Origin of the sequence: Endozoicomonas sp. ALD040, from assembly GCF_049275945.1 — a bacterium.
Taxonomy (GTDB): Bacteria; Pseudomonadota; Gammaproteobacteria; order Pseudomonadales; family Endozoicomonadaceae; genus Endozoicomonas_A.
In genome coordinates, this window is record NZ_CP184829.1 from 3,062,065 (window position 1) to 3,116,715 (window position 54,651).

The 54,651-nt window shown below is 49.0% G+C and carries 66 protein-coding genes and 4 tRNA genes (2 of these 70 cut by a window edge); 60 read left to right on the forward strand and 10 right to left on the reverse strand.

Going from position 1 to position 54,651, the window contains the following annotated elements:
• Positions 1 to 145, forward strand: partial view of an HAD family hydrolase gene (locus ACOJUN_RS10900; protein WP_422136655.1) — the end only. It extends 4,415 nt beyond the left edge of the window; 145 of the gene's 4,560 nt are visible here — the last part of the coding sequence; the start codon falls outside the window, past its left edge; its stop codon occupies positions 143 to 145.
• Here ACOJUN_RS10900 and ACOJUN_RS10905 read toward each other — a convergent pair whose 3' ends face one another.
• Together ACOJUN_RS10905 and ACOJUN_RS10910 are read right to left on the reverse strand one after the other, a co-directional pair.
• The gene (locus tag ACOJUN_RS10905) at positions 146 to 1,198 is read right to left on the reverse strand and encodes a pyridoxal phosphate-dependent aminotransferase (protein ID WP_422136656.1); all 1,053 of its coding nucleotides are present in this window, start codon (positions 1,196 to 1,198) and stop codon (positions 146 to 148) included.
• 193 nt (positions 1,199 to 1,391) lie between these two features.
• The gene (locus ACOJUN_RS10910) at positions 1,392 to 2,435 is read right to left on the reverse strand and encodes a WD40 repeat domain-containing protein (protein ID WP_422136657.1); all 1,044 of its coding nucleotides are present in this window, start codon (positions 2,433 to 2,435) and stop codon (positions 1,392 to 1,394) included.
• Between the two features lie 40 nt (positions 2,436 to 2,475).
• Here ACOJUN_RS10910 and ACOJUN_RS10915 point away from each other — a divergent pair, with 40 nt between their 5' ends.
• The 16 genes from ACOJUN_RS10915 (at position 2,476) to rpoC (ending at position 18,876) form a co-directional block, all read left to right on the forward strand.
• The gene (locus ACOJUN_RS10915; protein WP_422136658.1) at positions 2,476 to 2,628 is read left to right on the forward strand and encodes a hypothetical protein; all 153 of its coding nucleotides are present in this window, start codon (positions 2,476 to 2,478) and stop codon (positions 2,626 to 2,628) included.
• A gap of 586 nt (positions 2,629 to 3,214) precedes the next feature.
• The gene (gene birA / locus ACOJUN_RS10920; protein WP_422136659.1) at positions 3,215 to 4,177 is read left to right on the forward strand and encodes a bifunctional biotin--[acetyl-CoA-carboxylase] ligase/biotin operon repressor BirA; all 963 of its coding nucleotides are present in this window, start codon (positions 3,215 to 3,217) and stop codon (positions 4,175 to 4,177) included.
• A complete protein-coding gene (locus ACOJUN_RS10925) occupies positions 4,174 to 4,926 on the forward strand; it encodes a type III pantothenate kinase (protein ID WP_422136660.1) in 753 nt (250 codons plus the stop codon). The genes birA and ACOJUN_RS10925 overlap by 4 nt, the downstream gene beginning before the upstream one ends.
• Before the next feature lie 107 nt (positions 4,927 to 5,033).
• Positions 5,034 to 5,732 carry an SPOR domain-containing protein gene (locus ACOJUN_RS10930; RefSeq protein WP_422136661.1) on the forward strand — a complete coding sequence of 233 codons (699 nt, stop codon included), beginning with the start codon at positions 5,034 to 5,036 and terminating at the stop codon, positions 5,730 to 5,732.
• A 105-nt stretch (positions 5,733 to 5,837) separates the two neighbouring features.
• A tRNA-Tyr gene (locus tag ACOJUN_RS10935) sits at positions 5,838 to 5,921 on the forward strand.
• Between the two features lie 70 nt (positions 5,922 to 5,991).
• A tRNA-Gly gene (locus ACOJUN_RS10940) sits at positions 5,992 to 6,065 on the forward strand.
• 17 nt (positions 6,066 to 6,082) lie between these two features.
• A tRNA-Thr gene (locus ACOJUN_RS10945) sits at positions 6,083 to 6,158 on the forward strand.
• 148 nt (positions 6,159 to 6,306) lie between these two features.
• Positions 6,307 to 6,382 (forward strand) — tRNA-Trp (locus tag ACOJUN_RS10950).
• A gap of 60 nt (positions 6,383 to 6,442) precedes the next feature.
• Positions 6,443 to 6,814: a preprotein translocase subunit SecE gene (gene secE / locus ACOJUN_RS10955; protein ID WP_422136662.1), complete on the forward strand. Its 372-nt coding sequence runs from the start codon at positions 6,443 to 6,445 to the stop codon at positions 6,812 to 6,814.
• Positions 6,815 to 6,823: 9 nt separating this feature from the next.
• Positions 6,824 to 7,357, forward strand: coding sequence for a transcription termination/antitermination protein NusG (nusG, locus tag ACOJUN_RS10960; protein WP_317143703.1), 534 nt, complete (start codon positions 6,824 to 6,826; stop codon positions 7,355 to 7,357).
• Positions 7,358 to 7,530: 173 nt separating this feature from the next.
• On the forward strand, positions 7,531 to 7,965 hold the full coding sequence (gene rplK, locus ACOJUN_RS10965; protein ID WP_252177357.1) for a 50S ribosomal protein L11: 435 nt from the start codon (positions 7,531 to 7,533) through the stop codon (positions 7,963 to 7,965).
• On the forward strand, positions 7,965 to 8,660 hold the full coding sequence (rplA, locus tag ACOJUN_RS10970) for a 50S ribosomal protein L1 (RefSeq protein WP_422136663.1): 696 nt from the start codon (positions 7,965 to 7,967) through the stop codon (positions 8,658 to 8,660). Before rplK ends, rplA begins: the two co-directional genes overlap by 1 nt.
• A 345-nt stretch (positions 8,661 to 9,005) precedes the next feature.
• Positions 9,006 to 9,536 (forward strand): 50S ribosomal protein L10, encoded by a 531-nt coding sequence (gene rplJ, locus ACOJUN_RS10975; RefSeq protein ID WP_317143700.1) that lies wholly within the window; start codon positions 9,006 to 9,008, stop codon positions 9,534 to 9,536.
• A gap of 132 nt (positions 9,537 to 9,668) precedes the next feature.
• Positions 9,669 to 10,046 carry a 50S ribosomal protein L7/L12 gene (gene rplL, locus ACOJUN_RS10980; protein WP_422136664.1) on the forward strand — a complete coding sequence of 126 codons (378 nt, stop codon included), beginning with the start codon at positions 9,669 to 9,671 and terminating at the stop codon, positions 10,044 to 10,046.
• A 477-nt stretch (positions 10,047 to 10,523) separates the two neighbouring features.
• A complete protein-coding gene (rpoB, locus tag ACOJUN_RS10985; RefSeq protein ID WP_422136665.1) occupies positions 10,524 to 14,600 on the forward strand; it encodes a DNA-directed RNA polymerase subunit beta in 4,077 nt (1,358 codons plus the stop codon).
• Between the two features lie 64 nt (positions 14,601 to 14,664).
• Positions 14,665 to 18,876, forward strand: a complete 4,212-nt coding sequence (gene rpoC / locus ACOJUN_RS10990) for a DNA-directed RNA polymerase subunit beta' (RefSeq protein WP_422136666.1) — start codon at positions 14,665 to 14,667, stop codon at positions 18,874 to 18,876.
• A 228-nt stretch (positions 18,877 to 19,104) separates the two neighbouring features.
• Here rpoC and ACOJUN_RS10995 read toward each other — a convergent pair whose 3' ends face one another.
• The gene (locus ACOJUN_RS10995) at positions 19,105 to 20,475 is read right to left on the reverse strand and encodes a Fic family protein (protein WP_422136667.1); all 1,371 of its coding nucleotides are present in this window, start codon (positions 20,473 to 20,475) and stop codon (positions 19,105 to 19,107) included.
• Positions 20,476 to 20,588: 113 nt separating this feature from the next.
• Complete coding sequence (locus ACOJUN_RS11000) at positions 20,589 to 21,116, reverse strand: hypothetical protein (RefSeq protein WP_422136668.1); 528 nt, start codon at positions 21,114 to 21,116, stop codon at positions 20,589 to 20,591.
• A 422-nt stretch (positions 21,117 to 21,538) separates the two neighbouring features.
• Between ACOJUN_RS11000 and nhaA the strand changes: the two genes are divergently transcribed.
• A complete protein-coding gene (gene nhaA / locus ACOJUN_RS11005) occupies positions 21,539 to 22,942 on the forward strand; it encodes a Na+/H+ antiporter NhaA (RefSeq protein ID WP_422136669.1) in 1,404 nt (467 codons plus the stop codon).
• A 109-nt stretch (positions 22,943 to 23,051) separates the two neighbouring features.
• Here the strand turns inward: nhaA and ACOJUN_RS11010 are convergent, their stop codons facing one another.
• On the reverse strand, positions 23,052 to 23,366 hold the full coding sequence (locus ACOJUN_RS11010; RefSeq protein WP_422136670.1) for a helix-turn-helix domain-containing protein: 315 nt from the start codon (positions 23,364 to 23,366) through the stop codon (positions 23,052 to 23,054).
• A gap of 528 nt (positions 23,367 to 23,894) precedes the next feature.
• Here ACOJUN_RS11010 and ACOJUN_RS11015 point away from each other — a divergent pair.
• Positions 23,895 to 25,607, forward strand: coding sequence for a choice-of-anchor I family protein (locus ACOJUN_RS11015; RefSeq protein WP_422136671.1), 1,713 nt, complete (start codon positions 23,895 to 23,897; stop codon positions 25,605 to 25,607).
• 99 nt (positions 25,608 to 25,706) lie between these two features.
• Here the strand turns inward: ACOJUN_RS11015 and ACOJUN_RS11020 are convergent, their stop codons facing one another.
• Entirely contained in the window at positions 25,707 to 26,063 is a 357-nt protein-coding gene (locus ACOJUN_RS11020) for a YgiW/YdeI family stress tolerance OB fold protein (protein ID WP_422136672.1), read from the reverse strand.
• A gap of 128 nt (positions 26,064 to 26,191) precedes the next feature.
• Positions 26,192 to 26,563 (reverse strand): hypothetical protein, encoded by a 372-nt coding sequence (locus tag ACOJUN_RS11025; protein ID WP_422136673.1) that lies wholly within the window; start codon positions 26,561 to 26,563, stop codon positions 26,192 to 26,194.
• Between the two features lie 213 nt (positions 26,564 to 26,776).
• On the opposite strand from ACOJUN_RS11025, the gene ACOJUN_RS11030 reads away from it, so the two are divergent.
• Complete coding sequence (locus ACOJUN_RS11030) at positions 26,777 to 27,364, forward strand: RING finger domain-containing protein (RefSeq protein WP_422136674.1); 588 nt, start codon at positions 26,777 to 26,779, stop codon at positions 27,362 to 27,364.
• Positions 27,365 to 27,492: 128 nt separating this feature from the next.
• Here ACOJUN_RS11030 and ACOJUN_RS11035 read toward each other — a convergent pair whose 3' ends face one another.
• On the reverse strand, positions 27,493 to 27,678 hold the full coding sequence (locus tag ACOJUN_RS11035) for a fructose-bisphosphatase class II (protein WP_422137063.1): 186 nt from the start codon (positions 27,676 to 27,678) through the stop codon (positions 27,493 to 27,495).
• A 184-nt stretch (positions 27,679 to 27,862) separates the two neighbouring features.
• On the opposite strand from ACOJUN_RS11035, the gene ACOJUN_RS11040 reads away from it, so the two are divergent.
• Entirely contained in the window at positions 27,863 to 28,441 is a 579-nt protein-coding gene (locus ACOJUN_RS11040) for an RING finger domain-containing protein (protein ID WP_422136675.1), read from the forward strand.
• A gap of 146 nt (positions 28,442 to 28,587) precedes the next feature.
• Here the strand turns inward: ACOJUN_RS11040 and ACOJUN_RS11045 are convergent, their stop codons facing one another.
• Complete coding sequence (locus ACOJUN_RS11045; protein ID WP_422137064.1) at positions 28,588 to 28,773, reverse strand: fructose-bisphosphatase class II; 186 nt, start codon at positions 28,771 to 28,773, stop codon at positions 28,588 to 28,590.
• Positions 28,774 to 28,956: 183 nt separating this feature from the next.
• Between ACOJUN_RS11045 and ACOJUN_RS11050 the strand changes: the two genes are divergently transcribed.
• Complete coding sequence (locus ACOJUN_RS11050; RefSeq protein WP_422136676.1) at positions 28,957 to 29,541, forward strand: RING finger domain-containing protein; 585 nt, start codon at positions 28,957 to 28,959, stop codon at positions 29,539 to 29,541.
• Between the two features lie 148 nt (positions 29,542 to 29,689).
• On the opposite strand, the gene glpX is transcribed toward ACOJUN_RS11050, so the two are convergent.
• Positions 29,690 to 30,700 (reverse strand): class II fructose-bisphosphatase, encoded by a 1,011-nt coding sequence (gene glpX / locus ACOJUN_RS11055; RefSeq protein ID WP_422136677.1) that lies wholly within the window; start codon positions 30,698 to 30,700, stop codon positions 29,690 to 29,692.
• 308 nt (positions 30,701 to 31,008) lie between these two features.
• On the opposite strand from glpX, the gene rpsL reads away from it, so the two are divergent.
• The 38 genes from rpsL to rplQ form a co-directional block, all read left to right on the forward strand.
• A complete protein-coding gene (rpsL, locus tag ACOJUN_RS11060) occupies positions 31,009 to 31,383 on the forward strand; it encodes a 30S ribosomal protein S12 (RefSeq protein ID WP_034841716.1) in 375 nt (124 codons plus the stop codon).
• 136 nt (positions 31,384 to 31,519) lie between these two features.
• The gene (rpsG, locus tag ACOJUN_RS11065; protein WP_252177337.1) at positions 31,520 to 31,990 is read left to right on the forward strand and encodes a 30S ribosomal protein S7; all 471 of its coding nucleotides are present in this window, start codon (positions 31,520 to 31,522) and stop codon (positions 31,988 to 31,990) included.
• Positions 31,991 to 32,008: 18 nt separating this feature from the next.
• A complete protein-coding gene (gene fusA, locus ACOJUN_RS11070) occupies positions 32,009 to 34,111 on the forward strand; it encodes an elongation factor G (RefSeq protein ID WP_422136678.1) in 2,103 nt (700 codons plus the stop codon).
• Between the two features lie 100 nt (positions 34,112 to 34,211).
• Positions 34,212 to 35,405 (forward strand): elongation factor Tu, encoded by a 1,194-nt coding sequence (gene tuf / locus ACOJUN_RS11075; protein WP_257254328.1) that lies wholly within the window; start codon positions 34,212 to 34,214, stop codon positions 35,403 to 35,405.
• A gap of 229 nt (positions 35,406 to 35,634) precedes the next feature.
• Positions 35,635 to 35,982: a type II toxin-antitoxin system RelE/ParE family toxin gene (locus ACOJUN_RS11080; protein WP_422136679.1), complete on the forward strand. Its 348-nt coding sequence runs from the start codon at positions 35,635 to 35,637 to the stop codon at positions 35,980 to 35,982.
• Positions 35,963 to 36,253, forward strand: a complete 291-nt coding sequence (locus ACOJUN_RS11085) for a helix-turn-helix domain-containing protein (protein WP_422136680.1) — start codon at positions 35,963 to 35,965, stop codon at positions 36,251 to 36,253. The genes ACOJUN_RS11080 and ACOJUN_RS11085 overlap by 20 nt, the downstream gene beginning before the upstream one ends.
• A gap of 251 nt (positions 36,254 to 36,504) precedes the next feature.
• Positions 36,505 to 37,509, forward strand: coding sequence for a putative 2-aminoethylphosphonate ABC transporter substrate-binding protein (locus tag ACOJUN_RS11090; RefSeq protein ID WP_422136681.1), 1,005 nt, complete (start codon positions 36,505 to 36,507; stop codon positions 37,507 to 37,509).
• Positions 37,510 to 37,566: 57 nt separating this feature from the next.
• On the forward strand, positions 37,567 to 38,625 hold the full coding sequence (locus tag ACOJUN_RS11095) for a TauD/TfdA family dioxygenase (protein ID WP_422136682.1): 1,059 nt from the start codon (positions 37,567 to 37,569) through the stop codon (positions 38,623 to 38,625).
• 22 nt (positions 38,626 to 38,647) lie between these two features.
• Positions 38,648 to 39,226 (forward strand): HD domain-containing protein, encoded by a 579-nt coding sequence (locus ACOJUN_RS11100; protein WP_422136683.1) that lies wholly within the window; start codon positions 38,648 to 38,650, stop codon positions 39,224 to 39,226.
• 599 nt (positions 39,227 to 39,825) lie between these two features.
• Positions 39,826 to 40,362 (forward strand): hypothetical protein, encoded by a 537-nt coding sequence (locus tag ACOJUN_RS11105; protein WP_422136684.1) that lies wholly within the window; start codon positions 39,826 to 39,828, stop codon positions 40,360 to 40,362.
• Positions 40,363 to 40,915: 553 nt separating this feature from the next.
• Entirely contained in the window at positions 40,916 to 41,230 is a 315-nt protein-coding gene (gene rpsJ, locus ACOJUN_RS11110; RefSeq protein WP_034841731.1) for a 30S ribosomal protein S10, read from the forward strand.
• 101 nt (positions 41,231 to 41,331) lie between these two features.
• Positions 41,332 to 41,970, forward strand: coding sequence for a 50S ribosomal protein L3 (gene rplC / locus ACOJUN_RS11115; RefSeq protein WP_422136685.1), 639 nt, complete (start codon positions 41,332 to 41,334; stop codon positions 41,968 to 41,970).
• Between the two features lie 12 nt (positions 41,971 to 41,982).
• Positions 41,983 to 42,585: a 50S ribosomal protein L4 gene (rplD, locus tag ACOJUN_RS11120; protein ID WP_252177330.1), complete on the forward strand. Its 603-nt coding sequence runs from the start codon at positions 41,983 to 41,985 to the stop codon at positions 42,583 to 42,585.
• Positions 42,582 to 42,878 carry a 50S ribosomal protein L23 gene (gene rplW, locus ACOJUN_RS11125; RefSeq protein WP_422136686.1) on the forward strand — a complete coding sequence of 99 codons (297 nt, stop codon included), beginning with the start codon at positions 42,582 to 42,584 and terminating at the stop codon, positions 42,876 to 42,878. The genes rplD and rplW overlap by 4 nt, the downstream gene beginning before the upstream one ends.
• An 11-nt stretch (positions 42,879 to 42,889) precedes the next feature.
• Entirely contained in the window at positions 42,890 to 43,717 is an 828-nt protein-coding gene (gene rplB / locus ACOJUN_RS11130; RefSeq protein ID WP_422136687.1) for a 50S ribosomal protein L2, read from the forward strand.
• A 21-nt stretch (positions 43,718 to 43,738) separates the two neighbouring features.
• Entirely contained in the window at positions 43,739 to 44,017 is a 279-nt protein-coding gene (gene rpsS, locus ACOJUN_RS11135; RefSeq protein ID WP_252177327.1) for a 30S ribosomal protein S19, read from the forward strand.
• 11 nt (positions 44,018 to 44,028) lie between these two features.
• A complete protein-coding gene (gene rplV / locus ACOJUN_RS11140) occupies positions 44,029 to 44,364 on the forward strand; it encodes a 50S ribosomal protein L22 (protein WP_317143670.1) in 336 nt (111 codons plus the stop codon).
• Positions 44,365 to 44,375: 11 nt separating this feature from the next.
• A complete protein-coding gene (gene rpsC, locus ACOJUN_RS11145) occupies positions 44,376 to 45,077 on the forward strand; it encodes a 30S ribosomal protein S3 (RefSeq protein ID WP_422136688.1) in 702 nt (233 codons plus the stop codon).
• Positions 45,078 to 45,088: 11 nt separating this feature from the next.
• Positions 45,089 to 45,502, forward strand: coding sequence for a 50S ribosomal protein L16 (rplP, locus tag ACOJUN_RS11150; protein ID WP_034841748.1), 414 nt, complete (start codon positions 45,089 to 45,091; stop codon positions 45,500 to 45,502).
• Positions 45,502 to 45,693: a 50S ribosomal protein L29 gene (rpmC, locus tag ACOJUN_RS11155; RefSeq protein WP_252177324.1), complete on the forward strand. Its 192-nt coding sequence runs from the start codon at positions 45,502 to 45,504 to the stop codon at positions 45,691 to 45,693. Before rplP ends, rpmC begins: the two co-directional genes overlap by 1 nt.
• A 2-nt stretch (positions 45,694 to 45,695) precedes the next feature.
• Positions 45,696 to 45,959 carry a 30S ribosomal protein S17 gene (gene rpsQ / locus ACOJUN_RS11160; RefSeq protein ID WP_422136689.1) on the forward strand — a complete coding sequence of 88 codons (264 nt, stop codon included), beginning with the start codon at positions 45,696 to 45,698 and terminating at the stop codon, positions 45,957 to 45,959.
• Positions 45,960 to 46,063: 104 nt separating this feature from the next.
• Positions 46,064 to 46,432 (forward strand): 50S ribosomal protein L14, encoded by a 369-nt coding sequence (gene rplN, locus ACOJUN_RS11165; protein WP_062268071.1) that lies wholly within the window; start codon positions 46,064 to 46,066, stop codon positions 46,430 to 46,432.
• A gap of 11 nt (positions 46,433 to 46,443) precedes the next feature.
• A complete protein-coding gene (gene rplX / locus ACOJUN_RS11170; protein ID WP_257253580.1) occupies positions 46,444 to 46,761 on the forward strand; it encodes a 50S ribosomal protein L24 in 318 nt (105 codons plus the stop codon).
• Between the two features lie 11 nt (positions 46,762 to 46,772).
• Positions 46,773 to 47,312, forward strand: a complete 540-nt coding sequence (rplE, locus tag ACOJUN_RS11175; protein WP_257253585.1) for a 50S ribosomal protein L5 — start codon at positions 46,773 to 46,775, stop codon at positions 47,310 to 47,312.
• A gap of 15 nt (positions 47,313 to 47,327) precedes the next feature.
• Entirely contained in the window at positions 47,328 to 47,633 is a 306-nt protein-coding gene (gene rpsN, locus ACOJUN_RS11180; protein WP_422136690.1) for a 30S ribosomal protein S14, read from the forward strand.
• A gap of 29 nt (positions 47,634 to 47,662) precedes the next feature.
• Positions 47,663 to 48,055, forward strand: a complete 393-nt coding sequence (gene rpsH, locus ACOJUN_RS11185; protein ID WP_422136691.1) for a 30S ribosomal protein S8 — start codon at positions 47,663 to 47,665, stop codon at positions 48,053 to 48,055.
• Between the two features lie 12 nt (positions 48,056 to 48,067).
• Entirely contained in the window at positions 48,068 to 48,601 is a 534-nt protein-coding gene (gene rplF, locus ACOJUN_RS11190; protein WP_422136692.1) for a 50S ribosomal protein L6, read from the forward strand.
• A gap of 12 nt (positions 48,602 to 48,613) precedes the next feature.
• Positions 48,614 to 48,964, forward strand: coding sequence for a 50S ribosomal protein L18 (gene rplR / locus ACOJUN_RS11195; RefSeq protein ID WP_257253596.1), 351 nt, complete (start codon positions 48,614 to 48,616; stop codon positions 48,962 to 48,964).
• Between the two features lie 11 nt (positions 48,965 to 48,975).
• A complete protein-coding gene (gene rpsE / locus ACOJUN_RS11200) occupies positions 48,976 to 49,488 on the forward strand; it encodes a 30S ribosomal protein S5 (protein WP_252177316.1) in 513 nt (170 codons plus the stop codon).
• A 3-nt stretch (positions 49,489 to 49,491) separates the two neighbouring features.
• Entirely contained in the window at positions 49,492 to 49,674 is a 183-nt protein-coding gene (gene rpmD / locus ACOJUN_RS11205) for a 50S ribosomal protein L30 (RefSeq protein WP_252177315.1), read from the forward strand.
• A 1-nt stretch (position 49,675) separates the two neighbouring features.
• Positions 49,676 to 50,110: a 50S ribosomal protein L15 gene (rplO, locus tag ACOJUN_RS11210; protein WP_317143665.1), complete on the forward strand. Its 435-nt coding sequence runs from the start codon at positions 49,676 to 49,678 to the stop codon at positions 50,108 to 50,110.
• Complete coding sequence (gene secY, locus ACOJUN_RS11215; protein WP_317143664.1) at positions 50,111 to 51,436, forward strand: preprotein translocase subunit SecY; 1,326 nt, start codon at positions 50,111 to 50,113, stop codon at positions 51,434 to 51,436.
• 49 nt (positions 51,437 to 51,485) lie between these two features.
• On the forward strand, positions 51,486 to 51,599 hold the full coding sequence (gene rpmJ, locus ACOJUN_RS11220; protein ID WP_079253874.1) for a 50S ribosomal protein L36: 114 nt from the start codon (positions 51,486 to 51,488) through the stop codon (positions 51,597 to 51,599).
• 381 nt (positions 51,600 to 51,980) lie between these two features.
• Positions 51,981 to 52,337: a 30S ribosomal protein S13 gene (gene rpsM, locus ACOJUN_RS11225; RefSeq protein WP_422136693.1), complete on the forward strand. Its 357-nt coding sequence runs from the start codon at positions 51,981 to 51,983 to the stop codon at positions 52,335 to 52,337.
• A 52-nt stretch (positions 52,338 to 52,389) separates the two neighbouring features.
• Positions 52,390 to 52,779 (forward strand): 30S ribosomal protein S11, encoded by a 390-nt coding sequence (gene rpsK, locus ACOJUN_RS11230; protein ID WP_034841784.1) that lies wholly within the window; start codon positions 52,390 to 52,392, stop codon positions 52,777 to 52,779.
• A gap of 16 nt (positions 52,780 to 52,795) precedes the next feature.
• On the forward strand, positions 52,796 to 53,416 hold the full coding sequence (rpsD, locus tag ACOJUN_RS11235; protein WP_257254923.1) for a 30S ribosomal protein S4: 621 nt from the start codon (positions 52,796 to 52,798) through the stop codon (positions 53,414 to 53,416).
• A gap of 31 nt (positions 53,417 to 53,447) precedes the next feature.
• Positions 53,448 to 54,449 (forward strand): DNA-directed RNA polymerase subunit alpha, encoded by a 1,002-nt coding sequence (locus tag ACOJUN_RS11240; protein WP_422136694.1) that lies wholly within the window; start codon positions 53,448 to 53,450, stop codon positions 54,447 to 54,449.
• Positions 54,450 to 54,522: 73 nt separating this feature from the next.
• Positions 54,523 to 54,651 carry the 5' portion of a 50S ribosomal protein L17 gene (gene rplQ, locus ACOJUN_RS11245; RefSeq protein WP_422136695.1) on the forward strand. Its footprint extends 258 nt past the window's final position, so only the first 129 of its 387 coding nucleotides appear in the window; its start codon is at positions 54,523 to 54,525; the stop codon falls past the right edge of the window.

Sequence of the window (54,651 nt, forward strand, 5' to 3'; positions counted from 1 at the left end):
CTATATCAACGAATCGCCTTCAATGAGAGATATGATTGATGGGCAGAGAGAGTTCAACCCTAGTTTTGATTGGCGAGACTATAAATTACCAACAGGCTATCAGCCTCCTGCGCATTTGGGGAAACCTGTGATTAACTATCAATAATCAGATTATCCGGGACCAGGTTTGGATAAGAGACTCAGTCTGGGCCTTGTTGCCCAGATTAATTCTCAAGCCTGTTTTACCACTTTCATCGGCCTTCGGTCGAACCAGTATATGGTGAGACCGGAGGTATTTTTCGATCTCATCCGGGTTGTTCGGGAATGTCCAGATAAAGTTGGCGACACTGGGCCAGTAATCAATTCCTTTGCTGTTCAGAAAATCTTCAAACATGGGTTTGGAGACTTCCATCACTTCTTTAACATACTGTTCGGTATAGCCAGGGTTGGAAAGCGCTGCATCTATCGCAACCACTGCCAGCTGATTAACGTCGTACGGGCCGCGAACATTCAGCAGTGCTCGTATATTCTCACTATTACTGATGACATAACCAAGTCGAACAGAAGGTAAGCCCCAGGTTTTTGAGAAGGTGCGGGTAATCAGCAGATTGGGGTATTGTTCAACGACATCTGCCACTGTTTTCTGCGTGTATTCAAAATAACATTCATCCACAAGAATAGCGGCGTTGGGGGCAGCGGCGGCAATTTCAAGAATGTCTTCCCTGGCCACAATAGTGCCGCTTGGGTTGTTGGGATTGGAAATCACTATAAGCCGGGTTTTATCGGAAATAGCATCAAGCACAGCCTGTCTGGGGAAACCATTGTCTCTGGAATATGAGGGCTCAATAATGTTGAGGTTTTCTACCCTGGCCACCTGCTGATACATGGCGAATGAGGGGCGGGGAATAATGGCTTCTTCACCTTCACGGCAGGCTGAGCGGATGATCAGTTCGATACCCTGGTCGGAGCCGTTGGTGATCATCAGCTGATCAGTATCAACATGGCAGTATCTGGCAATCTTTGCAGCAATGTTCCCATAGGATGGGTAGCACTGCAGGCGATCAGCCCGAATGAAATCAATCATGGCCTCTTTCACTGAAGGGCAGACGGGCAGGGTACGTTCATTAAAGTCCAGCAACAGATGGTCATGAGGGTCCCGGCCTTCCAGAGGGGGGGTGTAGGCTCCCATTTGGACAATGTGGGATTTGAAAATACTCATGACGAAGGTTCCTGCCTGTTCTTTCAGGGCGCAAGTATATGCAGAGCGTGTCTGGCAAGCCAAGGAAAATAATGCGAGTAGCTGGATGCAGGCCGAATAACATGAGTTTGCTGTTTGTTTTCTGGAAGGTCGGATCAAGCCAAAAGATCAACCATGACAGAGGCTTAATTGGCCAGATGGCTTTCCAAAAACATCATTGCAGTATTATGCCCTGAAGAACGGCGGTTAGTAATGCGATTAGCGAAAGGGCTGTGAGTGTCGAAGAATTACCCATTTCGGTGTTACTTTTTATTCTGGTTACCGGGCTGGGTTCTTCACAGTATTCTGTTGTAGTGGCCTCTGTTGTATTGACTGCTGTTGTATTGACTGCTGTTGTATTGACTGCTGTTGTGATGACAACTGTTGTAATCGTTTCAGTTGTGCTGGCTTGAGTTGTAGGCGCTCTTACACCATCGACCCTGTATATCGCGACCTCTGTTCTACCGACTGACAGCCATTTACCGTCGGGGCTGAATGCAAGAGCGTGTGCCGGGAGCGGTGACTTTATGTACGGCAGAGTGTCGGTGAACACTTTGGATAACGGTGTGATTTTATAAATACTCACATATCCATTTATATGCCCAACCAGCAGTTGGGTACCTTTTCGGTTGAAGGCAATGCTCGATACTCGTCTCGGTGCGGTAAAGGTTTGCAGAGGAGCGTCAGGGTCCGTCCCGTTAAAAAACTTGATCCCTCTTCGGTCATCCGCATATACCAGCAGAGTGCCGTCGGGGTTGTAGGCAAGAGTCGATATCCGGGCGCCTGGAATAAAGACTTCTTTCAGGAGGCTATATGGGCTGGTCCCGTTGTAAATTCTTACCCTATTGTTATGCTCGCCGACTGCCAGCTGGCCGTTGATGGGGTGGAAGTCAACGTTTTGTATCTTGGCTCGTGCATCGGACAGGGTTTTCACGAGGGTGAACAGATTTCTCCTGTTTTTAACATAGAGCCAGACATCATTATCTTCCCCCCCTGCTGCCAGCAAGGTGCCGTTGGAGTTAATGGCAACAGTTTCTATATCTCTATGCCCATCGGTCAGGCGTTGCAGGCGTGTGAACGGGCTCACTCCTTCAAAAACATTGACCGTATCATCATCCCCTCCGGTTACCAGCTGAGTGCCGTCGGGACTGAAAGTAACGCTTCCTATAAAGTCTGTTGCGTGCACGAAACGCAGGAGCCTGGGGTATCCTGAACTCATATCAAAGATTTGCAGGCTTCCTGAAAGACCGCAGGAGCTAGTGCCGGAACGTACTCCCACAGCCATGAGCGTACTGTTTTTATTCCATGCAATACTCAAAGCCCTGTGGGGTCCACAAGGTGTCGGCGTGGTGGCAGTGGGCGTTGAAGTGGGTATTGCCTGTGGCTGGTTCGGACCTATGTCAATTACATAGAATAATTGAGGAGGTATTTCTCCTGGCCCAATTGAGCGCGGATTTTGAGCCTGTATGCAGCTTACCGGAAGTGAGATAATCAGACTTGCAATAGCCAGATGCTTCCCAAAGTTCATTACCTTCCTCCAGAACTCCAGCTTTGAATAATTCGGACAGTTTCCTCAACCGGTGTGGCCATGACAGAAAACAGTGAAAATAGAGAGACGAGGCTGCTTCAGAAGCGGGCAGCGCTTCCGGGCTTCTGGAAGAAAAAACTGCTGTTCATTCAGGATTGGAACAAAGAGTATCTGGGTTGATCGTTTACGATTGAGTATAAGCGTCTGTATGAAAGAACACCAAAAACATCTCTGTAATATCATTTCCTGAAGAACCGCTGAGAATAATGTGACTGGTAAGAGGTTTGCGGGAATCGTAGCGTAATGCACTTCTGTAACAGCTTTTGTGGGGCTCGTCTTATGAGTGGGAATTTTTCATCATCTTTAATGACGCTTCTTATGGAATCTGTTGAGACAGACTGAATGTCTGAATGATTTGAGCAGCAGGAATGAAGCGCATATTATTTGCTCTCAGTTGTTGGGAGTGGTTGATGGATAAATTACTGGGCTTGTTGGCAGACGGGCAGTTTCATTCCGGTGAAGATCTGGGTGAGCAGCTTGGGATCAGTCGGGCCGCTGTCTGGAAAAAACTGAAAGCGATTGAAGAGCTTGGCCTGGCAGTGGATTCTGTGCGAGGTAAAGGTTACCGCCTCGGCAGTGGTATTGAGCTTCTTGATAATAAAAAGATTCAGAGCAATATAGATGTAGACGTTCGAAATAAATCTGAAGTCCATACCTGCTTTATTACGGAATCAACCAATGATCTTGTTCGTAACCTGGGCTCGGTTCCTGCCGGAGTCACCCGTTTTTGTCTGGCAGAGTATCAAGCAAGAGGGCGAGGGCGACGGGGTCGGGTATGGAGCAGTCCTTTTGGGTCAACAATAAGCTTGTCTGCCCTTTGGCAGAGTGGTGAGGGAACGGCTTCGCTGGAAGGGCTCAGTCTTGCGGTAGGTCTGGCCGTTGTAAAAGCACTGGAAACATTGGGAGCCAGAGAATTAAAGCTTAAATGGCCCAATGACGTTCTCTGGCAGGGTAAAAAACTCTGTGGTGTGTTACTGGAAGTCCATGGAGATCCCACGGGTGAGTGTGATGTGGTGATCGGAATAGGGATTAATGTCCGTTTAAGTGATGGGCAGCTGGAGTCCGTGAGTCAGCCGGCTGTTGATCTTTTCCGGGTATGTGGCAAGACGGTGAGCCGAAATGCGGTCGCAGGGCAGTTAATCAATACCCTGACTCATTTGCTCGATGGATTTGGACAAGGTGGCTTTAGACTGTTCAGGGAGCAATGGTGCGAATACGATGCCTATCGTGGCAAGGAAGTTACGTTAATGGCTTCTAACCGATCCGTAACAGGGCGTTATATGGGAGTGGATGATCAGGGGGGGCTGCTGCTCGAGACAGTTTCTGGTCTTCATATTTTTAATGGTGGAGAAGTGTCATTACGTCAATCATGAACGAGCTCATCGATAGACAGTTGCAGCTGGATGCCGGAAATACCCGGCTTAAATGGCGTCTGATGGTCGGTGGTGCTTCCGCTCAATCGGGCTTCATTCATAATGATGCTGACTGGCAGATTATCTTGTCCCTGCTTCTGGAAGAGTTGGGAACTCTTGACTCCATTTCTATTTCAACAGTCTCAGGGAACGCAAGATTAGAGCAGTTAGTGCGCATTTTGTCAGAAGCTACCGGCGTGGAGCCATTTATTGCTAAAACCCGAAAAAGCTTTGCTGGTCTTACAGTTATCTATAAAGAAGTAGAAAGGTTGGGTGTAGATAGGTGGCTGGCCATGCTGGCGGCACATGCTCATTCTCTGCACAATACTAAAATCGTTGTCAGTTGTGGTACAGCTATTACAGTGGATGTGATTGATGGTCACGGAAACCATCAGGGAGGATTCATTGTTCCGGGTATCCGCTTGATGAAAAAAGCTCTGGCCGTCAATACGGCCAATCTCGATAACATTGAGCATCCTGCAGAAGCAACAGCATTGGGAACCGTCACTTCAGAATGTATTAACCATGGTGTTCTGGCTATGGCAGTATCTTTCATTCATGAGACCTGTCTTAAATGGCCGGGCGCCCGTTTGTTTCTGACCGGCGGCGATGCTTCTTTGTTGCAAACTCACATAAAGGAAGAAATAGAGCAGGTGCTGATTGAAGAGCTGGTTCTGGATGGACTCTCGATTGCCTTTGAAAGACAATAATGTTTTTTAATCACCCAGATTTAAAATTAATGGGAAGTCATACTGTTTATAAAAGCTGTTTATAGAAGCTATTTACAGAGTTTAACTTCCAAAATTCGGTTTTTAGTATGCGCTGGATCGTCCTGGTACTTCTCTTTGCCAATGCCGGCTATTTTGTCTGGGGCTATTATCATCAGTCCCATAAGCCCTACCGGGCTGTAAACGTAGGTGCCGAAGTTTCTGTGCAGGCAGGTAAAAGATTGATGCTGCTCTCTGAGGTAGCATCAGAACTCCCTGTGCAAACGCGGGAGAAAAAAACGACAAAGAAAGTCGCTGAAGCCCAGTGTCTTGTAGTTGGGCCTTTTGAATCCTCTGCAAAAGCAGACCATCTGCAGCAGAAACTCTTTTCTCTGGGTATTTCGAGCAGGGAGCGTTCTGACAACGAGGCAGTACTTGCTGACTACTGGGTGCATATTCCTCCCCGAAGTAATCGGCAGTCGGCAATAAGGTTGTTAAGAGAGTTGCAGGGGCAGGGAATAGACAGTTTTGTGATTACCCAGGGTGAGCTGGCTAATGGCATATCTCTGGGGTTATTCAGCAAGGAAATTTCGGCGAATGAAGTCAGTCGTCGTGTACAAGAGGCGGGTTATGAACCCGCTATTAAAAAGCTACCCCGTGAGCCTGAAACATTCTGGCTGGAGATGACAGATTCAGAAGCAAAGAAGTTAAGCGTCGGTTTCTGGGAGAGGCAGGCTGACGAATACAATGATCTGAAAATGCTGGAAAAAAACTGCAAAAGCGTTGCATCCGACGATTCGATTCACTAATATACGCCTGCGCTTCAGGGCGGCTAGAGAAGACAAGCTTTCTGCATAGTTGGCAGGGAACGGGCTTGACATTGAAATGCTCCTGAATAGAATGGCGCAGCACTTGGTGGGGTTCCCGAGCGGCCAAAGGGATCAGACTGTAAATCTGACGCGAAAGCTTCGCTGGTTCGAATCCAGCCCCCACCACCAGATTTCTAAGTCTTCTTTCTTGTAAGTTGGCTTGATAAGTGGGCATACTGCATGATGTAGGTCCTGCTTTGCGGGTATAGTTCAATGGTAGAACCTCAGCCTTCCAAGCTGATGATGCGGGTTCGATCCCCGCTACCCGCTCCATTAATTCTGATTTAAGTGCTCTTGTAGCTCAGTTGGTAGAGCGCACCCTTGGTAAGGGTGAGGTCGGCAGTTCAAATCTGCTCAAGAGCTCCATATGGTGTAAAGGGGGGTGGATTCCTCCTGTTGGTTGCCTCTGTTTATGGGGTTTAAAAAAGAATAAGACTTTTCAGCTTGATTGGGGTCGATTATAATTGATCGGTCCTTGTATCGGGGTAGGTATCACAAGACTGCTCAAAGATACAGGCCAGTAGTTCAATTGGTAGAGCACCGGTCTCCAAAACCGGGGGTTGGGGGTTCGATTCCCTCCTGGCCTGCCATTTCTATATTATGTCAGTATAATTTCTGGCAAAGCTTTTCCGAATAGAGATAGTCAACCGATGAGTGGAAAACCTGAAGTAGCACCTAAAGGACGACTGGATGGCCTCATGTGGGCCCTTGTTGCGGTTCTGATGGCCGCTGGTGTTGGTGGGAATGTTTACTTTGGTGAGTATTCTGTTCTCTACAGGGCGCTGGCTTTGGTGGCCTTGGCTGCAGTGGCCGGGTTTGTTGCGCTTCAAACCGTAAAAGGTGATGCTTTTTGGACGCTGGTCAAGGAAGCTAAGGTTGAGATTCGCAAAGTAGTCTGGCCGACTCGTCAGGAAACTGTTCAGACCACGCTGATTGTTGTAGCTGTGGTTGTAATTATGGGGCTCATTTTGTGGGCGCTTGATTCTCTGCTAGGCTGGATTATCAGCAGCCTGATTGGATAGGGATAAATAATGGCGAAACGTTGGTATGTGGTTCATGCCTACTCCGGCTACGAAAAGCAGGTGATGCGTTCGCTGATTGAGCGCGTAAAGCTTCACGGTATGGAGGATCTCTTTGGTGAGATTTTGGTGCCTACCGAAGAAGTGGTTGAAATCAGAAACGGTCAGAAGCGTAAAAGTGAGCGTAAATTCTTCCCTGGATATGTATTAGTCCAGATGGAAATGAACGAAGATAGCTGGCATCTTATTAAAGATACCCCTCGGGTTATGGGTTTTATTGGTGGTACGGCGGACAAGCCTGCACCAATCACCGAAAAAGAGGCGGATGCCATACTGCAGCGTGTTCAGGAAGGTGTTGAGAAACCACGTCCCAAGACGCTGTTTGAACCTGGTGAGATGGTTAGAGTCATTGATGGGCCGTTTGCGGACTTCAATGGCGTTGTGGAAGAAGTGAACTACGAGAAGAGCCGTCTGCATGTTGCGGTAATGATCTTCGGTCGCTCTACACCGGTTGAGCTGGAGTTTGTCCAGGTTGAAAAAGTTTGATCAGTCTTGAGCGGGTCTTGAGGCATAACAGACTTTAAAAAATTCAAGACCCTGTGCTGCGTAAGTAGTGCAGGGTTTTTATCTGAAGGGCGCAAGCCCTGAACGGGTAGCTGAGGCAGTCTGGTGGAAGCCGAAAGTGACTGTTAAAGCGAAGACCCACTATTGAGGTTGATATGGCTAAAAAAGTCGAAGCTTACATCAAACTGCAGGTGCCTGCAGGTAAAGCTAATCCTTCACCACCTGTAGGTCCTGCTCTGGGTCAACACGGCGTGAACATCATGGAGTTTTGTAAGGCGTTCAACGCAAAGACTCAAGAGATGGATGCTGGTATGCCGATTCCGGTAATAATTACCGTATACGGCGATCGAAGCTTCACCTTTGAGACCAAGACTCCGCCTGCATCTGTTCTGCTGAAGAAAGTTCTGAAATTGAAGAAAGGCTCCGGTCGCCCTAACACTGAAAAAGTGGGTACTGCTACTCGTGAGCAGCTTCTGGAAGTGGCCAAGATCAAAGAGCCTGATCTGACTGCAGCAGACGAGGACGCGGCAATTCGCACCATTGCTGGTTCTGCTCGTTCCATGGGTGTCAACGTGGAGGGTGTGGAATAATGGCTAAGATGACCAAGCGCGCCAAGATGATAGCTGAGAAGGTTGTAGCTGAAAAGGCATACTCCTTCGAAGAAGCTGCTAACGTCCTGAAGGAAGTATCCAGCGTTAAGTTCAAAGAATCCGTTGAGATTTCTGTAAATCTGGGTGTGGATCCTCGTAAATCCGATCAGGTAGTTCGTGGTTCTACCGTTCTGCCTGCAGGAACTGGTAAAGACGTTCGTGTTGCTGTATTCACACAGGGCGCTAACGCTGAAGCAGCTAAAGAAGCCGGTGCTGACATCGTTGGTATGGATGATCTGGCTGCTCAGGTCAAAGCGGGCGAAATGAACTTTGACGTAGTTATTGCTTCTCCGGATGCGATGCGCGTTGTAGGTCAGCTTGGCCAGATTCTGGGTCCGCGCGGCCTGATGCCTAACCCGAAAGTTGGTACTGTTACTCCAAATGTTGCTGAAGCGGTTAAAAACGCCAAGGCCGGTCAGGTACGTTTCCGTACTGACAAGAACGGTATTATCCATGCGGGCATCGGTAAGATCGATTTTGAAGCGGGCTCCCTTCAAGAGAACGCTGAAGCACTGCTGGCTGAATTGAAGAAGCTGAAGCCTTCTTCCAGTAAGGGTGTTTACATGAAGAAAGTCACTCTGTCCTCTACCATGGGCCCGGGTCTGACTATCGACATGAGCTCCCTGAATATCTAATATTCACAGCTTTGCTGAAAACAGCCCGGAGCTGAGAGTCAGCCCTAAGCTGGTTAACGAATAGTGGAAAGCTGCAGGCAGGATATCTGCAGTATCCGAAAGACTTTGGGGTCTCCGGTTTTCGGAGGCCGTCAAAGATCGTAGGTGTGAAGATCTGTGCCTGTTAAATCAGGGTTGGGCCAGGAGGCCTGACAAAAAGATCGACGCTTAATTTCCTGCGTAGACGGTGAGCAATACAAAAGACTGTTTCAGTATTTTGTTATTAACCCTTCACCGTATTGTAACTGCCCGGTTACTCAGTGGCTGAATAGCCGGGTGTTAACTTCATAATTTGGAGTAAAGCCAATGGCGTTAGGACTCGAAGACAAGAAGGCGATTGTCGCCGAAGTCAGCGAGGCTGCACAAAGCGCTCTGTCGGCTGTAATCGCGGACTACCGTGGTCTCACGGTTGACCAGATGACTCAACTGCGTAAGCAGGCTCGTGAAGGTAACGTATACCTGAAGGTTGTACGTAATACCTTGGCCAGGCGCGCTGTTGAAGGTACTGATTTTGAGTGCCTGCAAGACTCTCTGGTTGGTCCAACTGTGCTGGCCTTCTCTCAGGAAGATCCGGGCGCTGCTGCGCGTCTGATTAAGGACTTCGCTAAAGAGAACGATGCTCTGGAAGTTAAGGCTCTGTCCATCTCTGGACAGCTTCTGGGAGCAGAACAGATTGATGTTCTGGCCAAGATGCCTACTCTGGATCAGGCTCGCGCGATGCTGATGAGTGTAATGATTGCACCTGTAACCAAGCTGGCCAGAACTCTGAACGAGTTCCCAAGCAGCATTACACGTGTAATGGCAGCTGTTGCCGACGAGAAAAAGAAAGCCGCCTAAGCCTCTTGGCAGGCATTAAAGCCCTTAGTGCGTGGGAGGCCTTTAATCCGGGTGCTCTCCAGCTGGCTGATTTTTTCTCTTATTTAATGAATTCCGGGGTTTTACCCCAAAAAAGATTTTTGGAGACATACAATGGCTCTGTCTAAAGAAGATATCCTGAATGCAATCGCTGAAATGTCCGTAATGGACGTTGTTGAGCTGGTTGAAGCTATGGAAGAGAAGTTCGGCGTTTCTGCTGCTGCTGCAGTTGCTGCTGCCCCTGCTGCTGCTGGCGACGCTGGCGCTGCGGCTGCCGAACAGACTGAATTCGACGTAATTCTGACTGCTGCTGGCGACAAGAAAGTAAACGTAATTAAGGTTGTTCGCGGCGCGACTGGCTTGGGTCTGAAAGAAGCTAAAGCTGTTGTAGATGGCGCTCCTGCTCCTCTGAAAGAAGGCGTGAGCAAGGAAGAAGCTGAAGACCTGAAGAAGCAGCTGGAAGAAGCTGGCGCTTCCGTAGAAGTTAAGTAATTCTACGACAGCGTTGAAATATCCAGAGCCTATTGCATAATAGACTCAGGTGGCTGGTGCCTCTATGGCACCGGCCTTTTTCCGTTGTATGAGCTATATCGTTCCATGCTGGATGGCAGTGTTCGATGGCTTATTAAATTGATGGGATTCAGATCGGTATTGGCACAGGCTGAACTGTGTGTTACCGCCGAAGTAAATCTCCATCAATCTGAGAAAGTTGCAGTGTCATTGGCAGAGTGGGAGCCTTACCGGAAATCGACAGCTCGGATCATGATCCGTTGGAGCGCAATTTCCGGTCAGATTCTCAGAATGAAAGCCCTGCTTTCATTCTGGACGCTAAAGCTCATGCAACGGTAACGGTTGAAATCACCGTTTTTTAATTGGGTATCAAAAGGGGGCCACCCGCCCTCAATAAACCTAGATGGCCAGGCCAGACGGTCTGAAGCCAGAACCAGGTGACCAAGCTGGGGAACGCTGATGGCATACTCGTATACAGAGAAAAAACGCATCCGCAAAGACTTCGGCAAACTGCCGCATGTCATGAATGTGCCCTATCTTCTGGCTATTCAGCTTGATTCTTATCACAAGCTGCTGCAGTCCGGAAAAGAGCCGACCGCACGTGAAGACATTGGTCTTCATGCTGCATTCAAATCCGTATTTCCAATCGTAAGCTACTCTGGAAATGCGGCGCTGGAATACGTGAGCTACAGGCTCGGTACTCCTGCGTTTGATGTCAAGGAATGTCAACTTCGAGGTGTAACTTACGCAGTACCTCTGCGGGTGAAAGTGCGCCTTATCATTTATGACAAAGACTCTGCCAACAAGGCAATCAAAGATATCAAGGAACAGGAAGTTTACATGGGCGAAATTCCGCTCATGACTGAGAACGGTACCTTTGTAATCAATGGTACTGAGCGTGTTATCGTATCTCAGCTTCATCGTTCTCCTGGTGTATTCTTTGACCACGATCGTGGTAAAACACACTCTTCAGGCAAGCTGCTATACTCCGCTCGTGTTATTCCTTACCGTGGCTCATGGCTGGACTTCGAGTTCGATCCCAAGGACATGCTTTACGTGCGTATCGACCGTCGTCGTAAGCTGCCTGCTACGATCCTTCTGCGTGCTCTGGGCATGAGTAATGAAGAGATCCTGAACTACTTCTTCGATACTGTAGATTTCAGCATCGGTGCTGAAAGTGTCAGTACCGAGTTTGCCGCCGAGCGTCTGCGTGGTGAAGCTGCAAGCTTTGATATTAAAGACGGTGAAGGCAATGTTCTGGTTGAACAGGGGCGTCGTGTTACTGCACGTCACATCCGTCAGCTGAAAAAAGCCAATATTGAACAGCTGGAAGCTCCCGTTGAGTACATTTACGGAAAAGTCCTGGCCAAAACCGTTATAGATTCCGCGACCGGTGAGATCATTGTTGATTGCAACACTGAAATTACCCTGGAAGTATACGAAAAGCTGCTGGCAGCTGGTATCAAGCAGGTTGAAACCCTGTACATCAATGAACTGGATTGCGGTTCATATATTTCCGATACGCTGCGCAGTGACACTACTACAAACCGTCTGGAAGCTCTGGTAGAAATCTACCGCATGATGCGTCCTGGCGAGCCACCCACTCAAGAAGCAGCAGAAACCCTGTTTGGTAACCTGTTCTTCTCTGCAGAGCGTTATGACCTCTCAGCTGTAGGTCGTATGAAATTCAATCGTCGTCTGGGTCGTGAAGAAGACATCGGTTCCGGTGTTCTGGACAACACCGATATTGTTGATGTTCTGAAGACGTTGGTAGACATCCGAAATGGTCAGGGTATCTGTGACGATATTGACCATCTGGGTAACCGTCGCGTCCGTTCTGTGGGTGAAATGGCTGAAAACCAGTTCCGTGTCGGCCTGGTTCGTGTTGAGCGTGCCGTTAAGGAACGTCTGAGTCTGGCAGAGTCTGAAGGCCTGATGCCTCAGGATCTGATTAACGCCAAGCCTGTTGCAGCGGCTATCAAGGAATTCTTCGGCTCCAGCCAGTTGTCCCAGTTTATGGATCAGAACAACCCGCTGTCCGAGGTGACTCACAAGCGTCGTGTATCAGCACTCGGCCCGGGTGGTTTGACCCGTGAGCGTGCCGGCTTTGAAGTTCGGGACGTACACCCGACTCACTACGGTCGTGTATGCCCTATTGAAACGCCTGAAGGTCCGAACATCGGTCTGATCAACTCTTTGGCGACCTATGCCCGTACTAACGATTATGGTTTCCTGGAGTCTCCTTACCGCAAGGTAGTAGATGGCAAGGTAACTGATGATATTGATTACCTCTCTGCCATCGAAGAAGGTGAGTATGTTATCGCTCAGGCTTCTGCGAAAATGGACGACAGTAATAACCTGACTGAAGAGCTGGTTAACGTTCGTCACCGTAACGAATTTACTCTGATGGGTCCTGAAAAAGTCCAGTACATGGACGTTTCGACCAAGCAGGTGGTATCCGTTGCGGCATCCCTTATTCCATTCCTCGAGCACGACGATGCTAACCGTGCTTTGATGGGATCAAACATGCAACGTCAGGCCGTTCCAACCCTGCGTGCCGACAAGCCTCTGGTAGGTACTGGCATGGAGCGTAACGTGGCTTCTGACTCCGGTGTTTGCGTTGTTGCCCAGCGTGGCGGTGTGATTGATACCGTTGACGCTGCCAAGATCGTTGTTCGTGTCAACAACGACGAGTTGCAACCAGGTGAGGCCGGTGTCGATATCTACAACCTGACCAAGTATACCCGTTCTAACCAGAATACCTGTATTAACCAGCGTTCTCTGGTTCGTGCCGGTGAAACCATCGCTCGTGGTGATATTCTGGCTGACGGCCCATCTGTAGACATGGGTGAGCTGGCTCTGGGTCAGAACATGCGCGTAGCCTTCATGCCATGGAACGGTTACAACTTTGAGGACTCGATCCTTATTTCCGAGCGCGTTGTACAGGAAGACCGCTTCACCACGATCCATATTCAGGAACTGACCTGTGTGGCTCGTGACACCAAGCTGGGACCGGAAGAAATTACTTCTGATATTCCTAATGTCGGTGAGTCTGCACTGAACAAACTGGATGAAGCTGGTATTGTTCATGTTGGTGCTGAAGTGGGTGCCGGTGACATTCTGGTCGGTAAGGTAACTCCTAAAGGCGAAACCCAGCTGACTCCGGAAGAAAAACTGCTGCGTGCGATCTTCGGTGAGAAGGCTTCCGACGTTAAAGATACTTCCTTGCGTGTGCCAACTTCTGTTAAGGGTACCGTCATCGACGTACAGGTATTCACCCGCGACGGCGTTGAAAAAGACAGTCGTGCCCAGGGCATCGAAAAGGCGGCTCTGGACGAATACCGCAAGGACTTGAACGAAGAGTTCCGTATCGTTGAAGAAGATACCTTCGATCGTCTGCGTGAAGCTCTGCGTGGTCAGCCTGTCGACCGTGGTCCTGGCCTGAGCAAGGGCAACACCATCACTGACGAATTCCTGAATGATCTGGAACACGAACAGTGGTTCCGTCTGTCCATGTCTGACGAGGCCCTGAACGAACAGCTGGATCTGGCTAAAGAACAGCTGAAAGAACGTCGTGCACAGCTCGACGAGCGCTTCGAAGACAAGAAGAAAAAGCTGCAGACCGGTGATGACATGGCGCCTGGCGTCCTGAAAATTGTCAAGGTTTATCTGGCTATCAAGCGTCGCATTCAGCCAGGTGACAAAATGGCGGGTCGTCACGGTAACAAGGGGGTTATCTCCATCATCATGCCTGTCGAGGACATGCCCTATGATGAAGAAGGTAATCCGGTTGATATCGTACTTAACCCGCTGGGTGTACCGTCTCGGATGAACGTAGGGCAGGTTCTGGAAACTCACTTGGGAGCTGCGGCTCGTGGTCTGGGTCACAAGATCAACCGCATGATCGAGTCTCAGAAGAAAGTCGCTGAAATCCGTGAATTCCTGGATCAGGTCTATAACGGAGTGGGTGGCGGACGTGTTGAGGAGTTGGACAAGTTCACTGACGAAGAAGTCATGGAACTGGCCAACAACCTGCGCGGCGGTGTACCGATGGCTACTTCAGTATTTGATGGAGCCAAAGAGTCTGAAGTTAAGGAGCTGCTGCGTCTGGCAGACCTGAGCGACACGGGACAGGTAAAATTGCACGACGGCCGTACTGGCGATGCCTTTGACCGTCCTGTCACTGTGGGCTACATGTACATGCTGAAGCTCAACCACTTGGTTGATGATAAAATGCACGCACGTTCTACAGGCTCCTACTCTCTGGTTACCCAGCAACCGCTGGGTGGTAAGGCCCAGTTCGGTGGTCAGCGTTTCGGTGAGATGGAGGTATGGGCACTGGAAGCCTACGGTGCTGCCTACACCCTGCAGGAAATGCTGACTGTTAAGTCTGATGATGTGACCGGGCGTACCAAGATGTATAAAAACATTGTCGATGGTGATCATCGAATGGAAGCCGGGATGCCCGAATCCTTCAACGTACTGTTGAAAGAGATTCGCTCTCTGGGTATCGACATTGAGCTGGACACCGAATAACGAATACGTGAAATCCGCCGGTCAGGCATAGTCTGGCCAGCAGGTGGATCGAGGAGATGCGATCTTGAAAGACCTACTGAATCTACTCAAGACCCAGGGTCAAACCGAAGAGTTTGACTCGATTCGTATCGGTCTGGCTTCCCCAGAAATGGTACGTTCCTGGTCTTACGGTGAAGTTAAAAAGCCGGAAACAATCAACTACCGTACGTTCAAGCCTGAGCGTGACGGCCTTTTCTGTGCCAAGATCTTTGGTCCGGTCAAGGACTACGAGTGCTTGTGCGGTAAATACAAGCGTCTTAAGCACCGTGGTGTCATCTGTGAAAAATGTGGTGTAGAAGTTGCGCTGGCGAAAGTGCGTCGTGACCGTATGGGTCACATCGAACTGGCCAGCCCTGTTGCTCACATCTGGTTCCTGAAGTCTCTGCCATCCCGTATCGGTCTGTTATTGGACATGACCCTGCGTGATATCGAGCGGGTACTGTACTTTGAGTCTTACGTAGTGATTGATCCGGGTATGACGACCCTGGAGAAAAACCAGCTGCTGAACGATGAGCAGTACTACGAGGCTCTGGAAGAGTTTGGTGACGACTTTGATGCCCGTATGGGTGCTGAAGCCATCAAAGCTCTGTTGGCTGACATCGAGCTGGGTGAAGAAGTTGACATGCTGCGTGAAGAAATTCCGCAGACCAATTCCGAAACCAAACTGAAGAAACTGAGCAAACGTCTGAAACTGCTGGAAGCTTTCCACAAATCAGGTAACAACCCTGAGTGGATGATTCTGACTGTTCTGCCGGTTCTGCCACCCGATCTGCGCCCTCTGGTGCCGTTGGATGGTGGTCGCTTTGCGACGTCTGACCTGAATGACCTTTACCGTCGTGTAATCAACCGTAACAACCGTCTGAAGCGTCTGCTCGATCTTAATGCTCCAGACATCATTGTCCGCAATGAAAAGCGTATGCTGCAGGAATCTGTTGACGCGCTGCTGGATAATGGTCGTCGCGGTCGTGCTATCACCGGTTCCAATAAGCGTCCCCTGAAATCCCTGGCTGACATGATCAAGGGTAAACAGGGCCGTTTCCGTCAGAACCTGCTCGGTAAGCGTGTTGACTACTCTGGCCGTTCTGTAATCACCGTAGGTCCTACCCTGCGTCTGCATCAGTGTGGTCTGCCCAAGAAAATGGCTCTGGAGCTGTTCAAGCCATTCATTTTCGGCAAGTTGGAAGCCAAAGGTCTGGCGACCACCATCAAAGCTGCCAAGAAGATGGTAGAGCGTGAAACCCCTGAGGTTTGGGACGTTCTGGCTGATGTAATCCGAGAACACCCGGTGATGCTGAACCGTGCACCTACACTGCACCGTCTCGGTATCCAGGCGTTCGAACCGGTTCTGATCGAAGGTAAGGCGATTCAACTGCATCCGCTGGTGTGTGCGGCTTATAACGCTGACTTTGATGGTGACCAGATGGCGGTACACGTACCTCTGACTCTGGAAGCTCAACTGGAAGCCCGTGCCCTGATGATGTCTACCAACAACATTCTGGCACCAGCAAGTGGCGAACCTATTATCGTACCTTCCCAGGACGTAGTACTGGGTCTTTATTACATCACCCGTGACCGTATTAACGCCAGGGGTGAAGGCATGGCCTTCGTTGACGTAAACGAAGCCCTGCGTGCCTACCGTACCGGTCATGCTGATCTCCATGCCCGTATCAAGGTACGTGTTGCTGAAAAGTACAAAGACGACGACGGCGTAGAGCACAGCAACGCTTTCCTGGCAGATACTACCATTGGTCGTATCCTGTTATGGGAAATCGTACCTGAAGGTCTGCCTTTCGAACTGGTCAACCAGACCATGAAGAAGAAGGCGATCTCCCGTCTGCTGAATACCTGTTATCGCAACGTGGGTCTCAAGGAAACCGTTATCTTCGCTGACCAGATGCTGTATATGGGCTTCCATTATGCGACGATTTCCGGTTCCTCAATCGGTGTTAACGACTTTGTTATCCCGGGCGACAAGAGCCGTATCATTGATGACGCTAACGAAGAAGTGCGTGAGATTGAAAACCAGTTTGCTTCCGGTCTGGTGACACAGGGTGAGAAGTACAACAAGGTGATCGACATCTGGTCCCGTGCCAACGAATTGCTGGCCAAGCGCATGATGGACAACCTGAAGTCCGACACCGTGATCAACCGTCAGGGTGAAGAGGAAGAACAGGAATCCTTCAACAGCGTTTACATGATGGCCGACTCCGGTGCTCGTGGTAGTGCTGCACAGATTCGTCAGCTGGCCGGTATGCGTGGTCTGATGGCCAAGCCGGATGGCTCCATCATCGAAACGCCGATTACCGCAAACTTCCGTGAAGGTCTGAACGTACTGCAGTACTTCATCTCTACTCACGGTGCTCGTAAAGGTCTGGCAGACACCGCTCTGAAAACAGCGAACTCCGGTTACCTGACCCGTCGTCTGGTAGACGTTGCCCAGGATTTGGTAGTGACTGAAGACGACTGTGGCACTGTCCGTGGTCTGCAGATGACTCCGCACATCGAAGGTGGTGAAGTCGTAGAACCTCTGGGTGAACGTATCCTGGGTCGTGTGGTTGCTGAAGATGTACTCAAGCCGGGTGCAGAGAATGAAATCGCTGTACCTGCCGGTACCCTGATCGATGAGGCCTGGGTTAAGCGCCTGGAGCTGATGAACGTTGACGAAGTCAGGGTTCGTTCTCCAATTACCTGTGAAACCCGCTACGGCATCTGTTCCAAGTGTTATGGCCGTGACCTGGGTCGTGGACACCTGGTTAACAAAGGGGAAGCGGTCGGCGTTATCGCTGCCCAGTCAATCGGTGAGCCCGGTACCCAGCTGACCATGCGTACCTTCCACATCGGTGGTGCTGCATCCCGTGCATCTGCACAGGACAACATCTCTGTTAAGAACAAGGGTACCGCCCGTCTGCTGAACCTGAAGCACGTTGAGCGTAAAGACGGTGCGCTAGTTGCTGTAAGCCGTTCTGGTCAGCTCGCTATCGCAGATGAATTCGGACGTGAGCGTGAGCGTTACAAGCTGCCATACGGTGCGGTTCTGTCTGTCAAGGACGGTATTGAAGTAGAAGCCGGTCAGATAGTGGCCAAGTGGGACCCACACACCCACCCCATCGTGACCGAACTGTCCGGTACCGTTAAGTTTCTGGGCATGGAAGAAGGCATTACCGTCAAGACTCAGACGGATGAGTTGACCGGTTTGTCCAACATCGAAGTTCTGGATCCTAAGGATCGTCCTTCTGCTGGAAAGGATATCCGTCCTGCTATCCAGTTGCTGGATGCTAATGGCAAAGAACTGAAGCTGCCAAATACTGATGTAACAGCACAGTACTTCCTGCCTGCGAACGCTCTGGTGAACCTGGCCGACGGCGCGACGGTAGAAATTGGTGACGTAGTTGCTCGTATTCCGCAGCAGTCCGGCGGTAACAAGGACATCACCGGTGGTCTACCACGAGTGGCCGACCTGTTTGAAGCCCGTAAGCCCAAAGAGCACTCTATCCTTGCGGAAATCACTGGTACCATCGGTTTTGGTAAAGAGACCAAGGGCAAGAAGCGTCTGGTCATCACCCCGAACGATGGCAGCGATCCTTATGAGGAGCTGATTCCGAAGTGGCGTCACCTGAACGTGTTCGAAGGTGAACAGGTGACCAAGGGTGAAGTTATTTCTGACGGTCCTACGAACCCCCACGACATTCTGCGTCTACTTGGCGTTGGTGAGCTGGCCCGTTACATCGTTAACGAAATCCAGGATGTATACCGTCTGCAGGGCGTTAAGATTAACGACAAGCACATCGAAACCATTCTGCGTCAGATGCTGCGTAAAGTTGAAGTGACCGACACCGGTGATTCTTCTCTGATCCGCGGTGACCAGTTAGAACTGACCACTGTTCTGGAAGAAAACGAGAAGCTGGGCGATCAGGATCAGATTCTTGCCAAGTACGACAGGGTTCTGCTAGGTATCACCAAGGCATCTCTGGCCACTGAGTCCTTCATCTCTGCGGCTTCCTTCCAGGAAACCACAAGAGTTCTGACCGAAGCAGCTGTTACCGGTAAGCGTGACTACCTGCGTGGTCTGAAGGAGAACGTAGTCGTGGGTCGTCTGATTCCTGCAGGTACAGGTCTGACTTACCACGAAGAACGTCGTAAGGGTCGTGAAGAGCCTGAGTTTGAAGTACCGAGCAAGGTATCTGCTTCTGAAGTTGAAGCGGCTCTGTCTGAAGCTCTTAACTTCGGCGAGGTGTAAAAATAGGCTGACGCCTGTTTTTATACAGTGAGCTAAATGAGAGAGGCTGCCTTCGGGTGACCTCTCTTATTTTCACAGAGCCAGTTGCTGTCTCGTAAATGTTCAACGATGGTTTTTATTTACCTGTAGTTTGGTACGCTCTGACGCAGACACGGTAAGCTATTTCTATGTAACGCAATTTCGTGACAACCAATAGCAATGGCAGGTTGGTTGAACGAGTGCTGCTGCTTATTTCCCAGCCAGCCAGATATAAAATTGGCTTTCTGATATTCCAAGGCCAATGATAGCGCCAGCGTGGAGATTGTTAAGGTCGGTCATTGTCATAGCCATAAACCTCTCAACATCTCCGATGCCATTGTTCAGGCAGAATTGTTCGATAAGTTGAGCCGCATCTTGACGGTGTAAATTATCACGGATGACCTGACCCATGACCTGTTTTCTCAACTGTCGGTGTTGGACTCGGAAGGCATCGATCTCTCCCAGTGACTTTTTGACAACTTCGTACTGATTGCAGGAGCGAAGATAAGCCCAGGCAAATAGATCCAGCATAGGGCTGATGTCATTAAATTCATAAATTGCCAGCAGTGCGGCAATATAGTCATCGCGGGGGACATCGGTAAAGCTTAGAGGGCATAGATTCTGCTTGATAAATGGGATATTACAAGTCAGGCGAGAGGTGCGCTTATTGACATCTTCAAATGCCTGCAAGTATGAAAGATGCACCAGAAGAAAGAAGCTCTGTTCGAATGGGTCTTCTATTTTATTGGCTTTGACCAGTATCAGTTCCAGCATTTCTCTAAGGATATGAGGGTTTTCGAGAGGCGTGTAACTTGATTTTCCTATTTCGACGGTTACTGTTCGGATGTTACCGCAACTCTGTGGATTTGCCAGTAAGTCCTGGGAGAGGAGGTTGTGCAGGTTGAATAGAGTAAAACTGTCGAGTTTGATCAATTCTGCATTTTCAATGAGAAACAGAATTGCTTCTTTGTGATTCATAATCATCACGGTTTCTTCATGAATTTTTCCATCAGCCGTAATGCCATTTTCAATCAGCTTCTGAGTGTCAAGTTTTGAGTAAGTATTTCCCTCAAGTCGACTTGAGTTGTAAGACAGGTCAATCAGAAGTCTCTGACATATCTGACGGGCATAGGTGCCAGCGGCTAACTGTTGATCAAAGCGTTTACCTTTCAGGAATAGTTGTCTGCGAATGTCATAAGGGACATAACTTGTTTCGTTAGGGACATAAGCTTCGATAAATTCCCTGTTATAGGACACTCTCGTCCGGGCATGGAGCGGTGTTTCCAGCAAATAAAGAGCATTCTGGCTATTGGGGCTGAAAATTAAGCTCGATTTGTCCTTATTTTGTCTCTTACTATCGGTTCGGGAAAGATGAGTCGGATAGTACTTTGTTGTTCTTTTGTTTCCTTCTTTTGCAATAACTCCGTTAGCACAAAGGCTGTTTAACCGTCTCTGTAATGTCTTGTTATTTATAGAAAAAGAAAGTAGATCTGAGATCTCCTTTCGAGCCAGACCTCTTGAATTCAGCTCTATAACTTTAATGATTTCATGAAGTTGATCGCCAATACTTAACGTCATCATTGTCTCTTAAATGTGTCCCTTAAAATCCTATTCGGACAATTATAGGACATGTAAAGGACAAATAAAGGAGATTCTGGGACGTTTAAAGGCAGACTGACCTTAGACCGCAAATTTCATTTGAAATGAGCCTGAAAGACAATGGAATAAACGCCTCCCGTCACTCTGACAAATGCGTCATTTTCATGCATTGGACGAATGTATAACTCATCGCCAGAACTGCTTCTTTGCACATCGCTAAGAGCGGTTGTGATCATTACGTGCCTGGGCTTTGTTGCAGGCTGTTGTGAGTTAAGAAATGTTCCTGCACTTGCGAGGTTATATAATCCCTCCGTGGTAACAAATGGTGTTCGTTGATTGTCACTGAGCTGCTTATAATATGCAGCTAATGGAGAGTCTGGTACTTCGAAGGCTTCATGGTGTAGATAGTGGTTCCCATCGTTTGTTCGTATCAGAAACCTTGTGAATATAGCCTGCCTGATGACAGCTATATAGTTCACCATTCCTATTGGCTTATCTATTAGAATTTTTCTTATATCACCTTGATTGTTTTTGTATTCAAATTGATTGTTAGAAATCTTTTTTATTTCAGCAGCAGTAGAAATAAACGAGATAAATAAAAATATTATCATTGATCTTTTCACTGTGATTCTCTCTTGAAAATTTTACTTTGATTCGGCCTCGATCACAGTTAATCAACATTAGCACAAATACACTATTCAAGCAGTCACATAGTAAATGCTATCTGCTCGTTCGCTGCGCCCAGCCGATCGTATAAGGCGGCTGAAGCAGGCATTATATTTTTCTACCAATTATCGAGAAAGGTAATAATATGAAGAAATGCTTTTTTGAGGAACGAGTTGATGGAAACAGCTTGCTATGTCTGTGTTAAACAGCAACCGGCTCAGGAGAAAAGCCCTCTTTTTTAAACTTGAGAGGTTTAGAGATAAAACCTTCAACAGACGACTGACTACAGGCAATAAAAGACTCACTGAACATTCACGAGACATCAACAACCTCATGATGTAGTCTACGGTGTCAAGCTTGATGCTCTTGAGGAGTTGCTGTGGCGGGAAATAATTTCACAAAATTTATAGGTCGAAAAGGCAAGGTTTATAACGCTCGCTGGGAGGTGGCATTTGACCGCATCCTCACGCCTTTTGAAGAATTTATCCATCGTCAAACGACCAGCGGTATCCTTCTGATGATCTGCGCTGTCATCGCTCTGGTGATCGCGAACAGTAATCTGTACCCCCTCTATGAACAGATCCTGAAAACCTACGCCGGAGTCTCATTCGGCGACGGTGGTCTGAAGATGTCTGTTCACCATTGGGTCAATGATGGCTTGATGGCTTTTTTCTTTTTCCATGTTGGTCTCGAACTCAAGCGTGAATTCCTTGTCGGTGAGCTTTCCGACCTCAAGCATGCCGTATTGCCTATCATGGCGGCGATTGGTGGTATGGTGGTGCCCGCACTGATCTATGCCGGTATCAACCCGAGCGGTGTTGCTGCAGACGGCTGGGGCATTCCAATGGCAACGGATATTGCTTTTGCTGTTGGTACTTGTGCGCTGCTGGGTGGTCGTGTTCCTAAAAGCCTGATCACCTTCCTGGTGGCCCTGGCCATTGTGGATGACCTGGGCGCTATCATGATCATTGCCGTCTTCTATACCAACGAAATCAATCAGCTTGCTTTGCTATGGGCTGCAGGATTTACTGCATTATTATGGGTTCTCAATGCTTCCGGTATTCGTAGTCCATTGCCTTATCTGCTAATAGGTGCGGGCCTCTGGTTTCAGCTCTACGAAGCAGGTATTCATGCGACATTGGCTGGTGTTATTACCGCTTTTGCCATACCGGCAAAACCCAAATACGATCCAGTTGCATTCAGCTTTCAGGTAAAAAATCTGATTCGACGATTTGACCGGAGTTACCGCCCTGGTGAAGATGTTCTGCGAAATGAAAAAGTGCTGGCTTACGTTCGGGCTCTGGGTAATGGTGCCCGCCTTGCAGAAGCTCCACTGCAGAAAATAGAAACGGGTCTGCACCTGCCTGTTACCTATATCGTCATTCCTATTTTTGCCTTGGCTAACGCCGGTATACCCTTTAATGTATTCTCCGGGGATACCGAGATTTTCAATAACGTCACTCTGGGTGTTACTCTGGGTCTGGTATTAGGGAAGTTAATTGGTATTGCCGGTGCTACCTGGGTAGGCTGGAAACTGGGATGGGGTGATTTGCCACACGAATGTAACTTCCTGCATATTGTCGGTGTTGCCTTCCTGGGCGGAATTGGTTTCACCATGTCTATCTTCATATCAGAGCTGGCATTTGCTGGCAGCCCCAATGATCTGGTACTGGCAAAAGCAGGGGTTCTGATTGCCTCCCTGATCGCGGGTATTGCAGGCTTTATCTGTTTGACTAAAGCTTCTCCAAAGGCTGATGAAAAGGCTACTGCTGAGCAGGCTTGAAGTCAGACTATTATCTGAGAACGAATAACCCGGAGTTGGCTCCGGGTTTGTTTTTTAGGGATATAGTTACGGCTCTCGCCATTGCAACATAATTCCTTGAAAGTGTTGTTCAAAGACTCGCAATATACGAAAGAGTTTCTGGATGGCGCTGGACCAGCCTAAGCAGGGTAACGACCTGACCATTGGGTACACTGCGCCCTTGCTCCCAGTTCTCCAGGGTGCGGACAGAGGTATGCAGCAAGCGTGCAAACACGCCTCTGGACATATTAAACGTTTCACGAATACCGACAATCTCATCTGGTGAGATGCTCAACTCGCCTTTATCGTCTACCTGATGGCTTCTCAGCGTCAACTTACCTTCTGAGTGCTCCCTGGCTTCAGCAAGAGCAGAGCTGAGTTCCGAGAATAAATCACGATTGCTCATTACGCCATGCCTCCATAAATAGTCTTAACTTTTTCCTCTGACTGGCAGTCAGGTCTGTCATTTCATTTTTGCTGTACAGGGTCAGCAGATAAAAGCGCTGATGTTCATCCAGATAATAATAAATGACTCGTAAACCACCGCGTCTGCCTTTACCCTTGCCAGCAAAGCGCATCTTACCCCGGAGGCATAATTTTTAATGCTAACACGTTACACAAAAGTATAAATTTCTCAGCTGCTTGAAATATTTTAGGATTTGCATTTGCCGCTGATGCAGATGCTACGAAGTAAAGAAAAAGTAATGTTAATAACTTCCTCATCATAAACTGCCTTTATCGATGGTCAGAGCGTTTCAAGGTAGCATTTTTTTTGAGAAATATGACAGCGGGGTATTCCTTTATGCTATAGCCTCTCCAGTGGTGGGACGAGAAAAGCCAGTTTTTGTCGTCTTTGTGTCAACAATGTCATTAAATAGTCATTTGTAACCGTTATAAAAAGCCCTGATCAAATTGAATAAAATCAGGAATCTCAATGGAACTGAAACTCGCTCGCAACGCTATCACTCTGGCAGCTCCCTTCATTTTGGCTGGCTGTTCAATGGTTCAGGAAAACGTTGAAGTTTCCCATCCCACCATGGAGCCGATCGCTCGATATGCTTCTGGCACTTACCATAAAGGGGCTGCAGAGATTGTGGCCTGGCATAAAGCCAGTCAATCTATCTATGTTGTCAACGCCCTGGATAAAACCGTAGATATTCTCAGCGGTAAATCACTCAAGGGGCAGCCACTGGCTGATCCGACCATGGATTCCAATATACTCAAAATTGGCAAGATCAATCTTGAATCCAGTATTGACGGCATGAAGCTGGGCACCGCCAACAGCGTTTCTGTTCATGGCGATCTGCTGGCTGTTGCTGTTGAAAATAGTGACAAACAAAAGAAAGGCGTTGTCATTGTTTATAAGCTCGATTCTGAAGGTGGCGCTGTATTCAGTGACTATAAGGTTGTAGGTGCACTGCCTGATATGGTGACCTTTACGCCCGATGGAAAATACCTGCTGACAGCAAACGAAGGTGAACCCTCATCGGATTACAAAATTGACCCGGAAGGTTCAGTCAGTGTCGTCAAGGTTACCTCTGAAGGCAAACTGGAAGAACCACGTCATGCTACTTTCACTGCTTTCAACAAGGGGTACTCCAGAAACAGTGAGCTGCCAGAGGATGTCAGGGTTTTTGGTCGTGATGCTTCTGTGGCTCAGGATCTTGAGCCCGAGTACATAGCCGTTTCTGATGATTCCAGAACAGCGTACGTCTCTCTGCAGGAAAACAATGCCCTGGCATTGGTTGATATTGCCAATGCTCGCATTGATTCTATTGTTCCCCTTGGTTACAAGGATTATGGTCAGTTTGCGATGGATGCCAGCAATAAAGACGGTGGTGTGAATCTGCAAAAATGGAGTGGTGTCTATGGTATGTATCAGCCAGATACCATTGCTACCTATTCCGTAGAAGGTAAAACCTATGTTGTAACAGCCAACGAAGGTGATGCCAGAGATTATTGGTACAAAGCTGCTTCTGAAGCTCAATGTCTGGCTTCTGGTGGTCTGAAATACGATGATGAAGACGGTTGCCTGGGGTTCACAGAAGAAGTTCGTACCAAAAAGGTTAAGGTGGCCCTGGAGCATCCTAACGCTGAAGCAGCCAAAGACCAGAAAAAGCTGGCTCGTCTGAAAATTACCAACACTCTGGGTGATTCGGATAACGACGGCAAGTTTGAAGAACTTTACTCCTACGGAGCACGCTCATTTTCTATCTGGAACGAAACAGGTGAGCTGGTCTATGACTCAGGCAGCGACTTTGAAGAAGTGACGGCTGCTGTGCTGGGTAAACACTTCAACAATAATGACGAAGAAACCAAAGGTGATAACCGCAGTGACGACAAAGGCCCTGAGCCAGAGGCATTGGCTGTGGGTGAGATTGATGGACGTCAATATGCGTTTATTGGTCTGGAACGAACCGGCGGTGTCCTGATGTACGACGTGACTCATCCTGAAAAAGCCAAGTTTGTCAGCTATGTCTACAACCGTGATTTTTCAGTTGATACTGAGAAAGAACCAGAAAAAGCGGGGGATGTTTCTCCGGAGGGTATGAAGTTTGTAGAAGCCACTGACAGTCCAACTGGAAAGCCTTTATTGATAATCGGTCATGAAGTCTCTGGTTCTACACTGGTATATCAGGTAGATTGATTAGACGTGCCTTTCGGTAGATTATTATCGTTTTTGTCTTCAAAGGGTTGAGGGTTGCCAGAGAATTTCCGGCAACCCTTGTTTAAAGTGAAGCTCTGTTCAGATGACGGTGATTTTTTCGACTTCTATCTCGGTTGTTTCAAAAGCACCGCTTTCTACTTCGCCCAAAATCTTAACTTTGGTCTTTTCATTGATCTGCACCTGAGGCATGTCTCTGGATTCAATCTCTACCTGAATGCTGTCGTTGCCATCTGAAAAGGTGTAGGTTTCATCGTCGATTTTGTTGGTCAGGTAACCGGTAAGTTCCACCTGGGAGTCATCAACCGGGTTTTCGATGATGGAAGCAACATCATTGATCCTGGGTGTGCTGCTGGGCCCGGTGTATTCAGCAAATGCGTTGCCAGTGGTCAGTGCGATCGTTGAAGCAGCGAGGAAAGCAGATAGTGTCTTATTCATGGTTTCAATCTCCGGTTTTCTTTCGAAATGGGTATTTGTGTAAAAGGTGGGCTTAGATTAATCGAAAGCAGTTAACCGGAAGATGAGTGAATCATTAAACTTTTTTCATAAAAGAAAAAACTGTGGCTTCAGGGGCCAAGCTTCCAGGTAGTAACCGGCAGTTTATAGTGCTCCAGAACCTGTTGTAAGCGTTCCCAATATTCATGGTCGGATGGTTTTCTCAGAATCAACACAATCCCAGCCTGTTTTTTGGTCAGCATTCCATAGGCAAGAGACTGGCCGATGGCTTCAGGCCATTTGTTGGCAAAATCCATTTCGATGGCGTGAAGGTCAGTTATGCAATCGACACGTCTACCGTCGTCGAGTCTGGCTTCAACTTCTCCGCCTCTACCTTCGCACCAGACCTTCTGATACCAGAGCTCGGGTTCCGATGCCCAGGCCAGATTGACAAGCAGAAGCGATAAAAAAATCGTAAGGAGGCGCGGCAGTGTCGTTAACATGTGCTCAATCCATTGAGTCAATGTTTTAACGCTACCTGTCACGGCTGCTCAGTGCAATGCTTTAAGACCCAAAGGGAATTATCTATCGCCTTCCGGGAGAGGAAAAGCACCTTGATGACAGAACGATTTAAAAATCCAAGTATTTATAAGGAACTAAAACCAAATTTAAATATCTAAGATTGTAATGGGAAAAAAATATAACAGGGGGGGTGTATGGAAAGTAATCACAGTGTTAATGATACTACTCAATGCTCAATTTGTTTTGGCGCAGTAGAGTGCAAAAGCATCAAACTAAAATGCGGACATGTTTTTGGTTTATCATGCATAAAGCAATGGATGAAAAGGACTAATCAATATAACTGCCTTTTCTGTAGAGAACAATTAACTGATGATCAGATAAAAGAGATAAAAAAAACCTCGTTGTGGGAACGTGTGGTAACTATTCCGGAAAAAACGATTAAATTTTTGTTCCAATCTATTGTGGCATTATCTCTTCCAGTATCTCCTTCGGCTGCTGTCGGGCTTGCTGTCGGGGCTGCCGGAGCTGCCGGAGCTGCTTTTGCCGGGGTTGGCGGGGTAGATGTTGTACCTCCCGCTGCGGCCGTGACTGGGTCTCTTATCGCGTGTGTCTGGGCTGCTAGTGAGCCTGAAAGGCATGTCAGTGTCGTTCCCGGTATCGTTACCGGTGTAGCTACCGGCATTGTCTTCGGGAATTATGCGGGTGCTGGCTTAGCTATCGGGTGTACTGCCGCGACTATTATCTGTGATGTTGGTAATTATCTCGGAATAAACGATTTTTAATGTTGCAGAGCAATTTCGACGCGTACTCCTATGGCTGTTCCCTCTACTACTGTCGTGGCAGATGCAGCATATGAGGCAGGAGAGCTACTGACTATTCTCAATGGTCAATGGCTCATAGGAAAACAGGGTTAAAGGATGACACCCTTGATGTCGCCATCTTTACGATCCAGATAGTGGATAGACTTGATACGATGGATCGTACGGGATTTACCACGAATCACCAGTGTTTCGGTTTCTGCGATATTACCCTTGAGGGAAACACCTTTCAGCAGGTCGCCCCTGGTAATACCGGTGGCCGGGGTGTCGTCAGCCAGTAAAGCAAGATCCTGTTGATGTCCTGCCTCATTGCCCTAAAGGGGATTATCTATCGCATTTCGGGAGAGAAAAAACACCTTGATGACAGAACGAGTTAAAAATCCAAGTATTTATAAGGAACTAAAACCAAAAATAAGTATCTAATAATGTAATAAGCGAAAAAGTATAATAGGGGGTTTTGCTATGAATGGTGATTGCAGAGTTGATGATATTAAGTGCGCAATATGTTTTGACACAGCAAAATGCGACAGCATCGAACTAAAATGCGGGCATGCTTTTGGTAAATCATGCATGCAGAAATGGTTGGCAAGGAATGACAAAAAAAACTGCCACTTCTGTCGAAAAGAATTAACTGATATTGATTTAAAAAAGATAGGGAAAATTCCATTGCATGAACGCATGGTAGTTATTTTGGAAAGAACTATTAAATTTATTCGCGAGACTGTTGACATGACTGTTGACATGTTTGTTCACCCAAATCCCTCGCTTCTTGTTGGGATTGCTGGCGGGGCTACCGCAACTTTAGCTGCAGTAGTTGCAGATGAGAACGATGCTGGGATTGGCGCTTCTATTTTTATTAGTTGTACTATCGGCGGTTTCGTGAGTATTCATGAATGGGAGCGTCAATTGACTGTCGAACTTGCTACTGGTTTTGCTACTGGTGTTGCTACTTTTGTCTCTATGGGAAAGCCCGCAGCTTTCAGTTTAGCTGCCGTGTCTGTTGTCAAGCTTGCTGCCAATTATCTTGTAAGAAATCATTAAAATGATTTGCTGAGCTATTTTGAAGCATATTCTCCTGGCTGATCCCTCAGTCACTGGTGCCAGATTTAATTGACAAGAGCCATGAACAAAAGAAGGAAGGAGCCATTTCTGTTTTTCAATAGACAATGGCTCCGAGGAAAACAAAGTTAAAGGATGACACCCTTAATGTCGTCGTCTTTACGATCCAGATAGTGGATAGACTTGATACGACGGATCGTACGTGATTTACCACGAATCACCAGTGTTTCGGTTTCTGCGATATTACCTTGGCGGGAAACACCTTCCAGCAGGTCGCCCTTGGTAATACCGGTGACCGGGGTGTCGTCAGCCAGTGAAGCAAGATCCTGTTGATGTTCTGCCTCATCGCCCTAAAGGGGATTATCTATCGCCTTTCGGGAGAGAAAAAACACCTTGATGACAGAACGAGTTAAAAATCCAAGTATTTATAAGGAACTAAAACCAAATATAAGTATCTAATAATGTAATAAGCCAAAAGTATAATAGGGGGGTTTGCTATGGATGGTGATTGCAGAGTTAATGGTATTATTGAGATTAAGTGCACAATATGTTTTGACACAACAAATTGCAAAAGTATCAAACTAGAATGCGGACATGCTTTTGGTAAATCATGCATGCAGCAATGGTTGGAAAGGAATAAACAACAAAGCTGCCGTATCTGTCTAAAAAAATTAACTGCTAGTGATATAAAGCAGATAAAAAAAATTCCATTGCAGGAACGCATGGTAACTATTTCGAAAAGAACTCTTAAATTTATTCGCAAGATTAGTTACACGTTTGCTCACCCAACTCCCTCGTTTTTTATTTCGGCTGCTGGCGGGACTGTAGGAGTTGCAGGTGGAGTAATTGCAGATGACGTCCGTTCTTCCGGGGCACTCGCCGCTGCCATGGTTGGTGGTGCTATCAACACTTTCTTGGCTACTCAGCTGCGTGGAAAGACTGTCGATGTTGCTACTGGTGTTGCTACCGGTATTGCTAGTGGTGTTGCTACTTATGCCGTTATGGGAATCCCTGGAGTTTTCTGTTTAGCTGCCGTGTCTGTTGTCGGGGTTGCTGCCAATTATCTCGTAAAAAATCATTAAAATGATTTGCTGAGATATTTTTTGAAGCATATTCTCCTGGCTGATCCCTCAAGCACCGCTGCTCAGATTTAATTGACAACAGTTGCGAATAGAAAGAAGGGGGAGCCATTTCTGTTTTCAATAGACAATGGCTCGGAGGAAAACAAAGTTAAAGGATGACACCCTTAATGTCGTCGTCTTTACGATCCAGATAGTGGATAGACTTGATACGACGGATCGTACGGGATTTACCACGAATCACCAGTGTTTCGGTTTCTGCGATGTTACCCTGGCGGGAAACACCTTCCAGCAGGTCGCCCTTGGTAATACCGGTTGCCGAGAATACCACGTTATCAGAACTGGCCATATCATCCAGACGCAAGAGAATGCCGGGCTCAATACCCATTTCTTTACAGCGGCTGCGTTCAACATCACCGGCAGCCCTGTTTTCAGGCGTATCGCCTTTGGCTTGATCGCGGGTCATCAGACGACCTTGCATATCGCCACCCAATGCACGAATCACAGCTGCCGATACTACGCCTTCGGGTGCACCGCCGATGCAGTACATCATGTCGACTTCGCTGTCGGGCATACAGGTCAGAATAGAGGCGGCTACATCACCATCAGGAAGGGCAAAAACCTTTACGCCCATTTTTTGCATCATCTCAATGGCGCTGTCGTGACGAGGCTTGGCCAGTGTGATAACGGTCAGATTTTCTATGGGCTTGTGCAGTGCTTTGGCGACATTATGGATGTTTTCTTCAAGGCTAAGGTTCAGGTCGATGGCGTTTTTCGCGCCAGGACCGGCAACCAGCTTTTCCATATACATGTCGGGCGCTTTCAGGAAGGAACCTTTATCGCCAGCAGCCAGAACGGCCACAGCATTGTTCTGACCCATTGCAGTCATGCGGGTACCTTCAATAGGATCAACGGCAATATCAATACTCTCGCCCTGACCCTTGCCGACTTTTTCTCCGATGTAGAGCATGGGGGCTTCGTCGATTTCGCCTTCACCAATGACAATCTCGCCATCCATCTGAACTTTGTTGAGCATGGCTCTCATGGCTTCAACTGCTGCACCGTCAGCCGCATTCTTATCGCCTCTGCCAAGCCACTTATAACCAGCCAGGGCTGCCGCTTCGGTCACACGTGAGAATTCAATCGCCAGTTCGCGTTTCATGGTAATCCTGAGGGTGATCTAGGGTATGGGCGGGACTTTATCACAACTCTGACATCCGGAGTGAATCGCAATAATCGGGATTTTACTCCGCGAGCTTCACTTTTACACGATTTGTGTTATCCACAGACTTGACGCAATTCCCAGCATTCCGTAAAATTTCGCCGCTTTATATTGCCCCTAGCTGTATTTGAAAGGGGTTGGTAGATGCCGGTTTTTACGCCGGCTTTTGCCGTTGAAGCAAAGAATCTTCTGCGCACTCCTCTGACGCAGCTGATTCTTACTTACTTAGAAACGACTGGAGTTCGCCAATGGCAACAATTAACCAGCTGGTTCGCAAGCCTCGCAAGCGTAAGGTCAAAAAGACCGACGTTCCTGCGCTGCAGGCCTGCCCACAGCGTCGCGGTGTATGCACCCGTGTTTACACTACTACCCCCAAGAAGCCAAACTCTGCGCTGCGTAAAGTTTGTCGTGTGCGTCTGACCAACGGCTTCGAAGTGACTTCCTACATTGGTGGTGAAGGTCACAACCTGCAGGAGCACAGTGTTGTTCTGATCCGTGGCGGTCGTGTAAAAGACTTGCCCGGTGTTCGTTACCACACCGTTCGCGGTAGCCTGGATACTCAGGGTGTTAACGACCGTAAGCAGGGCCGTTCCAAGTACGGTACCAAAAAGCCTAAGTCTTGAACTGGTTGCTTGAAACCAGTGTCCAGAGACTAGACTTGAGAACGCTCAGTAGAGCAAGAATTTAACAGTAGGTTGATAAGAGTAAGGTCAGGAGTTTTTTCCTGAGCTACCTGAAGGCCGAAAAGAGGGCTTATCAATGCCAAGAAGACGCGTAGTCGCCAAGCGCGAAGTACTGCCAGATCCAAAGTTTCATAACAAGACTCTGGCAAAATTCATTAACCATGTGATGGTTTCCGGTAAAAAATCTGTTGCCGAGAAAATCGTCTATGGCGCACTGGACAAAGTTCAGGAGCGTACCAGCAAGGACCCTCTGGAGCAGTTTGAAAAAGCGCTCGAGTCCATCGCTCCTGTGGTAGAGGTAAAGTCCCGCCGCGTCGGTGGTGCTACCTACCAGGTACCTGTAGAAGTTCGTCCAAGCCGTCGCACAGCACTGGCTATGCGCTGGCTGGTTGACGCTGCGCGTAAGCGTGGCGAGAAGTCTATGGATCTTCGCCTGGCCGGCGAACTGATGGATGCTGCCGAGAACAAGGGTGCCGCTGTCAAGAAGCGTGAAGACGTGCATCGCATGGCTGAAGCTAACAAAGCGTTCTCTCACTACCGTTTCTAAGTATCAGAGGATTGAGTCGTGGCCCGTAAAACCCCTATTGACCGCTATCGCAATATTGGTATTTGTGCCCATGTTGACGCGGGTAAGACAACGACCACTGAACGTGTATTGTTCTACACCGGTCTGAGCCACAAAATTGGTGAGGTGCACGACGGTGCAGCTACTATGGACTGGATGGAGCAGGAGCAGGAGCGTGGTATTACCATTACTTCTGCTGCTACTACATGTTTCTGGCGTGGTATGGATGCTCAGTTTGATGAGCATCGTGTAAACATTATCGATACTCCCGGACACGTTGACTTCACCATTGAGGTTGAGCGTTCCCTGCGTGTACTGGACGGAGCTGTCGTTGTTCTGTGTGGTTCCTCTGGTGTTCAGCCTCAGACTGAGACCGTATGGCGTCAGGCTGACAAGTATGAAGTACCTCGTATGGTCTTCGTCAACAAGATGGACCGTACCGGTGCTAATTACCAGATGGTAGTAGATCAGCTGCGCGATCGTCTGAACGCAAATGCTGTTCCGATGCAGATGACAATTGGCTCTGAAGACGAGTTCAAAGGTGTTGTCGATCTGGTTAAGATGAAGGCGATCATCTGGAACGAAGCTGACCAGGGTATGACCTTCAACTATGAAGACATTCCTGCCGAGATGGCCGATGTCTGTGCAGAAATGCACGAATACATGGTTGAAGCAGCTGCCGAGTCCACTGAAGAGCTGATGGAGAAGTACCTTGAAGAAGGTGAACTCTCCGAGGAAGAAATCAAGGCCGGTATCCGTGCTCGCACCCTGGCTAACGAAATTATTCCGGTATTCGGCGGCTCTGCATTCAAAAACAAGGGTGTACAGGCCGTTCTGGATGCTGTTATCGAATACATGCCTTCTCCGAAAGAAGTTAAGGCCATTGAAGGTATTCTGGACGACGGTAAAGACACGGTAGAAACCCGTGAAGCTGACGACAATGCTCCGTTTGCTGCGCTGGCGTTCAAAATTGCTACCGACCCATTCGTGGGTACCCTGACCTTCATCCGTAGTTACTCCGGTACCCTGAATTCCGGCGACACCGTTTACAACCCTGTTAAGGGCAAGCGTGAGCGTGTAGGTCGTATGGTTCAGATGCACTCTAACAACCGTGAAGAACTCAAAGAGTGTCTGGCGGGTGATATCGTTGCTCTGATCGGTATGAAGGACGTGACCACTGGCGACACTCTGTGCGCCATGAACAGCGTTATTACTCTTGAGCGTATGGAATTCCCGGAGCCTGTAATCTCTGTTGCGGTTGAGCCAAAGACCAAGGCCGACCAGGAGAAGATGGGTATCGCTCTGGGTAAACTGGCCCAGGAAGATCCTTCTTTCCGTGTTCATACCGACGAAGAGAGCGGTCAGACCATCATCTCCGGTATGGGTGAGCTGCATCTGGACATCATCGTTGACCGTATGCGTCGCGAGTTCAAGGTTGAAGCGAACATTGGTAAGCCACAGGTTGCTTATCGTGAGAAGCTGAAAGCTACCGTTGATGCTAACCACAAGTTTGCCAAGCAGTCTGGTGGTCGTGGTCAGTACGGTCACGTTGTGATTGAGTTCTCTCCGGCTGAAGAAGGTGAAGAAGGTCTTCAGTTCGTCAACGAGATTGTTGGTGGTGTTATTCCGAAAGAATACATCCCGGCTGTTCAGAAGGGTCTGGAAGAGCAGATGCAGAACGGTGTTATTGCCGGCTACCCTCTGCTGGGTCTGAAAGCTCGTCTGTACGATGGTTCTTACCACGATGTTGACTCCAACGAAATGGCGTTTAAAATCGCTGCTTCTCAATGTCTGAAGAAATACGCGCCACAGGCTAACCCTGTTCTGATGGAGCCCATGATGAAGGTTGAGGTGGTAACACCTGAAGACTACATGGGTGACGTTATGGGTGACCTGAATCGTCGTCGTGGTATTGTTCAGGGTATGGAAGATACACCTTCCGGTAAGGTTATTAACGCTCAGGTGCCACTGGGTGAAATGTTCGGCTACGCCACAGATCTGCGTTCAGCAACTCAGGGGCGTGCTACATACTCGATGGAATTCAGCGAGTATGCCGAAGCTCCCGCCAGCATTGCTGAAGCGGTCATTAAAAATCAGGGTTAATAGTGTATCTGCGGTGTTCTAACAGGCATAAAGGGCTGTTAGAATGCTGCACGAGAATCACTACCCCGAACCATTGATATTTATCTAAGGGTCAAGAGAAATGGCTAAGGAAAAATTTGAACGTTCGAAGCCGCACGTAAACGTCGGCACCATCGGTCACGTTGACCACGGTAAAACTACTCTGACGGCTGCACTGACTCGCGTATGTGCAGAAGTATGGGGTGGCGAAGCTAAAGACTTCTCTCAGATCGATAACGCTCCTGAAGAGCGTGAGCGTGGTATCACCATCTCTACTGCTCACGTAGAGTACGACTCTCCTAGCCGTCACTACGCTCACGTAGACTGCCCAGGACACGCCGACTACGTTAAGAACATGATCACCGGTGCTGCCCAGATGGACGGCGCTATCCTGGTATGTTCCGCTGCTGACGGCCCCATGCCTCAGACTCGTGAGCACATCCTGCTGTCTCGTCAGGTTGGCGTACCTTACATCGTGGTATTCCTGAACAAAGCTGACATGGTAGACGACGAAGAGCTGCTGGAACTGGTTGAAATGGAAGTTCGTGAACTGCTGGACACTTACGAGTTCCCGGGTGACGACACGCCAATCATCACTGGTTCTGCCCTGATGGCTCTGGAAGGTAAAGACGACAACGAAATGGGTACTTCCGCTGTTAAGAAGCTGGTTGAAACCCTGGACGAGTACATCCCTGAGCCAGAGCGTGCTATCGATCAGCCGTTCCTGATGCCTATCGAGGACGTATTCTCCATTGCTGGTCGTGGTACCGTAGTAACTGGCCGTGTTGAGCGTGGTATCATCACTGTTGGTGAAGAAGTAGAAATCATTGGTATCAAAGAGACTACCAAGACTACTGTTACCGGTGTTGAAATGTTCCGTAAGCTGCTGGACGAAGGTCGTGCAGGTGAGAACATTGGTGCGCTGCTGCGTGGTACCAAGCGTGAAGAAGTTGAGCGTGGTCAGTGTCTGATCAAGCCAGGAACTGTAACGCCTCACACCAAGTTCGAAGCAGAAGTTTATATTCTGTCCAAGGACGAAGGTGGTCGTCACACTCCATTCTTCAAGGGCTACCGTCCTCAGTTTTACTTCCGTACCACTGACGTGACCGGTGCCGTAGAACTGCCAGAAGGCGTTGAAATGGTAATGCCTGGTGACAACATTAACTTCGTAGCTACCCTGATCGCTCCAGTAGCGATGGAAGACGGTCTGCGCTTCGCTATCCGTGAAGGTGGTCGTACTGTAGGTGCTGGTGTTGTTGCCAAGATCATCGAGTGATATTGAATCGCTGGTAATCTAGACCACCCTATAAAAACCCCGGACTTGTCCGGGGTTTTTTTGTCTTTAAGCCGCTGGCTTTCCTGGTGGATGGGTGAAAACCATCTCAACGAATTGCGAAACCATGGCCCACCTGTCTGAAGAAAAAACTCAACCGGGCCTCTAGTTTATCTCGATTTGCCGACCGTCCCTGCCTTGACAAGGTTAACAATATTGCTAACCTCACCTTATGAAAAAATTAACTTGGCACATCCATTTCTACAGTGATCGAGTCGCCAAGGACATGGATAAGCTGCCTGCCGGGATACTGGCTGATTTCATTGATCTTCTTGATCAGGTTGAAGTTCACGGTCCAAACCTTGGTGAACCTCATACCAAACCAATGGGGCGTGGGTTATATGAACTTAGGGCTAATGGATCTGAAGGAATAGGCAGGGGTCTTTTTTGCAGTGTGAAAGGAAACCATGTTGTTATTTTGCATGTGTTTCAGAAAAAAACTCAAAAAACATCTAAAAGAGACTTAGATCTTGGATATAAGCGGATGAAGGAGGTGCAGCATGGCAAACTTAAGTTATAAAGCATTTCGCAAGAAGGCGCTTGAGCGCGAAGATGTTCAAGCTGCGATGGAAGAAAAAGCAGAGTTCTTTGCACTCCGCCGTGAACTGATTCGAATGCGGCAGGAAGCTGGAATGACCCAGGAAGACATTGCCCGGGCGATAGGTACACAGAAAACCAGTATCTGCCGTCTCGAAAGTGCCAACAGTAAAACGCTCCCGAGTCTGGGTATGCTGAAAAAATATGCACAAGCCACCGGACACAAGCTCAACATCACTTTTTCTCCTTTGTGACACTTCCCTTGGTTTAATGCTGTCGTTTTAATGATGACAGCCAACTGGTTTTCAGGTGTCCATTTATCTGGTTTTTTTGTCGTTTTCAGTCACAGGTACTCCTTGTGATCTTCCTTTCTTGCGTTTTTCCAACCTCGAGAGTAATAACTAAGGCATGGATAAAAAGGTTTCATTTGATTGAAACATATCCGGAGTAAGGTGATGCCAGAAAATGTCGTTGGTTCAGGTCGATTCTAGTTGGAGATGACCTTATGAAAAAATGGATGACTGGTCTGGCTCTGGCGTCAGTATCTGTTGTTAGTAACACTTCTTTGGCTAATTCTCCTGAGGAGTTGACTGTTTACACGGCCTTTGAAACAGATCTGCTATCAACATTCGAAGAGGCTTTTGAGAAAGAGCATCCGAATATCACAATCAACTGGGTTCGTGATTCTACCGGAGTAATCACTGCCAGAATACTGGCAGAAGGCAAAGGAACTCCTGCTGATGTGGTATGGGGGCTGGCTGCTTCGTCTCAGGCTCTTCTGAAAAATCAGGGCATTATTAAAGCCTATACTCCGGAAGGTGTCTCCGAGCTTAAATCCGGCATGGTGGATCCGGAAAGCGATAAAGCCTGGTACGGACATGATGCTTTTTTTAATGCGATCTGTTTCAACAGCGTAGAGGCTGAAAAACTGGGTCTGCCAAAACCTGAAAAATGGGATGACCTTCTGAACCCGGTTTACAAAGGGCATATTATCATGCCTAATCCAGCCTCTTCCGGCACGGGTTACACTCAGGTGGCTGCCTGGCTGCAAACCATGGGTGAAGAAAAGGGCTGGGCGTACATGGAGGCTCTGGATAAAAATATTGCCAAATACACTCACTCTGGTTCCAAGCCTTGTGTTGAAGCAGCCCAGGGAGAAACGGTGATTGGTATTTCATTTGCTCTGCGTGGCGCTAAATTGAAAACTCAGGGCGCACCAATAGATCTTGTGATGCCTCAGGGTGTTGGCTGGGATCTAGAGGCAGTTGGTCTGGTCAATACAAGCTCCGATGCAGCAAAAGCACTGGCTGACTGGTCGGTATCTGAAGAAGCCAATGAGCTTTACAACACGGTTTACCCGGTTGTCGCTCACAAGGATGTGAAAGGCGAAGTCAAAAATTACCCCGATGTTGAAGCTGTCATGGCTGACGTTGATTTTGGTCGTATGGCCAATGAGCGCGATGCCGTTCTTAAAGAATGGTCCGCTAAGTTTGAGTTTAAGTCAGAATAATAATACTCATCGCCAAAACACTTAATAAAAGTAAGGCTGTGGTTTTAAGGGGATGCCATGCTTGAGCTGTTCAACGATCACCTGTTTTTCCACGATAAGCCATTTCATTACTTCTGGCTTCGCGATAACTGTCCTTGTGATCAATGCCGACATGAGTCGGGGCAAAGGCTGATTGAGGTCATGGACGTGCCTATGAATATCAGGCCAGAAGCGGCAGCTGTCGTTGATATTGGTGTTGATAAAAGCTTGCAGATTCTCTGGCAGAATGGTCACCGGTCAATCTATCCAGCAAGTCTGCTTATCGCTGAGGCGTTTGTCCCTGAAACACCAAGTTTGTGGGGAGGGGCTTTGCAGGCTGACAGTATTCGTTTTGACTACAACGCCATAGACGATCCTGAGATTAAACGACAGTGGCTGCAAGCCATTGAAACCCACGGTCTGTCATTTCTCTACAATGTGCCAGCTCAGGCAGGGCAGGTGCTCAAGGTTGTCGATCATTTTGGCTACGTCCGTGAAACCAACTATGGCCGTTATTTTGAAGTAATACGCAAAGAAGAGCCGGAAAATCTCGCCTTTACGCCCAGGCCGCTGAGCCTTCATACGGATAATCCTTACCGTCATCCAGTGCCAACACTGCAATTGCTGCATTGCCTTGAGGCTGCGCCGGAGGGTGGCATCACTGCTCTGGCGGATGGTTTTTATGCGGCACAGTTGCTGAGACAGCAGCACCCTGAATACTTCGCTCTGCTTTCGACAATTACCCTGCATTACAACTTCAGTAGTGATAGCGCCAGTTTGTCGAGCAGTGGTCCGGTGATTGAGTTGGGTTGCGAGGGTGAAATCATCGGTATTCGTATTAACAACCGTTCGGTCCAGCCGGTGCGCCTGCCATTTGAAAAAGCCAGAGACTTCTACGAAGCCTATCAGTGTTTTATGAATCTTCTTCACAGTGAAGCCTGTAAATATACCTGTAAGCTGGCTCCGGGCGAATTGATGATGTTCAACAATCAGCGGGTTCTGCATGGTCGTGAAATGCCAGCCCGGGGTAAACGACATCTTCAGGGTGCTTATGCGGATATTGATTCCCTGCGCAGTGAACTTAAGCGAATGAATTGATCCAGAAGAAAAGATTATTGAAATGAGAGTTATTGATTTTATCCGCACACAATATATCGAGAATGGTCATGTTGCTTATGGTGAGCATATCTCAATGGCCAATCATATGTTGCAGTCAGCCTTTTACGCTGAACAGAGTGGCAGCTCAAAGGAAGTAGTCGTTGCTGCTTTCCTTCATGATATTGGTCATTTGTTGCATGGTCTCCCGGAAGATATTTCCGATCATGGCATTGATGGCTTTCATGAAGATATTGGTGAGCGTTGTTTAAAAGGTTATCTGCCAACACTGGTCACAGACTGTATTCGACTTCATGTTCAGGCAAAGCGATACATGTGCACACTCAAGCCTGCCTATTACGACAAGCTTACCGAGGCTTCGCGGGAGTCACTTGCTGTACAAGGTGGTCTGATGAGTGATCAGGAGGTCACTGCCTTTGAAGCGGAACCTTATTACAAAGAAGCTATGCGAGTTCGGGTTTATGATGATATGGGCAAGCAAGCCGAGCTGGAACATCCTGATCTGGATTACTACCTGAAGCTGACTGAAGAGTGTTTGGTGATGACTGAGATGCCTGCTCCCGATAACTCATTGAGCATATAATAAAGTCGAAGACGGAATTCGTAAAGCCGAGCTGCAAGGTGAAGAAAAAAGGAATACCGCCAACGGAGGGTCAAGCATCTGACGTGTAGCCTTCGCTGTGTCCCAGCGCGGAGAAAGAACTGGTTTTTTTGCTGGACAGAAGAGGGAAGGGGATAATGATACTGTGTTCTAGACGTAATTGTCAGTTTTCTTCTTACAGGTAGTGATTCATCTCAGTACTTCATCGATGTCCTTCAGCGCATCATTTTTCATTTTTCAATCAGCTCGAGATATTCGAGAGCTGATCCCGTGATCCTGGAAAGAGAAATTCGAGTCGAGTCCGTTAAAATCCGGTCTCGACAAGTTGGGGTGAATGCCCTTGGCTTTAACGGTTGCTTTTTGTGCCTCATTCTTCTGATTCTCTTTTGCTTGGTACTCTTTATTAACTAAAGCGGTTTTGTTTCATCCTAATTCCATATTGCACCCTTAAGATGTTATTAATTCTAACATTTGTGTAATTGAGTAGATTGTTATAGATCAATATCATTCAGTACAAGTTCATTGAGGAAAGAACTATTACGGAATAAATACTCATAAATCTGTACAAATGGAGGTGTAATATGCATTTAGATCAAATCAATTATTCTGGTGTAACGGGTCAGTATCCAGCGCCATATCAAGCCACTTTAACAGACAAAAATGAAGCAAGTCTTTCTGGTAAGAAAGTAGCTATCGTAGCACCCTTTAATGAGGGTTCTCATGTGCCTGTAGGGGATAAGGGATATGAGGGTCAGCCATTGCAAGCCAGAAAAACCAATCGTGCTCTGGCCGCATTGTCAGCGCTGGCGCTGGGCGTTGCATCAGTGTTACACGTTATGCCAACTGCCACGTCCGTTGGGGCTTTCACAGCGGGTTCCATTGGTGCGGCGGTTGGAGCGTTAGCGGGGCCACAAGGTCTGTTTGCTGGTGCTGTTGCTGGTGTCACTGTTGGGTCTTTTATAGGATTAAGCGTGACAGCCTTTTTTACCCCCTATTTGATGGCAAAGGTTTACAATGCGGTCCTGGATGTAACGAATGGCAATGGCTTTGAACGATCAAAGCTTGCTGACAGGGTTGTGGCTTATTATGAGGGGGAAGCTTCAACATCAAAGGCATAAGCCTGATGCGATCCTAAACAATAAACCAAAAATCACTGCGATCCCCGCAGTGATTTTTTTATCCGCCGTTTTTCCGGTTTTCTGTTGCCGGGTACACTTAATTAACTAAATCAGTTTTGTTTGAGCCTGATTTCGAAACACTGATGGGTTGTGCCCAGGATCAAAAGTAACCAATAAAAATATGAACCTGGCACTTCCAGAGGGCAGAATAGTAGATGTCAGTCAATTGGGCAGCTAGCTAAGTTAAGTTCTAACGTCCGATATAGCCTTAGCACTTTAGTGCTGTCGTATATATTTTTAGCGTGATCGTAAAGGCCAGGTGGGCAACTTGCTCAACACTCCTTAGCAGTTTTCCTTATCTCATTACTCGTTCTATTAGGTTATCATGCCGTCTTAACTACGCGTGCGGTGGCTGAAACAAGTGTCGAATTATTTTTCGTCAGGCACTTGTGTTGACTTTAAGTTTTGTGCTTAGTAGAATTCCGCGTCCTCTTTTGTCTGGGTGGCATTGTTCACCGGACTTAGTTCTTTATTGATAGATGGTTACAACAAGATGAGTCAAGCTCAGCAGATTCGCATTCGTTTGAAGGCTTTTGATCATCGTCTGATTGACCAGTCCACGCAGGAAATTGTTGATACTGCGAAGCGAACTGGTGCTCAGGTGCGTGGTCCAATCCCTCTGCCAACCCGAAAAGAACGTTTTACGGTTCTGATCTCTCCACACGTAAACAAAGATGCGCGTGATCAGTATGAGATTCGTACTCATAAACGTCTTCTCGACATTATTGAGCCCACCGAAAAGACCGTTGACGCACTGATGAAGCTAGACCTGGCAGCTGGCGTTGAAGTGCAAATCAGTCTCGGTTAATAGCGGCACGGGCAGCCATTCAGTGTGCACAAAACTTTTGTGTAACGCTCTGGAATGAGCGGCCATAGTGGGTGAAAGCCCCGTACACGAGAGAGGTTGAAATGACTATTGGATTAGTCGGTAAGAAGTGCGGTATGACCCGTATCTTCACAGAAGACGGTGCTTCTGTACCAGTCACTGTAATTGAGGTTGATCCTAACCGCATCACTCAGGTTAAAAGCCTGGATGTTGATGGTTACAGCGCAGTTCAGGTGACTACGGGTACTAAAAAAAGCAGCCGTGTTCGCAAGCCAGAGGCTGGCCACTTTGCGAAAGCAAAAGTAGAGGCTGGCCATGGTCTTTGGGAATTCCGTGTTGACGATTCTGCTTCTTACGAGCTGGGTCAGTTGATCGGAGTTGACCTGTTCGAGCAGGGTCAGAAAGTAGACGTAACTGGTCAGTCCAAAGGTAAGGGCTTCCAGGGTGGCGTAAAGCGTTGGAACTTCCATATGCAGGACGCTACACACGGTAACTCTCTGTCTCACCGTGCTCCTGGTTCCATCGGTCAGTGTCAGACCCCGGGTCGTGTCTTCAAGGGTAAGAAGATGGCTGGGCATATGGGTGCTGAGAAAGTGACTGTTCAGTCCCTGGAAATCGTTCGCGTTGATGCTGAACGTAACCTGCTGCTGGTAAAGGGTGCAGTACCTGGTGCTACTGGTGCTGACGTTATCGTTAAAGCTGCAGTTAAAGCGCGCGCCTGAGGGGATTAGACGATGGAATTGAATGTAACAGGTGCTGGTACGGTTCAAGTCTCTGACGTGACCTTCGGTACTGAATTCAACGAAAGCCTGGTTCACCAGACTGTCGTTGCTTTCATGGCCGGTGCTCGTCAAGGTACCCGTGCTCAGAAAACCCGCAGCGAAGTAAGCGGCGGTGGACGCAAACCCTGGCGTCAAAAAGGTACTGGCCGTGCACGCGCCGGTACAATCCGTAGCCCACTGTGGCGCGGGGGCGGTAAATCTTTTGCTGCTAAACCACAGGATCACGCTCAAAAGCTGAACAAGAAAATGTATCGTGGTGCTCTGCGTTCTATCTTGTCTGAGCTGGTTCGTCAGGAACGTCTGGTGGTGGTTGAAAGCCTTGGTGCCGAAACGCCAAAGACCAAGCTGATGGTAGCCAGACTGAAGGAGCTGAATGTCGAGAGGGGTCTGATTGTTTCTGATGAAGTAGATCAGAACCTGTATCTGGCGACTCGCAACATTCCCCATGTGGATACACGTGACGTACAAGGCGTTGACCCCGTCAGCCTGATCGCTCATGAGAAAGTCGTGATGACTGTTGCAGCCATCAAGAAATTCGAGGAGATGCTGGGATGAACCAGGAACGTATTTATAAAGTTCTGCTTGGTCCGCACATTTCCGAGAAGGCGACAGTGGTGGCTGAAGAGCATGGCCAGTACGTCTTCAAGGTAGCCAAGGACGCAACCAAGCTTGAAATCAAAAAAGCGGTAGAGCAACTGTTCGAAGTCAGCGTTGATGCTGTTCGTACAGTGGTTGTTAAAGGTAAGACCAAACGTACTCGTTTCGGTATGGGCAAGCGCTCAGACTGGAAAAAAGCGTACGTCAGTCTGGCGCAGGGTCAAGAGATTGACTTTGCCGACGCGGAATAAGGAGTTACAGGATGGCCGTAATTAAGTGCAAGCCGACTTCTCCGGGTCGTCGCTTTGTTGTCAAGGTTGTAAACCCTGACCTTCACAAGGGTCGCCCACACGCGCCTCTGGTGGAAAAGAAGAGCAAGTCTGGTGGTCGTAACAACGCTGGTCGCATCACTACCCGTCATCGTGGTGGTGGTCACAAGCAGCACTACCGTATCGTAGACTTTCGTCGCAACAAGGATGGCATCCCGGCTATCGTTGAGCGTCTGGAATACGATCCAAATCGTACCGCTCATATCGCCCTGCTGAAGTACATGGACGGTGAGCGTCGTTACATTATCGCACCTAAAGGTGTGAAAGCTGGTGACGAGCTTTACTCTGGTGTTGATGCTCCTATCAAGCCAGGCAACACACTGCCTCTGCGTAATATTCCGCAGGGTTCTTTAGTTCACTGTGTTGAGCTCAAGCCAGGTAAAGGTGCGCAGATGATGCGCAGTGCCGGTACTTCCGCTCAGGTCGTAGCGCGTGATGGTGCTTACGTAACCCTGCGTCTGCGTTCCGGTGAAATGCGTAAAGTACTGGCTGACTGTCGTGCAACTCTGGGTGAAGCCTCTAACAGCGAGCACAACCTGCGCTCTCTGGGTAAGGCGGGTGCCAAGCGTTGGAGAGGCGTGCGTCCGACCGTTCGTGGTGTTGCCATGAACCCGGTTGATCACCCACACGGTGGTGGTGAAGGTCGTACCTCCGGTGGTCGTCACCCAGTGACACCATGGGGTGTTCCGACCAAGGGTCGTAAGACTCGTTCCAACAAGCGTACGGATAAAATGATCGTACGTCGTCGCAGCGCGAAGTAAGCCTAGAGAGAGGATACGACAGTGCCACGTTCTTTGAAGAAAGGCCCATTTATCGACCTTCACCTGCTGAAGAAAGTCGAAGATGCGGTTGAAAGCGGCAACAAGCGTCCGATCAAGACCTGGTCACGCCGCTCAATGATCCTGCCAAACATGGTGGGTCTGACTATCGCCGTTCATAACGGTCGCCAGCATGTGCCTGTTTTCGTTAGCGAAGACATGGTAGGCCTCAAGCTGGGCGAGTTTGCTGCTACCCGCACCTACCGCGGTCACGCTGCAGACAAAAAGGCCAAGAAGCGCTAAGAGGGTAAGAAATGAAAGAAGTAGCTGCTATACACAAAGGCGCTCGCATTTCCGCCCAGAAAGCGCGCCTGGTTGCTGACCAGATCCGAGGCAAAGCTGTTGGTGAAGCCCTGGACCTGCTGGCATTCAGCCCTAAAAAGGCTGCAGAGCTGGTCAAGAAAGTGTTGGAATCTGCGATTGCTAACGCAGAGCACAACGAAGGCATGGATATCGATGAGCTGACAGTGTCTACTATCTTCGTTGACGAAGGTATGACCATGAAGCGCATTCGTCCACGTGCCAAGGGCCGTGCTGATCGCATTCTTAAGCGGTCTTGCCATATCACGGTTAAGGTTGCAGAGGTCTAAGGAGCGATCACATGGGTCAGAAAGTACATCCAAATGGGATCCGACTGGGCATCGTAAAGCCCCACAGATCTGTATGGTTTGCTGAAGGTCAGCAATACGCTGACAAGCTGATTACGGATCTGGAAGTTCGTGATTTCCTGCAGAAGAAGCTGAAAAATGCTTCTGTAAGCCGCATCGACATCCAGCGTCCAGCACAGAGCGCTCGCGTTACCATCTACACTGCCCGTCCAGGCATCGTAATTGGTAAAAAAGGCGAAGACGTTGAGAAGCTGCGCCAGGCTGTTACCAATATGATGGGCGTACCTGTTCACATCAACATTGAAGAAGTTCGCAAGCCCGAACTGGACGCAATGCTGGTTGCACAGTCCATCGCTGGTCAGCTGGAGCGTCGTGTAATGTTCCGTCGTGCCATGAAGCGTTCTGTACAGAATGCTATGCGTCTGGGCGCGAAGGGCATCAAGGTGCAAATCAGTGGTCGTCTCGGCGGCGCCGAGATTGCCCGTACCGAATGGTACCGTGAGGGTCGCGTACCTCTGCACACTCTGCGTGCAGACATCGATTACGCAACTTATGAAGCCCTGACTACCTACGGTATCCTGGGCGTTAAAGTATGGATCTTCAAAGGCGAAGTGATTGGCGGAATGGCAGCTGAAGCTGAAAAGCAGCCTAAAGAGCCAGCCAAACGTCCTAAGAAGAGACAGGCTAAGAAGTAAGGAGCGCGGTAATGTTACAGCCAAAGCGTACGAAATTTCGTAAGCAGCAAAAGGGTCGCAATCGCGGCCTGGCACACCGCGGCTCCACTGTTAGCTTCGGTGAATACGCATTGAAAGCAACAGGCCGTGGACGCATAACTGCTCGTCAGATCGAAGCAGCACGTCGTGCCATGACCCGTCATATCAAGCGTGGTGGTAAAATCTGGATTCGCGTCTTCCCTGACAAGCCGATCTCCAAGAAACCTCTCGAGGTTCGTATGGGTAAAGGTAAGGGTAGTGTCGAGTACTGGGTAGCACAGATCCAGCCGGGTCGTGTCCTGTACGAAATGGAAGGTGTGTCCGAAGAGCTGGCTCGCGAGGCATTTGCCCTGGCTGCAGCCAAGCTGCCAGTGGAAACTGCCTTCGTTAAGCGGAGCGTGATGTGATGAAAGCTGCTGAATTGCGTGAAAAAACGGTTGAACAGCTCAACGAAGAGCTGGTCACACTGCTGCGGGACCAGTTTAACTACCGCATGCAGAAAGCGACGGGTCAGCTGAGTCAGACTCATCTGCTGAAGCAGACCCGACGCGACATCGCCCGTATTAAGACGGCGTTGAATGAGAAGGCAGGTATTTAACAATGGCTGAAGACAAGAAAGTCCGTACTCTGACCGGTAAGGTTGTGAGTGACAAGATGGACAAGACCGTCACCGTTCTTATTGAGCGCCGTGTTAAACATCCGCTCTACGGTAAGATCGTTAAGCGGTCCACCAAGTTGCACGCTCACGACGAAAACAATGATTGCCGTATGGGCGACATTGTCACAATCAAGCAAACACGTCCTTTGTCTAAGTCCAAGACATTTGAACTGGTTTCCATTGATGAGCGTGCTACTCAAATATAAGGCCACGGTGCCCTGGGTCTGAGTGGAAGTGGCTGGCCTTGTGGTCGGCCAGTTGTACAACGACTGGCGGGTACCCGTCTGCAGTTTGGGCTTGGAGAATAAGCATGATCCAGACAGAATCTCAACTCGAAGTAGCCGATAACTCCGGCGCTCGTCGAGTACAGTGTATCAAGGTGTTGGGTGGATCCCACCGCCGCTACGCCCACATTGGCGACATCATCAAAGTCACCGTTAAGGAAGCGATTCCACGCGGTAAGGTCAAAAAAGGCCAGGTGATGAACGCCGTTGTTGTGCGTACCAAAAAAGGCGTTCGTCGTCCAGACGGTTCCGTAATCCGCTTCGATGGCAATGCTGCCGTTCTGCTGAACGCAAGCAATCAGCCAATCGGTACCCGTATCTTTGGGCCAGTGACTCGTGAACTGCGTGGTGAGCAGTTTATGAAGATCATTTCCCTGGCACCAGAAGTACTGTAAGGGAGCAGGAAATGAAAAAGATCCGTCGTGACGACGAAGTAATTGTCATTGCTGGCAAGGACAAAGGTAAGCGCGGCAAAGTGCAGACCGTTCGTGCCGATGGCAAACTGATTGTTTCTGGTATCAACATGATCAAGAAGCATCAGAAGCCTAACCCGACACTGGGCACCCCTGGTGGCATCGTTGAAAAAGAAGCTCCAATTCAGGCTTCCAACGTTGCAATCCTGAACACAGAAACCGACAAGGCTGACCGTGTTGGCATTGCTATCTCTGAAGATGGCAAGAAACAGCGCGTGTTCAAGTCTACCGGTCAACCGGTTGACGCGTAAGGGGTGGCATAATGGCAAACTTCAAGACTAAATATCGTGAAGAGATCCTGCCCAAGCTCAGAGAAGAGCTGGGCGTGAGCAACGTTCACGAAGTTCCTCGTATCACTAAAATCACTCTGAACATGGGTGTGGGTGAGGCGATCGGTGACAAGAAAGTCATCGAGAACGCTGTTGCTGACATGGAAAAAATCGCCGGTCAGAAAGCAGTCGTTACCAAGGCACGTAAATCCGTTGCAGGCTTCAAGGTTCGTGAAGGCTGGCCAATCGGTGTTAAAGTGACCCTGCGTGACGAACGTATGTACGAATTCCTGGAGCGTCTGGTTGACATTGCTCTGCCTCGTGTTCGTGACTTCCGTGGTATCAGCCCGAAGTCTTTCGACGGCCGTGGCAACTACAGCATGGGTGTCAAAGAGCAGATCATTTTCCCGGAAATCGATTACGATAAAGTCGACGCTCTGCGTGGTCTGGATATTACCCTGACTACCACAGCCAAGACTGACGACGAAGGCCGTGCACTGCTGAAAGCCTTCAACTTCCCGTTCCGTAACTGATTAAGGTACGAGCCCATGGCAAAAGTATCCATGAAGCAGCGGGAGTTGAAGCGTCAGCGCACCGTTGCCAAGTATGCAGAGAAGCGCGCTGCGCTGAAAGCGATCATCATCAGTCCTGACAGCTCAGAAGATGAGAAGTGGGACGCTCAGGTAGCACTGCAGAAGCAGCCACGTGATGCCAGCTCATCTCGTCTGCGTAATCGCTGTCGTGTAACAGGTCGCCCTCACGGCTACCTGCGTAAATTCGGCCTGAGCCGCATCAAGCTGCGTGAAGCGGCAATGCGTGGTGATGTTCCAGGTCTGGTTAAGGCCAGCTGGTAAGCGCGATTGATCTTCTGGAGAGATAGATAATGAGTATGCAGGACCCGTTAGCAGATATGCTAACTCGTATCCGTAATGCCCAAATGGCAGAACATGCATCTGTCGAAATGCCATCTTCCAAGGTAAAGGCTGCTGTAGCCAAAGTACTGAAGGAAGAAGGTTATATAACCGATGCACGTGTAGAAGGCGAAGTTCAGAAAACTCTGATCATCGACCTGAAATACTATGAAGGCAAACCTGTTATTGAAAACCTGAAGCGCGCAAGCCGTCCGGGTCTTCGTTCTTACGCAGGCAAAGAAGGTCTGCCCAAAGTGAAAGGCGGTCTTGGTATTGCCATTGTTTCTACCAACAAAGGTGTAATGACCGATCGTGCTGCCCGTGCAGCCGGTGTTGGTGGCGAAATTCTTTGCACCGTATTCTAAGGGAGGGGTCAGATGTCTCGAGTAGCAAAAAGCCCTGTAGAAGTCCCTGCCGGTGTTGAGATCAAGTTGAATGGTCAGCATATCTCCATCAAGGGTGGTAAAGGTCAACTGGAGCTGAGCATTCACTCCAACGTTGAAGTAAAGCAGGAAGAAAACGTCCTGACTTTCGAAGCCCGTGACGGTGCCAAGCACTCTCGTGCATTGGCTGGTACTACCCGTGCGCTGGTTAACAACATGGTGACCGGTGTGACCGCTGGTTTCGAAAAGAAACTGCAGCTGGTGGGTGTAGGTTATCGTGCGCAGGCCAAGGGCAAGAGCCTGAATCTGAACCTTGGCTTCTCTCATCCGGTTGACTACAGTTTGCCGGAAGGCGTCACTGCGGAAACTCCAAGCCAGACAGAGATCCTGATCAAGGGTATCGACAAGCAGCTGGTTGGACAGGTTGCAGCGGAAATCCGCGAATTCCGTCGCCCAGAGCCATACAAAGGCAAGGGTGTCCGCTACGCCGACGAACACGTTCGTCGTAAAGAAGCCAAGAAAAAGTAAGGTAAGGTGATCATGATTGATAAAAATTCTGCTCGCCTGCGTCGTGCCCGACGTGCACGGATGAAGATGCGTGAATTGGGCGCTAACCGTCTGAGCGTTCATCGCACACCGCGTCATATCTATGCGCAGGTGGTTGCCCCTGAGGGTGACAAGGTGCTGGCCTCTGCCTCCACCGTTGAGAAGGAGCTGCGTGGCGAAGCTACCGGTAACGTTGAAGCTGCTAAAAAAGTGGGCGCTCTGATTGCTGAGCGAGCTAAAGCTGCTGGTGTTGCCAAGGTCGCTTTCGACCGCTCCGGTTTTAAGTATCACGGTCGTGTTAAGGCTCTCGCCGATGCAGCCCGTGAAGCCGGTCTGGAATTCTGAGGGTAGGCATCATGGCGAAAGATGAGCGTAAACCGCAAAACAATGACGAAGGCCTGATCGAAAAACTGGTGCAGGTTAACCGTGTAGCCAAAGTGGTGAAAGGTGGCCGTATCTTCGGTTTCACAGCCCTGACCGTTGTTGGTGATGGTAAAGGTAAAGTAGGCTTCGGTCGTGGCAAGGCGCGTGAAGTGCCTGTCGCTATTCAGAAGGCTATGGAAGCTGCCCGTCGCAACATGATCCAGGTAGACCTGAACGGTGATACCCTGCAGTACCCTGTAAAAGCCCGTCACGGTGCTTCCAAGGTCTACATGCAGCCTGCTTCTGCAGGTACCGGTGTTATTGCCGGTGGTGCAATGCGTGCTGTTCTGGAAGTGGCTGGCGTACACAACGTACTGGCCAAGTGCTACGGTTCCACCAACCCTGTGAACGTTGTTAACGCAACCTTCAAGGGTCTGCGCGACATGCGTTCTCCTGATGACATTGCTGCCAAGCGTGGCAAGTCTGTTGAAGACATTCTGGGGTAAGTCATGGCTGAGAAGATCAAAGTGACGCTCGTAAAGAGCACTAACGGTCGCCTCGAAAGCCACAAGGCTTGCGTCCGTGGCCTGGGTCTGCGTCGCATCAACCACACGGTTGAAGTGGAAGATACTCCTTCCGTTCGCGGCATGATCAACAAGGTATCTTACCTCGTTAAGGTCGAAGGAGAATAACATGCGTCTGAATACTCTGAGTCCTGCCGAAGGCAGTCGTAAAGAGCGCAAGCGCGTTGGCCGTGGTATCGGTTCCGGTCTGGGTAAGACTGGTGGTCGTGGTCACAAAGGTCAGAAGTCACGTTCCGGTGGTTCTGTAAGACCAGGTTTTGAAGGCGGCCAGCAGCCACTGCAACGCCGTCTGCCCAAGTATGGTTTTACTTCCCGCAAGGCGCGTTTCACTGCTGAAATTCGTCTGCATGAGTTGGCCAAGGTTGAGTCCGAAGTGATCGATCTGGCGGCTCTGAAGGCTGCAGACCTCATCAACGGTAGCATCCTGCGAGCGAAAGTGATACTGTCCGGCGAACTGAACAAGGCCGTAACACTAAAAGGTCTGGCAGCTACCAAAGGCGCTCGCGCCGCGATCGAAGCTGCTGGTGGTAAGATCGAGGACTAAATGGCTAAGACACTACCTGTTGGGAATCAAAGCGGTTTGGGCGAGTTAATTTCTCGCCTCAAGTTCGTATTTCTGGCGATCCTGGTATATCGGATCGGTGCTCATATTCCTGTGCCTGGCATCAACCCTGATGCCCTGGCTCGGATGTTTCAACAAAATGAAGGGACCATTCTTGGCCTGTTCAACATGTTCTCCGGTGGTGCATTGGAGCGTATGTCGGTGCTGGCACTGGGAATCATGCCCTACATTTCGGCGTCCATCATCATTCAGTTGATGACCGTGGTCAGCCCCCAGTTGGAACAGCTCAAGAAGGAAGGTGAATCGGGTCGACGCAAGATCAGTCAGTATACCCGCTACCTGACAGTGTTGCTGGCGTTCGTCCAGGGTACTGGCATGACCGTAGGTCTTGCTAACCAGGGCGTGGCGTTCAATCCTGATATCAGCTTTTATGTAGTAGCTGTAGTCACCTTCGTAACCGGTGCCGTCTTTATGATGTGGCTGGGTGAGCAGGTGACTGAACGCGGGATTGGTAACGGCATCTCTATCCTGATCTTTGCAGGTATTGTCGCTGGCCTTCCCAGTGCGATCGGGCGGTCATTCGAGTCCGCCCGTCAGGGTGACATCAATATTCTGGCATTGCTCGCAATTGCTCTGCTGGCCATTGCAATTATTGCATTCGTAGTATTCATCGAACGCGGTCAGCGCCGTATAACTGTCAATTACGCCAAGCGTCAGCAAGGTCGTAAAGTGTTTGCGGCACAGAGCAGCCATTTGCCCCTGAAAGTAAATATGGCTGGTGTTATTCCAGCCATTTTTGCTTCCAGCCTTCTGCTCTTCCCTGCATCCATTGCACAATGGTTTGGTCAGGGCGAGGGCTGGGAATGGCTCCAGGATATCGCACTGGCACTGGGTCCGGGTCAGCCGCTGAACATAGTCTTGTTCTCTGCAGGTATCATCTTTTTCTGCTTCTTCTACACTGCGCTGGTCTTCAATCCGAAGGATGTTGCAGACAACCTGAAGAAGTCAGGGGCATTCATCCCGGGTATTCGTCCTGGTGAGCAGTCTGCCCGTTACATTGATGGTGTCCTGACTCGTTTGACCATGTTTGGCGCTATCTATATGACAGCAGTATGTCTGCTGCCACAGTTCCTGGTAGTTTCGGCTAACGTGCCTTTCTATCTGGGTGGTACCAGTCTGCTGATCGTAGTAGTGGTCGTCATGGATACGATGGCTCAGGTGCAGTCACACCTGATGTCACATCAGTACGAGTCACTGCTGAAGAAATCCAATCTTAAGGGCTACGGTGGTGGTGGCCTGATCCGCTAACACCGGTTCTGCATCGAATGCCACTAGCTCTGAAATGGTGGAGTGAATAATGAAAGTACGTGCATCGGTTAAGAAAATCTGCCGTAACTGCAAGATTATCAAGCGCAAGGGCACTGTTCGTGTCATCTGCGTTGAGCCACGTCACAAGCAACGCCAAGGTTGATTGTGCATGAGGTCTTTCGGGTTGTCCCGGGCCGTTATGGCTTGACCTCATAAGGCTACAGATAAATACAACCGTTCATGAGCATCATGAGCGGTTGTATTTTGTCGTTGGTGGGATTAAAATTTCCGCTTTTCGACCTGTTAGTTGTGTAAGCATCTAACAATGGATTGGGAGGGCATGCTTTATAGCATTCCCGACAGTATCTTCAGGTGCTGATCCGGTCCGTGTTATCTGCCTATAGATGGCGAAGTAGATAAACATCGCATGACTGGCTGCAAAGTTGGTTGATAAGTCTACAGGCGAAAATAACCGTGAACTCAAAATGTCCCTGTCTGTACAGGCAAGGATGAACTCACGGAGAAAACAAACGGAGACGATTGAATGGCCCGTATTGCTGGCGTCAACATTCCGGATAACAAACATGCTGTTATCTCGTTGACCTACATATTCGGCATCGGCAAGACCACAGCTAAAAAGCTGTGTGAGACCACTGGCGTTAAGCCAGAAGCCAAAATCGCTGATCTGAGCGAAGAGCAACTTGAGTCCCTGCGTGGTGAAATCGCCAAGCTGGACGTTGAAGGTGATCTGCGTCGTGAAATCAGTATGAACATCAAACGCCTCATGGACCTGGGTTGCTACCGTGGTATCCGCCACCGTCGCAGTCTGCCGGTTCGTGGTCAGCGTTCCAAGACGAATGCTCGCACCCGAAAGGGTCCTCGCAAGCCTATTCGTAAGTAAGTATCAATTAAGAATGGTTATACCGTTCTTATGAAACAGGATTTATTCTGATATGGCAAAGCCAGGTACTCGTTCACGTAAGAAGGTTAAAAAGCAGGTTGTTGACGGTGTTGCTCACATCCACGCTTCTTTTAACAACACTATCGTGACCATTACCGATCGTCAGGGCAACGCTCTGGCCTGGGCCACAGCCGGCGGTTCCGGTTTTCGTGGTTCTCGTAAGAGCACGCCGTTTGCAGCGCAGGTTGCTGCTGAGCGTGCAGGTCAGGCTGCCGCTGAATACGGTCTGAAGAATCTGGATGTCTGCGTGAAAGGACCTGGTCCTGGCCGCGAATCCGCTGTACGCGCACTGAACGCTTGTGGTTACAAGATCACTAACATCACTGATGTTACTCCGATCCCCCACAACGGTTGTCGTCCGCCTAAAAAGCGTCGTGTATAAGCAGGAGTCGGTATAAATGGCTAGATACATTGGTCCAAAGTGCAAACTGTCTCGTCGTGAAGGCACCGATCTCTTTCTGAAGAGTGGTGTTCGTGCACTCGAGTCAAAGTGCAAAGCAGAAATTGCTCCAGGTCAGCACGGTCAGCGTCGTGGCCGTCTTTCTGACTACGGTGTACAGCTTCGTGAAAAGCAGAAAGTTCGTCGTATCTACGGCGTACTGGAGAAGCAGTTCCGTAACTACTACAAGGCCGCTGATCGCAAGAAAGGTGCAACGGGTGCAAACCTCTTGCAACTGCTTGAGTCTCGCCTTGATAATGTAGTTTACCGCATGGGATTCGGTTCCACCCGTGCCGAAGCACGTCAGCTGGTAAGCCACAAAGCCATCCTGGTGAATGGAAAGACTGTAAACATTCCTTCCTACCAGGTTCAGCCTGGCGATGTTGTCGCCATCCGCGAAAAGGCTAAAAACCAGCTGCGTATCAACGCAGCCCTTGAACTGGCCGCTCAGCGTGGGTTTTCTACCTGGGTTGAGGTTGATGCCAGCAAAAAGGAAGGTACCTTCAAGGTGCTGCCCGAGCGGAGTGACCTGTCAGCTGACATCAACGAAAACTTGATCGTCGAGCTGTACTCCAAGTAAGGGATAGACAGTTAGGTGGGGTGTAACATCCATGCAGAATTCGGTTACTGAATTTCTTACTCCTAGACACATTGATGTCGAGGAAATTAGCCTGACGCGCGCTAAGGTAACTCTGGAACCGCTTGAGCGTGGTTTTGGACATACCTTGGGCAATGCTCTGCGTCGTATCCTTCTCTCTTCCATGCCCGGCTGTGCCGTGACAGAAGTTGAGATTGACGGCGTACAGCATGAATACAGTGCGATTGAAGGTGTTCAGGAAGATGTTATTGACATCCTGCTGAACCTCAAAGGTCTTGCCATTCGCATGACCGGCCGTGACGAAGCAACACTGAGTCTGACCAAGAAAGGTGCTGGCCCTGTGACTGCTGCGGATATCCAGTTGGACCACGATGTTGAAATCGTTAACCCGGATCATGTGATCGCCAATCTGAATGAGAAAGGCGACCTGAACATGCAGCTGAGGATAGCTCGTGGCCGCGGTTATGAGTCTGCTGACAGCCGTCATCAGGATGAAGATGAGACCCGTGCTATTGGCCGTCTGCAACTGGATGCCACCTATAGCCCTGTTTACCGCGTCTCCTATGTCGTTGAAAGTGCCCGTGTCGAGCAGCGTACCGACCTGGACAAGCTGGTTCTTGATCTGGAAACCGACGGTACTCTGGACCCGGATGAAGCCATCCGTCGTGCTGCAACCATTCTGCAGCAGCAGCTGGCTGTATTTGTTGATCTGGAAGGTGAGCCAGAGCCTGAGCCAGTTAAGGAAGAGGATGAAGTTGATCCTATCCTGCTGCGCCCTGTGGATGACCTCGAACTGACTGTTCGTAGTGCTAACTGTCTGAAGGCAGAAAACATCTACTACATCGGTGACCTGATTCAGCGCACTGAGGTTGAACTGCTCAAGACCCCGAACCTGGGTAAGAAGTCCCTGACCGAGATCAAGGACGTTCTGGCCTCTCGTGGTTTGAGCCTGGGTATGCGTCTCGACAACTGGCCACCGGCCAGCCTGAAGGGCGACGACAAGATTTCTGCTTAAGCAGCCATTGGCTTTTTCACTCACTCCAAAAGAGTGGGTGTAAGGCAAATGGTAGAATGAGGAAGTTTGTGCCATGCGTCATCGTAAGAGTGGCCGCAAGCTCAACCGGAACAGTTCACATCGCAAGGCGATGTTCAAGAACATGACTGCTTCCCTGGTAGAGCACGAAGTAATCAAAACAACACTGCCTAAGGCTAAAGAG

Bases quoted from the DNA above. Each gene is read 5' to 3' on its own strand.
- ACOJUN_RS10905 (WP_422136656.1), bottom strand. From the start codon at position 1,198: ATGAGTATTTTCAAATCCCACATTGTCCAAATGGGAGCCTACACCCCC.
- ACOJUN_RS10910 (WP_422136657.1), bottom strand. From the start codon at position 2,435: ATGAGTTCAGGATACCCCAGGCTCCTGCGTTTCGTGCACGCAACAGAC.
- birA (WP_422136659.1), top strand. From the start codon at position 3,215: ATGGATAAATTACTGGGCTTGTTGGCAGACGGGCAGTTTCATTCCGGT.
- ACOJUN_RS10925 (WP_422136660.1), top strand. From the start codon at position 4,174: ATGAACGAGCTCATCGATAGACAGTTGCAGCTGGATGCCGGAAATACC.
- ACOJUN_RS10930 (WP_422136661.1), top strand. From the start codon at position 5,034: ATGCGCTGGATCGTCCTGGTACTTCTCTTTGCCAATGCCGGCTATTTT.
- secE (WP_422136662.1), top strand. From the start codon at position 6,443: ATGAGTGGAAAACCTGAAGTAGCACCTAAAGGACGACTGGATGGCCTC.
- nusG (WP_317143703.1), top strand. From the start codon at position 6,824: ATGGCGAAACGTTGGTATGTGGTTCATGCCTACTCCGGCTACGAAAAG.
- rplK (WP_252177357.1), top strand. From the start codon at position 7,531: ATGGCTAAAAAAGTCGAAGCTTACATCAAACTGCAGGTGCCTGCAGGT.
- rplA (WP_422136663.1), top strand. From the start codon at position 7,965: ATGGCTAAGATGACCAAGCGCGCCAAGATGATAGCTGAGAAGGTTGTA.
- rplJ (WP_317143700.1), top strand. From the start codon at position 9,006: ATGGCGTTAGGACTCGAAGACAAGAAGGCGATTGTCGCCGAAGTCAGC.
- rplL (WP_422136664.1), top strand. From the start codon at position 9,669: ATGGCTCTGTCTAAAGAAGATATCCTGAATGCAATCGCTGAAATGTCC.
- rpoB (WP_422136665.1), top strand. From the start codon at position 10,524: ATGGCATACTCGTATACAGAGAAAAAACGCATCCGCAAAGACTTCGGC.
- ACOJUN_RS10995 (WP_422136667.1), bottom strand. From the start codon at position 20,475: ATGATGACGTTAAGTATTGGCGATCAACTTCATGAAATCATTAAAGTT.
- ACOJUN_RS11010 (WP_422136670.1), bottom strand. From the start codon at position 23,366: ATGAGCAATCGTGATTTATTCTCGGAACTCAGCTCTGCTCTTGCTGAA.
- ACOJUN_RS11015 (WP_422136671.1), top strand. From the start codon at position 23,895: ATGGAACTGAAACTCGCTCGCAACGCTATCACTCTGGCAGCTCCCTTC.
- ACOJUN_RS11020 (WP_422136672.1), bottom strand. From the start codon at position 26,063: ATGAATAAGACACTATCTGCTTTCCTCGCTGCTTCAACGATCGCACTG.
- ACOJUN_RS11025 (WP_422136673.1), bottom strand. From the start codon at position 26,563: ATGTTAACGACACTGCCGCGCCTCCTTACGATTTTTTTATCGCTTCTG.
- ACOJUN_RS11030 (WP_422136674.1), top strand. From the start codon at position 26,777: ATGGAAAGTAATCACAGTGTTAATGATACTACTCAATGCTCAATTTGT.
- ACOJUN_RS11040 (WP_422136675.1), top strand. From the start codon at position 27,863: ATGAATGGTGATTGCAGAGTTGATGATATTAAGTGCGCAATATGTTTT.
- ACOJUN_RS11050 (WP_422136676.1), top strand. From the start codon at position 28,957: ATGGATGGTGATTGCAGAGTTAATGGTATTATTGAGATTAAGTGCACA.
- glpX (WP_422136677.1), bottom strand. From the start codon at position 30,700: ATGAAACGCGAACTGGCGATTGAATTCTCACGTGTGACCGAAGCGGCA.
- rpsL (WP_034841716.1), top strand. From the start codon at position 31,009: ATGGCAACAATTAACCAGCTGGTTCGCAAGCCTCGCAAGCGTAAGGTC.
- rpsG (WP_252177337.1), top strand. From the start codon at position 31,520: ATGCCAAGAAGACGCGTAGTCGCCAAGCGCGAAGTACTGCCAGATCCA.
- tuf (WP_257254328.1), top strand. From the start codon at position 34,212: ATGGCTAAGGAAAAATTTGAACGTTCGAAGCCGCACGTAAACGTCGGC.
- ACOJUN_RS11080 (WP_422136679.1), top strand. From the start codon at position 35,635: ATGAAAAAATTAACTTGGCACATCCATTTCTACAGTGATCGAGTCGCC.
- ACOJUN_RS11085 (WP_422136680.1), top strand. From the start codon at position 35,963: ATGGCAAACTTAAGTTATAAAGCATTTCGCAAGAAGGCGCTTGAGCGC.
- ACOJUN_RS11090 (WP_422136681.1), top strand. From the start codon at position 36,505: ATGAAAAAATGGATGACTGGTCTGGCTCTGGCGTCAGTATCTGTTGTT.
- ACOJUN_RS11095 (WP_422136682.1), top strand. From the start codon at position 37,567: ATGCTTGAGCTGTTCAACGATCACCTGTTTTTCCACGATAAGCCATTT.
- ACOJUN_RS11100 (WP_422136683.1), top strand. From the start codon at position 38,648: ATGAGAGTTATTGATTTTATCCGCACACAATATATCGAGAATGGTCAT.
- ACOJUN_RS11105 (WP_422136684.1), top strand. From the start codon at position 39,826: ATGCATTTAGATCAAATCAATTATTCTGGTGTAACGGGTCAGTATCCA.
- rpsJ (WP_034841731.1), top strand. From the start codon at position 40,916: ATGAGTCAAGCTCAGCAGATTCGCATTCGTTTGAAGGCTTTTGATCAT.
- rplC (WP_422136685.1), top strand. From the start codon at position 41,332: ATGACTATTGGATTAGTCGGTAAGAAGTGCGGTATGACCCGTATCTTC.
- rplD (WP_252177330.1), top strand. From the start codon at position 41,983: ATGGAATTGAATGTAACAGGTGCTGGTACGGTTCAAGTCTCTGACGTG.
- rplW (WP_422136686.1), top strand. From the start codon at position 42,582: ATGAACCAGGAACGTATTTATAAAGTTCTGCTTGGTCCGCACATTTCC.
- rplB (WP_422136687.1), top strand. From the start codon at position 42,890: ATGGCCGTAATTAAGTGCAAGCCGACTTCTCCGGGTCGTCGCTTTGTT.
- rplV (WP_317143670.1), top strand. From the start codon at position 44,029: ATGAAAGAAGTAGCTGCTATACACAAAGGCGCTCGCATTTCCGCCCAG.
- rpsC (WP_422136688.1), top strand. From the start codon at position 44,376: ATGGGTCAGAAAGTACATCCAAATGGGATCCGACTGGGCATCGTAAAG.
- rplP (WP_034841748.1), top strand. From the start codon at position 45,089: ATGTTACAGCCAAAGCGTACGAAATTTCGTAAGCAGCAAAAGGGTCGC.
- rpmC (WP_252177324.1), top strand. From the start codon at position 45,502: ATGAAAGCTGCTGAATTGCGTGAAAAAACGGTTGAACAGCTCAACGAA.
- rpsQ (WP_422136689.1), top strand. From the start codon at position 45,696: ATGGCTGAAGACAAGAAAGTCCGTACTCTGACCGGTAAGGTTGTGAGT.
- rplN (WP_062268071.1), top strand. From the start codon at position 46,064: ATGATCCAGACAGAATCTCAACTCGAAGTAGCCGATAACTCCGGCGCT.
- rplX (WP_257253580.1), top strand. From the start codon at position 46,444: ATGAAAAAGATCCGTCGTGACGACGAAGTAATTGTCATTGCTGGCAAG.
- rplE (WP_257253585.1), top strand. From the start codon at position 46,773: ATGGCAAACTTCAAGACTAAATATCGTGAAGAGATCCTGCCCAAGCTC.
- rpsN (WP_422136690.1), top strand. From the start codon at position 47,328: ATGGCAAAAGTATCCATGAAGCAGCGGGAGTTGAAGCGTCAGCGCACC.
- rpsH (WP_422136691.1), top strand. From the start codon at position 47,663: ATGAGTATGCAGGACCCGTTAGCAGATATGCTAACTCGTATCCGTAAT.
- rplF (WP_422136692.1), top strand. From the start codon at position 48,068: ATGTCTCGAGTAGCAAAAAGCCCTGTAGAAGTCCCTGCCGGTGTTGAG.
- rplR (WP_257253596.1), top strand. From the start codon at position 48,614: ATGATTGATAAAAATTCTGCTCGCCTGCGTCGTGCCCGACGTGCACGG.
- rpsE (WP_252177316.1), top strand. From the start codon at position 48,976: ATGGCGAAAGATGAGCGTAAACCGCAAAACAATGACGAAGGCCTGATC.
- rpmD (WP_252177315.1), top strand. From the start codon at position 49,492: ATGGCTGAGAAGATCAAAGTGACGCTCGTAAAGAGCACTAACGGTCGC.
- rplO (WP_317143665.1), top strand. From the start codon at position 49,676: ATGCGTCTGAATACTCTGAGTCCTGCCGAAGGCAGTCGTAAAGAGCGC.
- secY (WP_317143664.1), top strand. From the start codon at position 50,111: ATGGCTAAGACACTACCTGTTGGGAATCAAAGCGGTTTGGGCGAGTTA.
- rpmJ (WP_079253874.1), top strand. From the start codon at position 51,486: ATGAAAGTACGTGCATCGGTTAAGAAAATCTGCCGTAACTGCAAGATT.
- rpsM (WP_422136693.1), top strand. From the start codon at position 51,981: ATGGCCCGTATTGCTGGCGTCAACATTCCGGATAACAAACATGCTGTT.
- rpsK (WP_034841784.1), top strand. From the start codon at position 52,390: ATGGCAAAGCCAGGTACTCGTTCACGTAAGAAGGTTAAAAAGCAGGTT.
- rpsD (WP_257254923.1), top strand. From the start codon at position 52,796: ATGGCTAGATACATTGGTCCAAAGTGCAAACTGTCTCGTCGTGAAGGC.
- ACOJUN_RS11240 (WP_422136694.1), top strand. From the start codon at position 53,448: ATGCAGAATTCGGTTACTGAATTTCTTACTCCTAGACACATTGATGTC.